Here is a 57671-nt window from a genome sequence, read left to right as displayed (position 1 = left end):
GGCTTCTGACAGATTTTTATAAGAAATATGGCTGCGAGTGCCAGATTTCCCACCGGGAAGGCAGTGTGGAGGAGATTAGTGATCAGGTATCCCAGGGAATTTCGGAGTTGGGGATTGTGTATGTAGCACAGAAACAGGTTCCGGCATTCCGGCATATTTTGTCCCACAAAAAATTGTCTTTTCAGGAACTGGATGTCAAACCTGCCTGTGTTTATGTGGGACCAAATCATCCGCGTTATGAGGATGAGAGTATCGATTTTACCGAGCTTCCGCAGTTAAAATTCGTCAGCGGAATCCGGGATTTTTTCTCAATGGAGCATCATTTAAACCATGTGAGCCTGGGAGCGATCAGCACGGATATGCTGAATACGGTTGTACATACCAATAGCGATCATATGACAATGAATCTCCTGATGCAGAGCGATATCTGCAGCCTGGGAATTGATTTTTTATATGAGGATTATAAACAATATCCAATCCGTAATCTGAAGATCCGGAATAGTGAACCATTTCTGGTAATCGGATATATTTACCAGAATGAAGAAAAGCTGAGTGCGGAGGCAGCGTGGTTTTTAGAACATTTCAAAAAAATGCTTTAATTGTTTAGATATAACAAATCGTTATAGCAATCCCCCTGTAAAACGATAGTGGTTAGTTGTGCGTAACTATGTTATCCTTTTATCTGCCGGTAAAAACGAATTGTTTTAACAAAGTAGATAAAAGAGATGCAGGCTTTCAAACCTGCGTCAGGCATAACAGGAGGACATATATGAAAAAAAGTAAAAGACTCATAGCGGCAGCTGGTGTTCTTTCCGTGGCTGTCTTGGCTGGATGTGGCGGAAACGCTTCAAACAGTACAGAAGGGACAAAATCAGAGCAGAGTGCATCGGCAGAGAGCACGAAGGATGAACTGGTATTTGTTAATTATCGGGATATCCGTGATCTGAATCCACATCTGTATGCAGGTGAAATGTATGCACAGGAAATGCTCTACGAGACCTTAGTCAATATTACAGAAAATGGGTATGAGGGCTGCCTGGCAGAGAGCTGGGATATCAGTGAAGATGGAAAGACCTACACGTTCCACATCCGTGATGGAGTGAAATTTTCGGACGGAGAGGTGTGTGACGCCAACGCGATCAAGGCAAACTTTGATGCAATCATTGAAAACAAAGATCGTCACACCTGGCTGGAAATGATGAATCTTCTGGTTGGGGTTTCGGCTCCGGATGATAAAACCTTTGTGATCGAACTGTCGGAGCCGTACTATCCTCTGCTGACAGAGTTGGGAGTTACCCGTCCGTTTGCAATGATTTCTCCGAAGGCGATGAAGGACGGAAGCACAAAGGATGGCGTAAACGAATACATTGGAACAGGTCCATATGTCCTGACCGATTTTGTGACAGATGAGTATGCAGTATTTGAAGCAAACGAAAACTATTGGGGGGAGCAGCCGTCCATCAAAAAGATTACGGTAAAAGTAATACCGGATAATCAGACGCGTATCATGGCACTGGAAAAAGGGGAAATTGATCTGATTTTCGGTAAAAATATGATTGATGCGGATGCAATTAACCAGTATACGGGAAATGACAATTTTACGGTTGCGTTATCGGATCCGACCTCGACCCGGCAGATTGTACTGAATACAACCCGTGATATTCTGGATGAGAAGGAAGTGCGTAAGGCACTTCAGCATGCGACAAACAAAGCAGCGATTTCAGAAGGTATTTTTTATGGTCTGGAACAGCCGGCGGATACACTGTTTGCATCTACCGTTCCTTACTGCGATATCAATCTGACCCCATATGAGTATGATGTGGAAGAAGCAACGAAGATGCTGGAGGAAGCAGGCTGGACGTTGGCTGGAGACGGCGTACGTGAAAAAGACGGCCAGAAAATGGAACTGGAGCTGCTTTATAACAGCGATAGTGTGACGGAAAAAGCGATTGCGGAGTACCTCCAGAGCGAATACCAGAAGCTGGGTGTCTCCCTGAACATTCATGGAGAGGAAGAACAGTCTTACCGTGATAGTATGAAGGCTGGAAACTTTGACATGGTATTTAATATCTGCTGGGGAACTCCGTATGACCCGCAGTCCTCCCTGGCGGCGATGCGCGCTCCGGTTTATGGAGATTTTGCGGCACAGCAGGGACTGGAAGATAAGGCAGATATCGATGATGCGATTACAGAGATCCTGGTTTCCACGGATGAAGAGCGCCGTCAGGAGCTGTATACATTTGTGCTGACCCGTCTGCATGAGGATGCGGTCTATATTCCGCTTACTTATGAGTGCAATAAGGCAATCTACCGTTCGGATCTGCAGGGCTTCCATTTTACGCAGACTCAGTATGAGGTTCCGTTCGCTGATTTCTATTTTGGAGAGAAGAAATAAAGGAAAAATAAATGAAACAATATATCATAAAACGAATCCTGTCGGCAATTCCGCTTCTTATTATTATTTCGTTTGTGTGTTTTGTGTTTATTAACCTGATACCATCCGATCCGGCGGAGGTGGCACTGCGCATCCGCCAGGTACCGATTATTACAGAAGAAGCGGTGGCACAGGTAAGGGCGGAACTTGGATTGGACAAACCATATCTGATACGATATATTTCCTGGCTGGCTGACTGTCTGAGGGGAGATTTTGGAATCAGTTACGTCAATCCGAGCCGTACAGTTGCGGGCGAACTGATGCGCTGTCTTCCGGCGACTCTGCAGCTTGCGGGTGTATCGTTTGTGATGGTTCTGGTACTGAGCATTCCGATTGGAGTGCTCTGTGCCGTTTATAAGGATGGTGTGTTTGACCGCATCATGCGGGCGATTGTTTTTATGACAACGGCGATGCCTGCATACTGGGTAGGGCTTCTTCTGATCTGGCTGGTTTCGATCAAGCTGGATCTGCTTCCAACGAGCGGAAGCGGGAGCTTTAAACACCTGATTCTGCCATCGTTTACGGTATCATTGAGTTATATATCGACGTATATCCGCCTGATCCGCAATAATATGTTGGAAAACATGAAACAGGATTATGTTCTCTATGCCAATGTGAGAGGCATTCCAAACCGGCAGATTCTTCTTAAACACATTTTGAAAAATTCGATGCATACTTGTATTGTAGCGATCGGAATGAGCATACCGCAGCTGATTTCCGGAACGATCGTCGTTGAGAATGTATTTGCCTGGCCGGGGCTTGGGACACTCTGTATCAGCTCGATTTTTAACCGGGATTATCCGGTGATCCAGACGTATGTGCTATTGATCGGAGTACTATTTGTCGGATTTAATTTATTATTTGATATTCTTCAGACAATTTCAGATCCGCGTCTTAGAAAGGAGAGTCATTGATGGTAGGACGATTGATTCGAAACCGGGCGGCCGTTGGAACGATTGGTCTGGTGCTTATCGTGGCGCTCATAGGGATCTTTGCACCGTTTATCGCACCGAATGATCCGTATGCAACGGATATTTTAAATAAATTTGCCGGATTCAGCCAGCAGTATCCACTTGGTACCGATAATCTGGGACGGTGTATTTTGTCGAGAATGATTTATGGAATCCGTCCGACGCTGGGGCTGGCAGTCCTGACCATGCTTGGAACGATTGGCCTGGGAGCGTTGATGGGACTTTTGGCAGGTTATTTCCGCGGGATCGTGGAAGAGGTGATCATGCGCACAGTCGATGTAATGCTTTCATTTCCGAGCCAGATCATGGTGTTTGCAGTGGTAGCCCTGTTGGGAATCAGCGTGCAGAATGTAATTCTGGCCAATGTGTTTATTAAATGGGCCTGGTATGCGCGGATGATCCGGACAGGTGTTATGCAGTATCGTGACCGGAACTTTGTGCGCTTTTCACGATGTATAGGAACACCAGAATCTTTTATATTATTTCGCCATCTTGTACCGTCAATTGCGGCAGATCTGGCAGTTTTATCCTCTCTGGATGTCGGATGGGCGATTATCAATATTTCAACCCTCTCATTTCTGGGACTGGGTGTACAGGCACCGACACCGGAATGGGGAGCGATGCTGAGCGAGGCGAAGAATGTCCTCACCAGCAATCCGGTACAGATGCTGGTTCCGGGAATTGCGGTGGTAATTCTGGTAGCAGCGTTTAACCTGATGGGAGATGCCCTGCGGGATGTGCTGGATCCGAAGGAGGTGCAGAAATGAGCCTGAATCATGAGCGGGTGCAGCCGATTCTGCGGGTGGATGGACTGAATGTAGAACTGAAAATCAGAAATAAACAGAAAAAATTGGTCGAGAATGTAAGCTTTGAGGTAGAGCCGGGGCAGTGCCTGGGTATTCTGGGAGAATCCGGAAGCGGAAAAAGCATGACGGTAAAAGCAATTCTGGGACTTCTGGACCGCCAGTTCCGGATAGAAGGACAGGCATGGTTTGAGGGAAAGGATCTATGCCGGGCAGGACGGGATGAACTGCGGCGGCTGCGTGGGCAGAAGATAGGCATGGTTCTCCAGAATCCGATGACCTGCTTTGATCCACTTTACCGGATTGGAAGCCAGATGGCCGAGACCTTTGCAGCCCATACAGATTGGGATCGGGCAAAGATCCGGGAGATTTCCCTGGAAGTATTGGAAAAAATGAGAATTCATAATCCGGAGGAAGTGCTGGGGCAGTATCCACACCAGCTTTCCGGAGGAATGCTTCAGAGAATCATGATTGGGCTGGCACTGGCGATGAAGCCGGCACTTCTGGTGGCAGATGAACCGACAACGGCAATCGATGCCATCACCCAGGCTGAAATTTTGAAGGAATTTCAGCGGATCAAGGAAGAAAGTCATACGGCGATGATATTTATCTCCCATGATTTGGGGGCGGTTTCGAAGATTGCGGACGAGATCGTCGTGATGAATGGAGGAAAACTGGTCGAACAGGGCGATTTTGAACATATCTTAAGGCATGCAAAGGATCCGTATACACGGATGCTTGCAGAGACACGGCGCTCGGTCATGGAGCGCTACCGGCTTTGCCTGGATAATCAGGAGGAATTATGCTTGAATTAAAAGATATATGTGTCAGCTTCCGGAGTGAGCGTCAGGATAAATTGTTTGGAACCTCCAGGGACCAGGTGCTGTTTGACGTATCTTTGCAGGTGGAAAAGGGAAGCTGCCTAGGGATCTTAGGAGAAACCGGAAGCGGAAAATCGACGGTTGGACGTGTCCTTTGCGGACTTTTAAAACCGGATTCCGGGCAGGTGCTTCTGGATGGGGAGGAGATTTATCGAAACCGTCAGGGGAGAAAGAATCTGCAGAAGAAAATCAGTATTGTTTTTCAGGATTATACAACCTCGGCGAACCCGCGTTTCCGTATACGGGATATTCTGGCGGAGGGACAGCGGGCAGCAGCACGTAAAAAGGGAATCCGGAAGCTTTCAAGAGAGAAAATAAAAAAAGGTGCCGGAGAGCTGATGGAGATGGTGGGACTAAGTGCAGATTTTCTGGATCGATATCCCCATGAATTGTCCGGCGGTCAGCTCCAGCGAGTCTGCATTGCCCGGGCGGTAGCCTGCGAACCGGAGATAATTCTGTTCGATGAGGCGATTTCATCTTTGGATGCACATACGCAGGTGCAGGTTATGGATCTGCTTATAGATTTAAAGGAGAAACTGAATCTGACGTATGTATTTATTACGCATGATTTGACGTCGGTTACCTATCTGTGCGATGAGGTGCTGTTTTTATACCGCGGACATATCACAGAATGCCGTCCGGTCCGGGAGCTGGGAAAGACAACGGATGAATATGCGCGCAGGCTGCTGCAGGCGATCGTTTAGATGGAATTGAGTAAAAGGAGCAGAAAAGTTCTCAGAACAGGAAATAGAACATGAAAATATATGAAACGAAGGTGGAGGCAGGCACGAAGCAGTGGCTGAAAATTCCGGTGGATGAGGAATGCAGCCTGAAAGCGGCGGCTTTCTGTGGTTCAAGACCGGGAAAACGGTTGATTGTTACAGCGGGGGTACATGGCTGTGAGTACATAGGAATTCTGGCAGTTTCCCGTCTGATTCAGGAACTGGATCCGAGGCAGATGAAGGGAGAGGTTGTATTTCTTCCGATTGCTAATGAAGGTGGATTTTATAAGGAAATCAAGCAGCTGGTACCGGAGGATGGTGTCAATTTAAATCGGGCATTTCCGGGAACGGAAATGGGAAGCCGGTCAGCGAAGATAGCAGCAGCTGTGGAAACGTATCTGTATCCAGATGCGGACTTCCTCGTGGATCTCCATAGTGGAGATATTCACGAGATGGTAGTTCCGTTTGCCTTTTTTCCGGTGGCAGCAGGCGAGACGGTAGAAAAAAAGGCGGCTGCAGCGGCAAGAGCGATGTCTTTGTCGTGGAGAGTGGCATCAACGGCGAAAAATGGTCTGTACAGCTGGGCAGCGCAGAAAGGAATCCCGGCTCTTCTACTAGAACGGGGCGGACTGGGACGTTGGACAGAACGGGAGGTGGATGCATATCGGATAAACCTGTATGAACTGCTGGTTCATCTGGATATTTTGCCAGAAAGTATTCTGGAATCAGTCAAAGGAATGAATTTAAAAGATTCAGAAAGCTCCCCGGAATCAGAGGTACTTCCATCCGGGAAAATAGAGCAAAGGGAGATTCGGATCATGCGCTATCTGGAGGCACCGGGAAATGGATTCTGGTATCCGGCTATCCGGGAAGGAAGCTGCCTGAAAAAAGGAGATTTACTGGGAGAAATCCGGCGGCTTGACGGCAGCCTGATGTATCGTTATGAATCAGAGCTTGACGGCATGGTCTTTTACTATACCTTGTCACTGGGGGTAAGTGAGGGAGAACCGCTGGTAGCATATGGCGAATGCTAAGAAAAAAGCATCTTTGGATGAAAGGATCCAAAGGTGCTTTTTGCATAGGAAAAGACGGTCAATAAAAAAATATCTGTCAAAAAAAGGGGATTATATGGTATGATAAATAGCAGAAAATAGATTTTTGAGGATAAATATAGAAATAGAGGAATATATATGAGACGAATTAAACTGGTGGTCTCCTACGACGGAACCGCCTACTGCGGGTGGCAGCTTCAACCCAACGGAGTGACCATTGAGGAGGTGCTGAACCAGGCGCTTTCTTCTCTTTTAAAAGAGGATATTCAGGTCATCGGGGCGAGCCGGACGGATTCGGGTGTCCATGCGATGGGAAATGTGGCAGTTTTCGATACCGAGAGCCGGATTCCGGGGGATAAGATCTGCTTTGCACTCAACCAGCGCCTGCCGGACGATGTGCGGATCCAGGCGTCGGAGGAGGTGCCGCTTACCTTCCATCCACGCAAGGCAAACTGCGTGAAAACCTATGAATACAAGATTTTGAACCGCAAGATCGATATGCCGCTGCAGCGCTTATACAGTCATTTCTGCTATTTCAATCTGGATTTAGAGAAAATGCAGAAGGCGGCATCCTATCTCATCGGCGAGCACGATTTCAAGAGTTTCTGTACGGTGCGGACGCAGGCGGAGGAGACGGTGCGGACGATCTACAGCCTGACCGTGACGAAGGCGGACGACCTGATTACGATCCGCATCAGCGGCAGCGGTTTCCTCTACAATATGGTCCGGATCATCGCCGGGACGCTGGTTAAGATCGGCATGGGCGTTTACCCGCCGGAGAAGATGGAGGAGATTCTGGAGGAGAAAAACCGGGCGGCAGCAGGTCCTACGATCCCAGCACGCGGGCTGACGCTCGTAAGCCTGGAGTATGAAAAAGAGCTGGCACCGTACCTGGAGGGCGAAAATAAGCACTGGCACTATGTGCTCGATCAGAGAAATGTCCCGGAGAAAGGGCTTGCATACCTCACGATCGAGCGCTGTGAGCCGGAAGAGCTTGACGGCGTGCTGCGCCGCGTGATCCATCAGGCATACCGAAACGGCGCGAAACGGGTGTTTGTGCGGGATACGTTTGGAGAAGAGGGGAGCATCTGCGGATATTACCGACTGAGACGGCAGCCGGAGACGGAAGAAGGCTGGCTGGAAGCCGTCTACGAGGGTGAATATCAGTGAGTATGAGTAGAACATTTGATTATCTGGTATGTTTCAGCGTCTATTCGCTGATTATCCTGATTATAGGAAAATCATCGTTCGGTGAGAGCGATTCGATTGGGAAATTTTTTATCGGAGAACGAAAATGCGGGTTCTGGCGGCTGTTTTCCACTTTCGTCGGGACCTGGGTGTCCGCTGCGACCATTCTGGGATACACGGGCAATGTTTTTGAAAATGGAACCTCAGTGATCGCTGTGACGGTTATCCCGTGGTTCATCGGCGCGGGGCTGCTGTATCTCATCAGCGGCCGTATCTATGACTGCGACATGCTCACGATCCCGCAGTTTATCGGGGAGCGCTACCATTCCCGCTTTCTGCGTACCTGCTGTGCGCTGCTGCTCTCGGGCGGTTACGTTTTTTATCTGGTGATCCAGATCAAGGGATTTGGAATTGCGGCGGCGACGCTTTTAAATATTGATTATAAAGTTGCAATTTTTTTGGTTTATCTGTTTATTCTGTATTCTACCTTTGGAGGATTCAATTCGGTTACCAAGACGGATGGCGGAAACCTTATCATGCTCACGATCAGTATAGTGGTTGTCTATTTTGTCGTGGTCGGAGGAATAGAGGGAAGCGGATTTCTGACAAACGCGGAGGTGTTTAGCCGAAATGCGGCGGGCAGCGGGACGGACAGTTTTGGAAATCTGATGAAAGATTATAGCCTTACCATGTACCTCACGATGTTTTTTGGCTGGGGTATGGGGCTGGCAGCGAACCCACAGTATCTGATCCGGATTGTGGCGGCAAAGAGCCGTGAGACGGCGCGGAAAGTCCTGATCTGTTCGCTGGTGTTCTTGACATTTTTTTATTTCTGCCTGACCCAGATCGGTCTGGGGCTTCGGATCCTGTTTCCTTATCTGTCCTATTACTTCGGATCAGACGATATTTTTGTCTACGCAATTAATTATTTGCTCCGATCACGGTTCAGCGGATTTTTCTTAATCAGCGTGATCGGCGCGTGCATGTCGACGGCGAACTCGCAGCTGCTTCTGATTGGCTCGATGATGTCCTACGATGTGGCGGCGCAGTATGGAAAATGGAAGAAAACAGAGGACCGTATCCTGGGGCTGACGCAGCTCTTTATCTTTCTCGGCGGAACGCTGGCGCTTCTGCTCTCCTTAAATCCACCGTCCAACAGCCTGTTTTTCGGCGCGGATATCTGGGGATTGTTTTCAGCAATTCTGACGCCACTTCTCTACGGTACGCTTTATTATAAGCGGGCAACGAGGACGGGCGCATGGGCGGCATTTGTGACAGGGGTAACCGGGACAGTGCTGCTTCAGCCACGCGAGCTGCCGGTTTACTGGGGGTTTCCGGTGACGCTGTGTTCGACCCTGGTTTTTGTCCTTGTCCCGGTGCTGGAGAGTATATGGAAAAAACGTGCTTGCTAAAGGCGGGCATTTGGAAACATGAAGCTGTCAGACAACAGCGAGAAGGAGGCGAAAACGAGCGATGAATAAATGGCTGAAACGTCTTTCAAATTGGTTTTTCCAGATTGAAAATGAGGTCATGATTCCCTTTGTTCTGGTGGGAATCCTTGTCATCGGCAGTTTCAGCGTGATTTCCTATTATAATGGCTACACGATGCAGAAAAACAGTGAGCTGGAGCTGGCGGATACGCTGTTTGAGGATGTAAACCGCGATCTGCACTTTCTGGAAAAGCGTCTGCCGGAGGAGGAGATCGCGGAAAAATACCGGAATTTTGAGCGCGGGCGGATTCGGATTCTGGACCGTGACGGTGAGGAGATCACGGCTGGAACCCGTTGGGAAAACACATCGGTACTGGCAGTCAGCAAGGGGGACAATCCATTTGGCTGGCGGCTGGAGTACCGGATGGATGAGAGAATATTCGGGGAACGCATCTTAGAGCAGCAGAGCTATTTGGTAGTCGGCGCGATCGCGTCGCTGATTCTCATCTGCCAGGCAAGCATTTTCATTTCCCACAGTATCACGCGCCCCATCCGCCGGATGAGCCATACCTGTAAGGAAATCGAGGAAAACAAGGGCAGTTATCAGAAATACCGGTTTGAGGCGGTCAGCCGCCACGACGAGATCGGACAGCTGGCGGTTACCTTTGAGGGGCTGCTCAAAAACATGGATAATTACACGAAAATGGAATATACCAGCCGGATGGCAGCGACGCTGGCGCATGAGATCAAGAACCCGATCGCGGGCATCCGCTCCGGCATTCAGCTTTTAAAGGGCAGGACGGTCAAGGACGGCGATAAAATGCTCTGTGACAGCATGATCCATGAGATCGACCGTGTCACGGCGCTGATCATGAACCTTCTGACTTTGTCAATCCGGCGTGAATCACCGAAAACGGAGATTTCTGTGACCGGTGTTTTAAAGGAGATCGGAATGATCTATGCGAAAGGACCGGACAGCCGCCGCGCATCGCTTTTTGTGGAGGCAGAAGAGGGACTGAGGGCGTGTCTCAATGAAAATGAGTTTCGCCAGATCATTCACAACCTGATCAGCAACAGCCTGAGGGCGCTGGTACCGGACCGCGAGGGACAGATTAAGCTTATGGCAGCCGCGCAGGAGAAAGAAGTGATTGTGACGGTGCGGGACAACGGAAAAGGCATGACGGAGGAAGAAGTCTCCAAGGCGCTGGAACCATTTTATACAAAGAGCATCAACGGAACCGGGCTTGGGCTCTCAATCGTGAGCCGCCTGGTGGAGTCAAATGGAGGAACGATGGAGATCGTGAGCAAGCCGGGGGTAGGGACAGACGTGGTTTTAAAATTTCCGGGGAAAATGGTATAGTGTGACCATTTAATGAGGTATTTCACGAATTTAGTATTTAGAGTATAATGTTATGAAACAGGGAGGAGGATGCACATGGATCGAATTTTGATTGTGGACGATGAATTTCTGATTCGCTATACACTGGAGGAAGGACTGAAAGACAGGGGATATGACGCCTATTCAGCCGCAACCGTCGAGGAAGGGCTGGAGTTTGTCAGGAAATATCATCCGGGTGTGCTCCTTCTCGACAATCTCCTCGAAAACAGTGTCGGGATGGATGAGATTGTCAATTTCAAAAATGCAGATGAGGAACTGCAGGTCATCATGATGACGGCGTACGGTTCCGTCTCCCAGGCGGTTGAGGCGACGAAGCGCGGTGCATATGATTATATTTTAAAGCCGTTTGATGTGGATGAGATCGATATGCTGATCAAGCGGTGTCTGGAGCAGAAGCGCAACCGGGATTCACTCGTCTTCCTGAAAGGCGATGTGCCGCAGTTTTTAGGTGTCAGTGAGGCAGCTGCCCGGATCCGGCACCTTATTCAGGTGCTTGGGGAAAATTTGTCGGTCAATGTACTCCTGCGCGGGGAGACGGGAACGGGCAAGGAAGTTGTGGCGCGGCAGATTCATGCGAACAGCGCCCGCAAGGATAACCTGATGGTACGCATTAACTGCGGTGCGATTCCGGAAAATCTGATGGAGAGCGAGCTCTTTGGCTACGAGCGCGGCGCGTTTGCGGGGGCGCTCAAGACGAAAAAGGGCTTGATTGAGCTGGCGGACGGCGGTACGGTCTTTTTGGACGAGATCGGCGAATTGCCGATGGCGATGCAGACGAAACTTCTGACCTTCCTGGATGACCGGAAATTTAAGCGGATCGGCGCGCTGGAGGACACGGCGGTTGATGTTCGGATCATTGCGGCGACGAACAGAAATCTCGAGGAGGCGATCAAGGCGGGGCAATTCCGGGAGGATCTGTTCTACCGGCTGAATGTCATGCAGATCGAGATTCCGCCGCTTCGTGACCGGCGCGAGGATATCCCGGTGCTCTGTGACTATTACCTTGACTATTATAATAAAGCCTTTGCCCGCAATATCGAAAAAGTGGATCCGGATTTCATGCGGGAGCTGCTCTTGTACGACTGGAAAGGCAATGTCAGGGAGCTTAAAAATATTTTTGAGCGTTGTTTTCTCTTCAGCCAGGGAAATATCCTGGAAAAACACGTGGAGTTGGCGCCGGTCGAGCGGGAGGCAAGGCCGGAGAGCGGGGACTGCATCTATCTGAAAGATTTGAAAAAAGGACCGATCGACCTCGAGCAGGAGGTCGCGGCGCTGGAGAAACGATATATGTCGGAGGCGTTGAAACTTTCCGGCAATAACCTGACGCGGGCGGCGGCACTGCTCGGCGTCACCCGGTTCTCAATGAAACGGAAGATGGAGCGGGAAGACGGGGAGAAGTAGAAAAAGCAGAAAAACTGTATCAGGAGGAAGGACGAAAATGGTTGTCTGGTAAACCGGGTGCAGGAATGAATGGTAAAAGAGTGCAAAAAATCACATCGTGCAAAAACGCACGCCCAAAACGTGCGTTTTTGCACGATTTTTGTATATAAATTAAATTATTTTAAAAAATATTAAAATTATGATTGAAAAATACATAAAAGTCAGATAAAATATCATTAGAAGCAAAAAAACAAGGGGAACATACAAAAAACATCTCATCTTAAAAATAGTTTCCGATGGTTGTTGAAAACAGACAGAAGAAACGCTAAGCCGCAAAAATGAGATGTGTGAGCTAAGAAAGGGAGGAATGAACCATGTTTTATGTCGATTTAAACAGTGATTTAGGTGAGAGCTTCGGTAACTATACGATTGGTATGGATGAAGAAATTCTTCAGTACGTGTCTTCCGCCAACGTAGCCTGTGGATGGCATGCAGGTGATCCGATGGTTATGGATAAGACCATCGCATTGGCAAAGAAATACGGAACCGCAGTAGGAGCACATCCGGGATTTCCGGATCTGATGGGCTTCGGTCGAAGAAACATGGTGGTAACTCCGGAAGAAGCGAAAGCATATCTGAAATACCAGCTCGGCGCATTGAGCGCATTTACTAAGAGCCAAGGCGTAAAAATCCAGCACGTAAAACCGCACGGTGCATTCTACAACATGGCAGCTGTTGATGAGAAGCTGGCGAGAGCGATGTGTGAAGCAGTCTATGAAGTAGATAAAGATATCATCTTCATGGGTCTGGCAGGATCCCAGATGATCAAGGCGGCTGAGGAGGTTGGTTTACAGGCAGCGAGCGAGGTGTTCGCAGACCGTGCATACAACGATGACGGAACCCTGGTTTCCAGAAAACTTCCGGGAGCAGTCATCAAAGATAAAGACCTGGCAATCAAACGTGTCGTAAGAATGGTAAAAGAAGGAAAAGTTGAGAGCATCAACGGAAACGACATTTCCATCAAGGCAGATTCCATCTGTGTACACGGAGACAACCCAAAAGCGCTGGAGTTCGTAAAGAACATTCGTGAGACCCTGGTAGCCGAGGGAGTGGAGATTAAAAATCTGTTCCGCTAATACATATGTAAGGAGAAGAGAAATATGGGAGAAAAGAAAAAAAGTAATGCGAACACGACAGCCCTGATTGGCGCCGCGTTCCTGATGGCAACGTCCGCGATCGGACCTGGTTTCCTGACGCAGACCGCAACCTTTACCGGTCAGTACGGCTCTATTTTCGCACTGGCAATCATCTGTACCATTCTTCTGGATGTTACAACCCAGTTAAATATCTGGTCCATCATCGGTGTGTCCGGTATGCGTGGACAAGATATCGCAAATAAAGTTGTTCCGGGACTCGGATATTTCATCGCGTTCCTTGTGTCTCTCGGCGGTCTGGTATTCAATATCGGTAACGTCGGCGGCGCCGCAACCGGTTTTAACATCGTATTCGGTTTTCCGCTGAAAGTCGGAACCGTTGTAGCCGGTGTCATCGGTATCCTGATCTTCTTATCCAAGGATGCGAAAAACTTCATGGATAAGCTGACCAAATACTTAGGAAGCATCATGATTGTTACCGTACTTTATGTAGCATTCCGTTCCAAACCTCCGGTTGTTGAGGCAATCGGCAGTGTTGGACATCTGAACGAATTCCCGAACCTGGTATTCCCGATTATTACCTTGCTTGGCGGAAGCTGCGGCGGTTACATCACATTCTCCGGTGCACATCGTCTTCTGGATGCAGGTTTCTCCGGAACCAAGGATCTTCCGCATGTTCGCCGCTCCGTATTAATGGGCATCAGCGTATCGGGAGTTATGAGAATTTTACTGTTCCTCGCAGTTTTAGGCGTTGTTACAGCAACTCCGGAAGTAGTTGGAAGCGAAGCATGGGTAGCAAGCCCGCCAGCAGCAGCTTTTAAGGCAGGCGCAGGCATCATCGGTTACAAGATCTTCGGTCTGGTTATCCTGTTTGCAGCTATCACCTCCATCATCGGTGCAGCGTATACATCCGTATCCTTCTTAAAGACCCTGCATCCGTTCATCATGGAGAATGAGAAATGGTTCGTTATCGGCTTCATCGCTGTATCGACCGTTATCATGACATTACTTGGACAGCCGGCAACTCTTCTGGTTCTGGCAGGTTCCGTAAACGGACTGATTCTTCCGATTACACTGCTTGTCATTCTTCTGGCAAGCCGCAGGAAAGATATCGTCGGTGAAAATTACAAACATCCGACCGTACTCATCGTACTTGGTGTATGCGTTGTTCTTCTGACCGGTTACTCAGGAATCAAGGCTCTGCCGAAGATTCTTACCATCTTTGGTTAATGAATGAAAAAATGCAAAAAATGTGGTAAAATAATAAAAAACGATTAAACGGACAGGCGCCCGGCGGACTGGCTGGATGAGCACGCAGATGGCTGGCTTATGGCAGCAGGTCTGCCGGGCGTTTCCCTGTAACTGGCTTGTTGGGTCGGAAGCAGTTTTTAGGTTTTTCGAAGAAAAGCAGAACAGGCAGGCGGGGGCTTCGTTTATCTGACAGGAGGTATATATGAGCGAGGTAAGATACCTTGTAGCGGGCGACAGCGCTGTGTGCGTTGAGTTTGGCAATGAAATCAGCCCGGAGATCAACAAGAAAATCCGCGCATTCAAGATTGCGGTTGAAAAAAGCGATATACCGGGAATTGTGGAGACGGTTCCGACATACCGCTCCTTATTAGTACATTATCATCCGGAAGTGATCGGATTCAAGGCACTCACAGAAAAATTTGATAAATTGATGGGTTCCTTATCCAGCATTCCGATCCCGCCGCCAACCGTTATCGAAATTCCGGTTCTCTACGGCGGAGAGATGGGTCCGGATATTGAAAATGTTGCGGAGCACAATCACAAGACCGTGGAAGAGGTCATCAAGATTCATACATCTGAAGAATATCTAATCTACATGATTGGATTCATCGCTGGATTCCCATATCTGGGCGGCATGAGCAAAGAGATCGCAACCCCGCGTCTGAAGAGCCCGAGAGTGAAGATTGAGGGCGGCTCCGTCGGTATTGCCGGTGAGCAGACCGGTATCTACCCGGTAGCATCTCCGGGAGGCTGGCAGTTAATTGGACGGACTCCGTTAAAACTCTATGATGCAGACCGCGAGAAACCAGTGCTTCTGGAAGCGGGACAGTATATCAAGTTTGCTGCAGTAACCGAGGAAGAGTATAAAAAGATCGAAAAAGAAGTCGAAGATGGAACCTACAAATACGTTGTGTACGATAAGGAGGTATAAAGATGGGCATTAAGTTTGCAAGCGGCGGATTCCTCACAACCGTACAGGACATGGGACGCACCGGCTATCAGGAGTCCGGTATGTCTGTATCAGGCGTTATGGATCAGCGTTCCGCAGCGATCGCGAATATTTTAGTGGGAAATGATGAAAACGAGGCGGTTCTGGAAGTAACCCTGATGGGACCGATGATGGAATTTACAGAAGACAATATTATCGCAGTAACCGGCGGCAATCTGGTTCCAAAGGTAAATGGAAAAGATCTTCCGATGTATCAGGCAGTTTTAGTACATAAGGCGATTCCATGAACTTTGCCGGTATGACAAGTGGAAGCCGCGCGTACATTGCAGTAGCAGGCGGGCTGGATATCCCGGTACAGATGGGCAGCAAATCCACCAACTTAAAGCTGAAAGTAGGCGGTTATCAGGGAAGAAAGATCGGTGGCGGGGACGAGATTGGTTTTGCCGCTCCGAAGACGACCCTTCCAAATATGAGAAAGAGAAAAGTGACGCCGGAGGACTTCTCCCAGACTGAGAAAACCATCCGCGTTGTCATGGGACCGCAGGATGACTGCTTTACCGAGAAAGGTGTAGAGACTTTCTTAAGCAGCACATATGCATTTACGAATGAGTCCGACCGTATGGGCTGCCGTCTCGAGGGCGAGGTCATCGAGCATAAAAATGGCGGCGATATTATCACAGACGGTATCGCCTTTGGTGCGATTCAGGTGCCGTCCCACGGACAACCGATTATCATGATGGCGGATCATCAGACCACCGGCGGTTATACGAAGATTGCTGGCGTTATCTCTGTGGATCTTCCGCTGGTTGCACAGTCCAGACCGGGTTATAAAGTACATTTCCAGAAAGTAACGGTTGAGGAAGCACAGAAGCTCTACATTGAGCAGGTGGAAAAACTCAAGGCACTCAAAGAAGAATTGGCAAAAGTACCGGAACCGTGCGGAGAACTCGATGCGGTGATTCAGGTAGCGGTTGGATGTGAATCGAAGAGATACTGGAATCCGATTGGAACCTACCGGGTTGTGATCGATGGAACTGAATATATGGTTGAATTAGAGGAAGAGACTGAAAGATTCAGATAAACCTCAGATGTATTGAAAGATATGGAGGGAACGTATATGGCAGATTATAGCAAAATGACACCACCGGAAGTATGGAAACTGATTCGGACTGGCGAGATTACCCGCCCGACGGCTGGCATGTGTGCCGGATATGCACAGGCAAATCTGGTTATCCTGCCGAAGAAGTACGCGGATGATTTTAAAGAATTTGCAAGAAAGAACCCGAAACCGTGTCCAATCCTGGAAGTCGTAGAGGGCACACCGGATATCCACGATATGGGCGAGGGCGCGAGCATCGTGACGGACATCCCGAAATATTTCATTTACCGCGACGGTGTGAAAGTCGATGAGGTGACAGATGTTTCTTCTTATTGGAAAGAAGATTCGGTTGCATTCCTGATTGGCTGCAGCTTCTCCTTTGAGGAGGCGCTTATGAAAGCCGGCATTGAAGTGCGCCATATCGCGCAGGGCTGCAATGTTTCCATGTACAAGACTAACATCCAGTGTGAGAGCGCCGGCGTGTTCAAGGGACCGATGGTTGTCAGCATGCGTCCCATGACCCCAGAAAACGCACAGAAAGCCAAAGAGATCACAGACCGTTATCCAAACGTACACGGCGGTCCGGTCCAGATCGGCGATCCGGCAGCGATCGGTATCAAGGATATTTCCAAACCAGACTATGGCGATCCAGTCGAGATCCGCGAGGGTGAGATCCCGGTATTCTGGGCTTGCGGCGTTACCCCTCAGGCAGCGATTGAAAATGCAAAACTTCCGTTAGTCATTACCCACGCACCGGGACATATGTTCATTACCAATGTCCTGAATACGGAGCTGAATGATTATCTGGAGGCGAAGAAGCAGAAATAGGCAGAATCGGTTCTGCCATTGCAGGAACGGTTTTATCGAAAAATAAGGTTTGACGGAGATTTCCCAGTCTCCTTCAAATAAATTCTCTTGAGAAAAGAGAAAAAGTTCATTACCAACCTAAAAAGCGGCGAAAAGGGAAGATGGAATCTGAGAGGAGGAAGTCTTCCTTTTTCATGTGTATCCCATGCGTATATCAGATGCATGGAATGAAACGAACTTATCTTGTAAATCCGGGGAAAAAACCTTGTATTTTCAAGGAAAAACCGCTTGACACGTCCGGAAGCGTGTAATATAATAAGTCAGTATGACATGAGTCAGGAAGATGTCGGCACCAAAGCCCCGGAGCAGGCATTTCATGATATAGTTAATCTCAATTATATGAAGTAAAACAGGAGGTCAACCAATGAAGAGTTTTATGGCTAGTCCAGCAACAATCGAAAGAAAATGGTATGTAGTTGACGCTACAGGATATACATTAGGTCGTCTTGCATCTGAGGTAGCAAAGGTATTAAGAGGCAAGAACAAACCGATCTTCACACCGCACATGGATTGCGGCGATTATGTAATCGTAGTAAACGCAGAGAAGATCAAAGTAACTGGTAAGAAGATGGATCAGAAAATCTACTACAATCACTCTGATTATGTAGGTGGCATGAGAGAGACAACCCTTCGTGAAATGATGGCTAAGAAGCCGGAGAAGGTTATCGAGTTAGCAGTTAAAGGTATGCTTCCAAAGGGACCTTTAGGAAGAAGCATGATTACAAAACTTCATGTATACGCAGGTCCGGAGCACGAGCAGGCAGCTCAGAAGCCGGAAGTTTTAGAAATCAAGTTTTAATTAAAGGCACTGGAAGGAGGAAACTATAATGGCTAACAAATTTTACGGAACAGGCAGAAGAAAAAAATCTATCGCTAGAGTATACCTTGTACCGGGAACCGGCAAGATTACTATCAATAAAAGAGACATCGATGAGTACTTTGGTCTTGAGACCCTGAAAGTGGTTGTTCGTCAGCCGCTCGTAGCAACCGAGACAGTTGATAAGTTCGATGTACTTGTAAATGTACGTGGCGGCGGCTTCACAGGTCAGGCTGGCGCTGTAAGACACGGCATCTCCCGTGCACTTCTTCAGGCAGACGCTGATTACCGTCCGGTACTGAAGAAAGCAGGCTTCTTAACTCGTGACCCGAGAATGAAAGAGCGTAAGAAGTACGGCCTCAAAGCCGCTCGTCGCGCTCCGCAGTTCAGCAAGCGATAATTCAACCGAATATCGAAAAAGAGCAACAGACCCCGAAAATCCAGTATTTTCGGGGTTTTCTTTATATTCTGAAAATCTATCAGACACCCTCAAAACACACGAAAATGTTCCGGTAACTAACAGGTAACACACAGGTAACTAACACGAAAAAAGGTGTCCTCCGTAGGACTTTGCGTGTCCTCCGTAGGACAGAAAAAAAAGACGGTATCAACCGCCTTTTTCAGTGCAATGGTCTATGATGCAAGACCGGACATCCTTTTTCGTGCGACAGTGGCAGGAATAACCATCCTTGAATATGATGTCATATCCGTCGTGCATGTTTCCAGTGATTCCGGAAATCATTTCTCTGTTCCTCTCTGCAATCTGCATCGTGTCAAACATTCCGCACTGGTCTTTTCTGACGAGGTCTTGCAGATACGCATTGACAGACATTCCCTTGTCATTAGCAAGAGATTTGATAATACTTTTCATTCCTTTAGGAACTTTCAACTCTATTCGTTCATAGCGTTCCCTATCAAAAGCCTGTTTATATTCTTTTCTATCCATCGGTACACCTCCATCAAATCAAATTGATTGCCTCAAGTTTGGTCGGGAGTTCAATGTGGGTGTAGACGTTTTCGGTCACACCCTGTCCTTTATGCCCGACAATTTTCTTGATGAATCTCTCGTCAACTTCCTTTTCGGTAAGGAGAGAGATGCAGGTGTGTCTTGTATCATGCGGGCGGTGTCCGTCATAGACAGGTTCTCTTTTCGTTTCATCAATGACGAATTTCCCGAAACCGAACTCAAGCATCAGAGGAATCCAGTAAGAATCATAATAATTCCGGTACTGAAAAGGTTCGTCGTCGGGTGTACAAATCAGATGGTCACATTTCCGGTTCATCCAGTATTCAAAGAATGGTACAATCTTTTCAGCAATGGGAACTTCTCTGATTCCTGCCTCTGTTTTGGATTCTTTCACATAGAACCATCGTTCATCAAGATGGATGTCCTTTTTCTCAAGGTCGAGGAGTTCACCGATACGGACACCGGAATAAATCATAATAAGGATGACGGTCACATATATGTTTGAATCCTTGCATTTCCACAGAATAGAAATCTCTTTCTTTGAAAAAGGTTTCCGGTTGTATGCGTTCGGATTTCCCGCCTTGCTTATATCAACGTATCTGACCATGTCTCTTTTATCTTGAGACACAATCTCGTGAATGACAGCATAGTCATACATGAGACCCCACAGGATTTTCAAGGTTTTAAGTGTGGGAGTGTTTTTGCCGGAGCTATCGACGACACTTTGCAGGTGATCCAGTTTGATGTCAACAAATCTCATTTTCCACAGGGGTTTCGATGTGTTAAAAGCAGCCTTGTAGCCATTCGTGTCCTTGATTTTTTCAAAATGGATTTCCGACCAATTCTCATATACTTCCTCGAAAGTAATAGTTGCATGGTGTAAATCAAAGGGGTCTTTATTGTATTCCGCTAATGCAGTGAGAGCCTCTTTGCGTGTCGGGTAATATCCGACGGTTATATATAATTGTTTTGATTTTCCGGTTATAGGGTCAATTTCCCACCCTTTTGTCTTTTTTGCTACATAGGGATTTCGTCGGTTTCCGGATAATTTATAGACCGACCCGAACCCGTTCGGTAGTTTCATTCAATCACCATCCTAAAAAAGAGTATAAAAAATAAAACCAGTGCAAAAAGCACGGTTTTATGGTAGAATGAAACAGGATTCGGATTCTATCAAAATGCTTTTTGCAGGGCATGAGATAAGAGATTCCACAAAGGCGATTCGTGTTGCAGCACGGGTCGTCTTTTTATGTGCAAATCTATTTTTCAGAGCGTTCTTTCACAATTTTCCGATACTTGCGACCGATGGCAAAACAGCCGACACCCAACAGGATGGCAGCAACACCGCCAACAGGAACAGCAAGCAGCAGGAGCAATCCCAAAAGCACAAGCACAACAGCGAGAACCATGAGGATAATTCCGCAGACATTATATGTCCGGTCGGAATATTCCTTTTTCACTGGAGCAGGTGCGTCATAGGATGCGGATGTGTGTCCGTTTCCGGATGATGCACTTTTCATCACATCAGAGACCCCGACGGTCGTTCGACTATACACTGCATTATAAGCAGCCTTTTTCGGGTCATTCACAATCCCCATTCCCTTTTTACCATAAAGAGGATTCACAGCCTTTTTGACCTGCCTCTTTACTTTTCCGGTAGTCCTTGCCTTTATGCTCTTTTTGACATTCGGTTTTCTGACACCGTATTTCATGCAAAACACCTCCATTCTTTTGGACAAATCTGTCACCTTGTACACTTTCCTTACGAAAGGAGGTGAGCAGGATGAAAGTTTTGTTATGGGAAACGAGAACCTCAAAAGGGTTCACGTTGATGGAGTTGGCGAAGAAATCCGGAATCGGAAAATCGACGCTCAACAACATCGAAAACGGTAAGGTGTCACCGACATTGTTTCAACTCGAAACGATAGCGATTGCACTGGAGGTCAAAATCACCGACCTGTTTGAATCCGAATACAAATAATTGTATCACATGACATGTTCCGTGAGCGGGAACAGGAGACGATTTCCACAATTATGGAAATGAACTCCGATATTTCCACAATCATGGAAATATGTGATATGATGTGTTTCGGAAAGGGGTGGTGTTCCCTTGCATTACAAAGAGACTATCATTGAGTTAGTCGGTAAGATACAAAGCGAAAAAGTCCTCAAGAGGATATATAAATTCGTTTTATATCTGTACACCCACGAGACTGGCAGTTGAAAAAGACTGTCAGTCTTTTTTGTTTTCTGCTCTTAAAGAAATGTAATAATCAACAAGTCTGTCAAATGCCTTGATGTCATCATCCGAGGCATACAAGAGCATTTTTATCATATTTTTGCGGGTCTCATTTTCACCCGCCATGATGCGGTCGATTCTTTCAAAAAAGTCATCGTCGGTCTCGACGAACATTTCTCCCTCCCCAGTCGTCAACCACATATAATCAACACTAAATTCACGACAGATCGCTTTTATATTTGCGTCGGTGAGAGAATTTTCACCTTTTTCTATTTTAGAAACCGCTGCCTTTTTGATTCCGAGCCTATCACCGAATTTTTCAAGTGTAAGACCGAGGGTCTTTCGCACTTCCTTGACACGCTCATTCTGCGTCATATAGTTTCACCTCCCTTGTTTTTCTCAAGCATATCACGGTAACTGACAAAAATCAATAAAAAAGTTTCCTCAAGATACAAAAAAGTATTGACAAAGTATCTGCGAGATATTATGATGTATCTACAAGATACAAAACAGGAGGAACAAAACAATGATGAAATCCGAATTTGAATCCCTTGCAGGTAGAAACGTAACAGATGAACAGTACAAAGCAATCGAGACATTATACATGAGTAGCAATCTTGAAAAAGCAGAATTTGTGAAAAGCATCAGAACAATGCTCAAGAGCATCCAGCAGCCGGAAAAGAAAAAGGACATCAAGAGAATGGCTGTGAGAGACCGGAGTGGTTACAGAAAGACACCGAACGGGTGTTATTACCATATCGAATACGTTGAACTGGTGGACATCGACATCAAAACAGGGAAATACATCATCAAGCCACTTGAGGACAAGGATTTTGAACAGTTGGCAAAAGACGGACACGATTTGGATTTGAACACATGGTTTGATTTTGATTATGAGGATTGCATCGACGAGAAGAAAAGACCGATTGAATTGAATTATTAAAGCCGAAACGGGGCAGCAGTCGCCCCGTCAGCGTCCGGATGGCGACCGACGCTCTGACGATGGCAAGCCGAAAGACAGCGTCAGAATACCGTGAGAAACATGGCAGCGGGTGAACTTGCTAAAAGGTTCATAGTTGGATGACAGGTTTTCGGTGACTTTTTAAGGCGAAAAGACACAACACGGTAAATTCAGCCGGAACAGAGGCGAGGTCATGAACAGACCGAGAGAGCCTCCACAGGAGGAAACAGGATGCAGGAAATGAAATATTTCAACGAGGGAAATGATTGCGACATCTGCAAAAACCAACTCATGACAGGACGAGACGGAACGGTCGAGGATTGCCGGAGGAGACAGAATGGGTTGTCATGCAGATTCGAGGAGCGTGACATTCGGACATGTCCGGTGTGCGAACATGAGGTTGATCGTGAGGATATGTATTTCACAAAGGATTGTCATGGAATCCCGTTCAGACTGGTGTGTGACAGATGCTATCAGAGAATCATGTCAAAAGGATATGACGGGGAATATTACACAGAGGCAGACGAACAGATTGAGGACGACTATTGAGAGCCGAAACGGGCAGCAGTCGCCCGTCTGTGTGGGATGACCGCCCACGCATTGACGAGGCAGGTCAGAACAGGAGGTCAGACGGATGGAAGTCGGACGTATATTGCCAACCGAGGCAGCAGTCATATTGAATGTATCACCGCAATTCATCCGAATAGCGATGCAGCAAGGGAAACTCCCTATCGGAACAGCGGTGCAGATGTCATCAATATGGACTTATCACATTTCGGAGAAACTGCTTGCAGATTATTCCGGAAAAGACATACAGGCAGAACTTGAGAGAATCAGAGGAAAGAGAGGAGCGTGACATATATGTCAAAGGATGAAAGAAAAGAAATGATTGAGAACATCGCAGAGCGGTTCACACAGATGGATGACGTTGACAAGTCCTATATTGCCGGATATATGGCAGGAAAACAGGAGGAACGTCAGAAATGGGAGCAGCAGGGAAAGACAGCGGTTGCAACAGCGTGAGGATGACTTGTGTTTGATACGGAGGGGGCGATTTACGAGGAATACACCTAAAAAATGAATATGCAGAGCATGAGAAAAAAGAGCAAAAAGAAAGGAGACCGTTGCAGCGGTCTCCCGTTTAGCAGTCTGTGTCAGACGCTTAAAACACTAAAAATATTATAGCAAATCTGACACCATATTGCAAGCATGAAAAAGCGGGAAAACCCCGTAGTTTCAAAGGGTTTTAGACCCTTTTGACGACCTTGTGATGGATAGTAACAAGTCGTTGAAAAGTATATATAAGGGCAGCAGGAGGAACGGTGTCAGAATGGCAAAGAGAAAGAAAGGGATGACGTTCATCCCGTATGACTATGAGGCAGCATACAACAAGAGCCTTGAGGATATGCACGAGTTCTTTGTTGAGCAGATGTTCAAGCAAGGGAAAAAGGTTGTATATGCACTCAAGGAGATACGAGCAGGAGACCAGTTCGAGGTTGAGATATATCCACAGTTCAAGAAAATGGATGAAGTACCTCCGGAGGGTCGGAGTATCAAAAAGGACAATGACAAGGCTCAAAGGAATCTGAATGACAAGAACGCAAGGAAATATGTGGAGCGTCTTATCAATGAGAATTTCACGGACAGGGATTTGTGGCTCACGTTTACATACGACAATGAGCATCTCCCTCCGGACGGAGACATCGACGCAGCAATCAAGAACGTGCAGAAATTCATCCGACGGGTGAATTATCAGAGAAAGAAAAGGGGTCTCCCGAACGCAAGATATGTCTATGTGACCGCCTACAATCCGACAGAGGAAATCCGGTGGCATCATCACATTGTCATGGATGGCGACATGGACATGGATGTGGTTGAGGGATGTTGGAAACAGAGCAGCAGGAACGAGGTTCGGAGGCTGCAAAAGGACGAGAACGGTTTGACAGGAATGGCAAAGTATATCGTCGAGGAAAAGAACAGGGTGAAATCGGAGAAACGGTGGAACTCCTCACAGGGATTGAGAGACCCCGACATCAAGGTGGTTCATTCCAAGAGACCGACAGCAAAAGCCGGAGGATATAAGAAAATCGGAACATACGTCGAGACCATGAGAAAAGGACATGAGCAGGTTCGTGAGCAGATGTTGAAATGGTATCCGGATTTTGATTTTACGGATGCGGGAATCTATTACAACGATTTCAACTCAATGTTCTACATACGGGCGAGAATGAGGAAACGGAGGCAGCAATGAAAGCAAAAAGAAAGAGAAGAATGAGCAGGAGGAGACGGGAACGGACATATATTGCGGTGATGGTATTACTGGCGATCGCTGTGAGCATAGGTCTGACACGCTCTGTCATGCGAGATGACAAGGAATTTGAGGAGTATGAGCAGCAGTCGCAGGAGTTCAATGCACGGATGCAGAGAATCGACGAGAAAAGAGAGGCATCCGGACAAAATGCAATGCTTGAGCAGGTGCGAACATGGCAGCAGGAGCAGGACACAGAACCGGACAAGTATGCAGTATTTGACACCATGTCGGCAGACTGGGGAGGCGAGGAGGATGGATTCGTGCTCTATGAGATACCGGAGGAATACAGTCGGACAGGTGGCTATTTTCCGGAAAAGATGCAGGTATATACATATTGCGTCTGCAAACAGTACGGGGTCAGATACGACCTTGTGATCGCTCTGATTGAGAAAGAATCCGGATATAGATTCGACAAGGTCGGGGATGACGGTCATTCAATCGGGTACATGCAGATATATGAGGAGTGCCACAGAGACAGAATGGAACGTCTGAACGTCACAGACCTCACGAATCCATATCAGAATGTGCTTGTCGGTATTGATTACCTGTCAGAACTGATTGAGAGGTATGGAACGATTCAAGATGCACTTGCAGCGTATAACTACGGGGAGCAGGGAGCAAAACAGCACCTATGGAAAAAGGGAATTTATGTGTATGACTACAATCAGACCATCATGAACCGGATGAAAGAAATTGAGGAGGAACTGGAGCAGGATGCAGGTGATTGAGAGGATTCTGCACATGTTGAGGGTAAAGGATTGCAGACATGTGTGTCTGTTCTGCGAATATTATGACATGTGCAAGCAGGAAACAGGGAGCAGGAAAGAGGTGAAAGAGAATGAACATGAAATATGCAATGAGAAGTGAGGACACAGAGCAAATCAATGTCGTGTCATGGGCGAACTGGAACATGAACCGCTATCCGGAATTGAAATGGCTGCATCATGTACCGAACGGAGGCAGCAGGAACAAGCAGGAGGCGGTCAAACTCAAACAGATGGGTGTCAAGGCGGGTGTATCTGATTTATGCCTCCCGTACCCGAAAGGACTTTACTGCGGACTGTACATCGAGATGAAATTCGGTGATAACAGGCAGCAGGAGACACAAAAAGAGTTTCTTGCAGATATGGCAGCAGCAGGACATTTTGTCGCAACCTGCTATTCAGCAGAGGAGGCGGTCAAGGTTATCGAGGAATACTGCAAATTGATGAATCACAAAATGGGAGATTGTGAAATTGTCATACCATTGGAAAACAGAGAGGCATTAAGAAATATAACAATGAGCATCCCGAACAACAGCATCCTCAAGAATGGTGAGGTCAAAGAGAGCAAACCGAGGAAGAAATGAGGAGGTGCAGCAGGATGACGGTCAAGGATATTATGACGTTACTTGAAAGTCCGGACAGGGTTCGGGTCATCAAGGACGGTGAGGAGATATACAATCAGTATTTCGCAAACATGGAGGTTGACAAGGACATCGTCGCACAGATAGGAGATGCAGAGGTCAAGAGGTTCAGAGCAGTTCCGGAAATCCGACACAAGAGATGGAGAGAATTGAATCTAATGCAGCCACTAAAGCCGGAAGAAACACCGGACTATTCTTTCAGAGATTTGCAGATGTGCATATATCACACAATCACGATATAGCGGGGAGGTGAGGACATGAGGAAAATCATAATCGTGGCAGCAGTCGTCGCCACAGCACTGGCAGCAGGATTCACGTTCGTCCTTTACAAAGTCGGTGAAGAAATGAACATGAACCGCTGCGGGTGGAGATAACAGGACAGTAACAAGAGGATAACAGGAGGAACAGGAAAAAATGAGAATTATTGCAGTAATGTCACCGAAAGGTGGAATCGGAAAGACAACGACATCGGATGCGATCGCTTACATGTTGGGAGAGGAGCAGGAGAAACGTGTTCTCATTCTTGATGGAGACCCGCAGGGCGATACATCCAAAACATTCGAGGCATACGAGCCGGAGGGAACAGGAATGAGTGAACTGCTTGAGCGTCATGTGAGCGTGGGCGGGTCATACCGCACAACGGACTTGATAAGACCGACACAGTACAGTCACATTGACATCATTCCTGCAAACGGGTACTTGATGCAGACTGACATGAACCTGCTGCTCAAGCAGGAGGCAAACCAAGTCACGAGGCTGCGGGATGCACTGGAGGAAATATCCGAGGCATACGACTATTGCATTTGTGATTGTGGTCGTCTGCTTGATATGGTGGTCATCAACATTCTACTGTCAGCAGAACTCGTCATTGCACCCGTAAAGGTCGGAGGATATGAAAACGAGGCGATTCACAATTTGCAGGAGCAGGTTGACGATCTCCGGGAAATCAATCCGGAACTCCGAATCAAGGGTCTTGTGACCATGAGACAGAAAAACAAGACATCACTGGATTTTGAGGAATGGATGAAAACCAGTTCCGGATTTGATATGTTTGTCACTCCGATTCGTCGGTCGATTGTAGCAGAAAAGGCATCCATGAAAATGGCAATCCTCCCACAGTTTTCAAAGAACTGCATCGTGTCACAGGACTATCGCAATGTGGTTCATGAATTACTCAAGGAACTGGAGGGATAGACATGACAGAGCATGAGAAAAGCCGGAAACATTATGAACAAAGTGGAACTTATGACCCGAACATGGAACATTTTGAAGAATGTGAAGTGAACTCCGGTGCATGGGTGCTCATAACAAGACAAATTCCGGTTGATGAAAGATGCAAACCGCATTTATTCGGAATATATTGGGGCATCCCGAAACAAGACAAATTCGACAGACAGGTTTGTGTGGTTCATACGACGGAAGATGTGACATTGCTCAATCACGAGTTCACGGTCATCGACGATGAAAGATTGAAAGTGTATCGTGAGGAGGGGTGGGAGTTACATGAAAATATGGCAGCAGCAGACGCAGGAATGAACACGGAACTAATAGAAAAAGGTCGGGCATTGTGCGAGGAGGAGCGTGAAACAATATGGGCGATGCAACTCGATGGATTAACAGAGACACAGGCTTGCGAGGAATATTTCTTGACAAAACACACGGAATACAACAATTTTTCGATTTGCTATATTCCGAATAAAGAGGTTTTTGCGGAGTGCGTCGCAGTATTCGGGGAGAGATATTGAAAAAGAGAGGAGACAGCAGAGGAATGAGCGGTTTTTGCAGATGGTACGGAAAAGACATGGAGGATGTCACAGAACATGAACAGGAACAGTGTGCAGAGAACGGTCAGAACTGCATAGAGTGTCCGGATTTGGTGATAAAGGAACAGGAGGCAGCAGGACATGAGCGATACAATACAGATTCTTGAGTTATTCGGAGGAATCGGTTCGCCCCGATGTGCATTGAGGAATCTGAACATACCGACGAAAGCAATAGACTATGTGGAGATCAATGAGAAAGCAGTCCGGTCATACAATTCGATGTTCCGTGAAGAACTAGCATATAAAACACAGACGGTCGTCGGGTGGAATCTAAAACCGGATATTTTGATTCATGGCTCACCGTGCCAAGACATGAGCATTGCAGGACATCAAGGAAAAGCGACGGGAGACGGAAGAATCAACAGAGGAAAAGGTTCGGACGAGGGGAGCGGAACACGTTCCTCTCTCATGTGGGAGACAATACATATCATTGAGAATATGGGAGAATGGCGACCTCGTTATGTGATATGGGAAAACGTGAAGAATGTGAAATCCAAGTACATGAGACCGAATTTCGACAGATACATGGTCGAGATGGAAAAACTGGGGTACACAAATAATTATGCGGTTTTAGATGCAAGAGAGTTCGGATTGCCACAGGCGAGAGAAAGAGTGTTCACGGTTTCTGTTCTGAATGGTGAAAAATTTGAGTTCGATGACCTCATAAGGACACCGATGCGAAACCTGCAAGAGTTCCTTGAGGATGACGTTCCGGACATCTACGATGTGACACAACCGTCCGTCCTTGCATGTATCGGAGGAAAAGGAATCCGGAGAGCAACGGTCATCAAAGATTGTGCATATACAATCACAACAAGACAAGACCGGACACCTGCACAGGTCATCGACCGAGGAGATGGACGGTATCGGTATTTGACAGAGCGTGAGTGTTGGAGATTGATGGGATATTCAGACGAGGATTTTGACAGGGCGAAAGCAGTTCAAGAGAGAAACGGGAAATATTACAAGGCTTTATATGACCAAGCAGGGAACAGCATCGCAGTTCCAATATTTGAGAGCATATTCAGAAAGATAATTTTGCAGGAGGTCGCATGAGAGCGACAGAAAGAGAGGATTGAACATGGGAAACATCATCAACACAGCACCGTGTCGATTCTGCGGACAGATGGTGCAGATTGACAGCGAGGAGAAATTGACACAGCCACAGGCAGAGGAACAGGCGACAATGTCCTGCACCTGCGAACAGGCGGTTGAGTATCAGAAAGAGAAACAGAGGAAAGAAAAGGCGATGCAGAACGTCGCTGCATTGTTCGGAGAGGCAGCAGCACCGGAAAAGAGATGCAGTGAGGGCATCGTGAATATTCTCAAGGCAGCAGTTGAGGAGATATACACCGGAGGACTGGCAAAGGTCACTCTGAACCTCCGAGGCGGGGTCAAAGCATCTATATCGCAGAATAGCAAAGGAGAGATAAACGTCGAGCGTACAGAGACCAAAAAGCAGAAATTAACAGAATAGGGGAGCGGGTGTGTGTGACCGAAAGAGAGATATGCGGGTCATTCCGGAGAGCAGAGAATCAAAAGCAACAGATTCAGATTTTGACGGAACTGACCTGCAAGAGTAAATATCAGATAATCGGTATATTGCTGCGGAATGGCGAGAAAGTACCGAAAAGCATTGAAAACCAGTTATACAAGAGACTGGATGCACTCGACGCACAGATTTTCGAGTGTGAAATGGAATACAAAGAAATCGTGACCGCATTGACGGGAGAAAACAGGAGGAAAGAAGATGGCAACAGGATTCAGCGTCATGGACGCACTGAACAAAAACAGCAAAGCAGGAGTTGACGAATCACCGAGAGCGAGATTCCGGACAAAGGACATTTCGATTTTCAAGATGTACCGGAACAAACTCAATTTCTATGATTTGGCAGATATTGAGGAACTTGCAGGAGACATCCTCATGTATGGTCTCAAACAGAATCTTGAGGTCGTATTTGAACCGAATGAGCAGGGCGAATATAGAATCGTGGCAGGTGAGAGACGGTGGCTTGCACTCAAGCACCTTGTCGAGCAGGGATATAAAGATTTTGAGATTGCGACCTGCAAACTGACCACACCGCAGGACGAGGACGAGGAGCAGGTGGAAATCATCATCGCAAACGCATACCGGACAAAGTCTCTCAAGGATGTCATCGAGGAGGAACAGCGTCTCAAAGCGTGTCTTGAGCGTATGAAAACGGATGGAAAGAAAATCAAAGGATATGACCTCCAGTCCGGTCGCCTCCGTGATGTTATCGCATCAATGCTCAAGATGTCAAAGACCAAGATCGCACAGATTGAGAGCGTCAACAACAATCTGATTCCGGAGTTTCGGGAGGAACTCAACAACGAGCGTCTCACATTCTCCGCAGCGTATGAGTTGAGTGGGATGTCTCCGGAGATGCAGCAGGAGGCACTTGCAAAATACAAGGAAAGCGGAGAATTGTCCTATACGGAAATCAAGGACATGAAATCACCGCAGAAACCGGAGCAGGAGCAGGATGCAGCAGGGCAGCAGGACACCGTGTCAGATTCAGACACAACAGGGCAGCAGTCATCAGAAAACAGCATGAATCCTCCGGAAGAAAAGAAAGCGGGCGACGATTATGAGACACCGCATCCGGAGGGAATCACATCAATCTGCTATTCCTGCACAGAATACGAGACCTGCAACGTAAAGACCGGAACATGTACCTCATGCGACCAGTACAAGAACCGTGCAGAGGCATACAAGACAGACGAGCAGAGATATAACGAGGAGCAGGATGCAATCGACCGTGAGACGAAAAAGAAACTCCGTGAACAGGCAGAGGAGGAGAAGATGAACAACCTCCCGTCAGACACACAGGAGAACGGTCAGAAAGTGCATCACATTAAACTGGGAGCGACATTTTTTGAGGAGGTTGCATCCGGAGAAAAGACATTTGAACTCCGGAAGAATGACAGAGGCTATAAAAAAGGCGACATCCTTGAGATGATGGAGTTCAAGGACGGAAAGAACACAGGACGCACCGTGAGAGTGCTTGTGACATATATCCTTGAGGAGTTTGCAGGTCTTGAGGACGGATATTGCATCATGGCAACATCACTCATGAAAGAGGATGCTGAATGATGGTGGTGGAATAAGGAGGAAAAAGGCAATGGATAACATCAGACGAGGAGAGATATTCTATATCGCACGAGGGGGGGGCGACGAACGGGAGTGAACAATTTGCGGACAGACCCGCAGTTGTAGTCAGCAATGACGAAAACAACAAGCACTCCGGAGTGATTGAGGTTGTGTATATGACGACGCAACCGAAAACAGACCTCCCGACACATGTGACCGTCCGCAGTACCGGACGATTATCCACAGTATTGTGTGAACAGGTATCGTCAGTATCGACCGACCGTGTGAATAACTACATCGGGCAGGTATCGGAGCAGGAAATGAAAAACATCGACATCGCTCTCATGATTTCCTTACAGTTGAGCGGTGGAGGAAAGACATCAAAGCAGTACAATGAGACGATTCAGAAACAGCAGGAGGAAATTGAATACTATCGCAACAAAATTCAAGCGATGCAGCAGTCGTTAGAAGAAAAGAAAACCGAAAAGCCACAGGAGGCAGCAGGAGAGACATCGGAGATTGTTGTGAGACTTGAGACCGAGCGTGACACATTCAAGGCACTATATGAGCAGTTATTTGAGAGGCTGCTGACTATGGGAGGAACAGGAAATTGAAAAAAGGGCAATTAAAAGCATTATTCATTGAGGCAAAGGGAACAGGTCAGAAATACATCGGTGTGATGATTCAGACAGAGGGCAGCAGTGAGCCGGAGGTCATCATCAATCCGAAAGAGAATTTCAATGCAAAATTCGACTATTACATGGCAGCGTATGACGATGATTTGATTCTGATTGCAGCAAAAGGGAAAAAGGACATCAGAATCACGGGAGCAGCAGCGGGAGCATCGTTCGAGGACATCCAGTCACAACTCATTGATGAAAAAGCGTCATCCGGATGGAAAGAACAGATTGCGGATGCGGTGGACAGGGTTGTCGATAAGATGCTGAAAGAAACTCATCCGGAAACGGAGGAGGAGAGACAGAACTGCGAGACCATGAGAGAGACAATCAAAGGAATGTTCCTCACGCAGAGACGTTCAAAGACAGAGGCAGCGTTCATCACCGAGAATATTGACAGATATGAGGAATTGTTTGAAATCTGCATGAATGGAGATGATGCACAGTTCAAAAAGGGCATCACGGAATTGCAGAAAGCACAGAATGAGTATATTTTGCAGAAAGAGAGGGAAAACGGATGAACAAGGTCATTTTGATGGGTCGTCTCACGAGAGACCCGAATGTCAGATATTCACCGAGAAATAATTCGCAGGAGGAAATGGCAATCGCACGATATACACTTGCGGTTGACCGCAGAGGAGCAAAAGACGGGCAGCAGTCAGCGGATTTCATTTCCTGCGTTGCGTTTGGACGAGATGGAGAGTTCGCAGAAAAATATCTCAAGCAGGGAACGAAAGTGGTTGTCACTGGACGGATTCAGACGGGGTCATATACGAACAGAGACGGTCAAAAGGTCTATACCACGGACGTGATTGTCGAGGAACAGGAATTTGCAGAGAGTAAGAAAGCAGCAGGGCAGCAGGACGGGAACAACGGAGGGTATTCGGACGCAGGTGACGGTTTTATGAATATTCCGGACGGAATCGACGAAGAACTCCCTTTCAATTAGGTGCGGAGGAGGATGGAGACATGGGATTCGTGGAAAAGGTGAAAAACGTCATTTCAAAACTGCGGGCAGCGGGAAAGACAGAGAAAGAGGTGTCTGAAATCATCGAACAGGCAGCAGAGGCAGCAACGGTCTTGAAAAAGACGGAATCTCCGGAGCATCCGGAGAAAATCAAGGCAGCAGGAGGAGAAAACCTGCAAGATGCTCTTTTGAAAGTGGGAATCAGTGCAAAAGAGGCATTGACCGCATTTGAGAGCATATACAGACTGAGGAGGCAGGAAAAGTCGAATAATTGGAGGAAATATCATGGATTGCCTCTGAAAAGGTCAAAAGGAGGAAAACGACGTGGAGACAGAAAAAGAAATGACAGCAATTCAGAAAACACAGGTATATCTTGAGAATTATCGGGAAATAGAGCGATATATCAAGGATGCAATTTCGGAAGTATCACAGATTGACGATGTATCAAGATATAACATTTCGGCAGAGAAAGCGTTCCTCCAGTCCATCAGAGAGTGCAAGGCAGAGACGGTCATTCTGTTCGAGCACATGAAAAAGGCTCTTGCATCGCTGAAAGAGGATGCAGAGGCAGCAGGTGAGGGGTACAAGTACGACGCACTTGAGGCAGTATATATCAAGGGCAAGTCATACGAGGATATTGTGAGGGAGACAGGATGCGGAAAGAACTCACCGAAAAAGTGGTGCAGATCAATGACAGAACGTCTCTCAATCAAATTATTCGGTGCAAAAGCAATCGAAAATGACAAAATCGGAGTGAAATGAGAGTGAAAACGGGGTGAAATGAGGGTGATTTCGGGGGTAAAAAGTGGGTGAACAAAAGCAAATATAAACGTGCTAATATGATAACGTGAACAGTTGAGTGAGCGATTGCAGAGATGCAGTCGCTTTTTTCTTGCCTGTTTGCCCTCCTGTTATATGCGGGCAGCAGGACACTATCATGTGCGATGTATGCCCGCCTCTTGAAAGACATGAGAGGCAGCAGGAGACCGATGGACAGAGAGGAGTGAGCAGTGTGTTATTGAAAGCATGTAAGGGATGCGGTCGCCTTATCCCACAGGCATTGACCATGTGCGAGCAGTGCGAGGCAAGGCAGCAGTCAAGGCATGTGACATATAACAATACACGCAGAGACCCACGAGCAGCAGAGTTCTATCTGTCAAAGGAATGGCGGGAGTTGAGACCTGTCATCATGAGTGTGTATGAGTATGTGGATATATATGCTCTGTATGTTGAACACCAGTTGATAACACTGAAAGATTCAGACCCCATCCACCACATCATAGAACTTGAGGAGGACTGGGAGCAGAGGTTGAACCCATTGAACTTGATACCCTTGAGCCATCGGACACACAACACAATCACAGCACTATATAAACAGAGCAATGCAAGCATGAAAGCAACACAGACACAGTTGAGGTCGCTGATTGATTACCATTTCAAAGAGGCAGGGGGATATGAAAAAGTTTTATGTGACCGTTTCTTAGTCGCACCCCCTCTTTTCTTTGGAGAAAACTCCCCACGAGAAAATCAAGACACAGGGGAGTGACGAAAAGGTGTCAGAATGTGACACGAAACTCGTGAACACTGGACGGAAAGGGGGTTGATGCTGCATGGCAGGACAGAGACAACCGACCGATTTGGTGGTCATGAAAGGAAAAAAACACCTCACAAAAGCAGAGATTGAGGCGAGAAAAATGCGGAGGTGGTCGCCCCAAACGACAAAGTCAAGCCTCCGGCATATTTGACACCGGAACAAAAGAAGAAATTCCGGAAATTGTCAAAAGAACTGCTTGCAATCAAACTCATTGCGAACGTGGATTGTGATGCACTGGCGAGATTACTGATTGCACAAGACCAATACATCGAGATAACGGACAAAATCAGAGAAACTCCGTTGATGGTCGATGTTCCGGTCTATGAGATGCGAGAGAATCCGGACACAGGAGAACAGGAACGTGTACAGGTCGGAACACGGGAGGTTGTGAACGGTGAGAGGGAGCGTCTCATGATTATACAAGACCGCTGCATGAAACAATGTCGGCAGGGGGCATCGGATTTCGGAATGACGGTCAGCAGTCGGTGCCGGTTGGTAGTTCCGAAAGCAAAGGAAACAAAACCGGAGAACAAATTCGCCAAGTATGCGAGTTCATAAATGGCAGCAGGGGCAACAGTGACCGACCGTTGCACACAATACGCTCTTGATGTCGTTGCAGGTGTCATCATTGCAGGTGAATATGTCAGACTGGCATGTCAAAGGCATCTTGACGACCTCGAAAAAGCGAAAGCAGCACCATACAAATATTATTTCGACGTTGAAAAGTCCGAGGAAATCATCAATTTTGCGGAAGAATTGACAATCGCAGAGGGTGACGAACAGGAAAATGTGACAGCGTACCCGTTCCAGTGTTTCATTTTAGGGTCTCTGAATGGGTGGAGGACAAAAGAAAAGGGTCACAGACGGTTCAGAACGTCCTATGTACAGTTAGGCAGACAGAACGGAAAGTCGTTCATCAATGGTATTTTAGCGTGTTACTATGGCAATTTTGACGGGTACAAATACGGAAAAATCTTTTGTACTGCGACAAAACAAGACCAAGCGAACATTGTTTTTGATGAAATTGTAAAATTCATCAATTCCGACGAGGATTTGTCGGAGTGGTTCAAGGTGCATGAGCATAATCACACGATAGATTGTCTCTGTACACATTCGGAAATCAAGGCATTATCCGGAGATACCAAGTCACTGGACGGACACCGTGCATATTTGGGAATAGTTGACGAATACCACGCTCACAAGACAAATCAGATGTACAAACTGCTTGAGGGAGGTATCAAGAAATTAAAATCCGCACTGATCTCCGTCATAACGACAGCGGGGTTCGATTTGAAATCGCCTTGCTACAAGTTATATGAGTATTGCTGCAATCTGCTGAAAGGTGTGTTTGAGAACGACAGTCAGTTCGTGTATATAGCACAGTTGGACACAGCGGATGACCTATACAAAAAGGAGAACTGGATAAAAGCAAACCCGATTCTCGAATATGACGAGGATGCACTGGAGAATCTCGTTCCGGTTGCGAATACTGCCCGTGATATGGGCGGGGAGGATTTGCGAGATTTCCTCGTTAAGCAGTTAAACATGTGGATGCAGTGGTCAAACGCACTGTACATCAAGGACATTAAAGACTGGAAACGATGTGCAGCATTGCGAACGCTCAAGGATTTCAGAGGCTCAAAATGCTATGTCGGAGTTGACCTGTCGTCCGGAGGCGACTTGACATCCATCGCAATCGTCATCCCGTACATGGTTGACGGTGTGAAAAAGTATTTTGTGCATACTCATTCATTCATCCCTGCGAGCAGAGTGGACGAGCATATCAAGACGGACAAAGTTCCGTATGATGTATGGATTTCAAAAGGTCTCGTGACAGTCACGGAGACACTGGGAGGAATAAAGACAGATTACAAGTACATCATCAAGTACCTTGAGGATTTAATCAAACAGAATGATTTGAAACCTCAACTTGTGTGTTATGACCCGCACAACGCATCTGCGTTCCTGTCAGACCTTGAGGCACTGGGATTTGATTCTGTGGCAATTACACAGACAGCAAAGGAACTCAATGACGCAACAGTTGATTTCAGACTGGAGATAAAAGCAGGAAACGTCGTGATTGAGGGAACAGAAGTCGGAAAAGGCAAGGTTGTTCCGTTCGATGAACTGCTGACGTGGTCGATTGCAAATGCAAAGACTATCTCGAACAGTTACGGTGAAATCAAAATCGACAAGGCACTCGACGAGGACAGAATCGACCCGATTGACGCAATCATCGACGCATGGAAAGCAGCAATGAAAGAGGAGTATAAGCCGGACACAAATGAGGTCGTGAATGAGTGGCTTGAAATGTATGAGAAATACATGGGGAAAGGCGGTGAGAAAGAATGAACCCATTTAGAAAAATAGCAAACAGTTTGATGAACTGGTGGAAAGGTGAAACTGCACCGGAGGTCAGTGATTCAACGGAACTGACAGGCGGGGTGATGACGCTAAACTCACCGTCATTCCTTGAGAGCATGGGTTTGAGCAGGAGGAGAAAGACAACATCAGAGGTGACATATTTCACATGTCTCAAGATGCTGTCGGAAACTCTTGCGAAAATGCCTATCAAATATTATCAGAGAACGGACAAAGGAATCATTGAGGCAGAACAGACGGACACGTCGAGACTGCTGACCAAGAGACCGAACCCGTTCATGACACCGACGGTATTTTGGAACACAGTGGAAATCAACCGCAATCACTACGGGAACGCTTATGTGTACATAAGAAAGAAATTCATCCGGAAGAAATACGGAGGAGAGGTCAAAATTCTTGACCTGTGGGTGATGCAATCGAATTGTGTTCAGATTGTTGTGGATGATGCAGGCATATTCGCAGGAAAAGGACGCTTGTGGTATGTCTACACAGACCCGACATCCGGAAGTCAGTATGTATTTGACACGAGTGAGGTCATGCACTTCAAAACATCATTCAGTTTTGACGGTGTGACAGGTTTACCAGTTCAGCAGATTCTCCGTGACACGATTTCCGGAGCATCAGCGTCACAGAGATATATGAACAGCCTATATGAGAGCGGACTGACAGCAAAAGCGACGCTTGAATATACGGGAGAGTTGAATGATAAAGCGAAAGAGGCACTTGTGAAGTCGTTCGAGGATTTTGGCAGCGGAGCGAGGAACACAGGGAAAATCATTCCCGTACCGTTAGGGATGAAACTGACACCACTCGACATCAAATTGTCAGATTCACAGTTCTTTGAATTGAAAAAATACACTGCATTGCAGATCGCAGCAGCGTTCGGTGTGAAACCGAATCAAATCAACGACTATTCAAAGTCGTCCTATGCAAACAGTGAGTTGCAGCAGTTGTCTTTTTACGTTGATACAGAACTGTTCGTCATCAAGCAGTATGAGGAAGAAATCAACTATAAAATGCTGACGGACGAGGAGCAGGATGACGGTTTTTATTACAAATACAATGAAAAAGTTCTTTTCCGGACAGATTCAAAGACACAAATGGAATACCTGAAAAACGGTGTCAGTGGCTCAATCATGAAACCGAATGAGGCACGACGCAAACTTGACCTCCCCGATGGAGAGGGTGGCGACACTTTACTTGCAAATGGCAGCATCGTTCCGCTGACAATGGCAGGAGCAGCATATCAGAAAGGTCAAATCGAGCAAGAGGAGACCGAAAAACCGGAGCAACCGGAGGAAGAAACAGAGCCGGACACAGAGCAGCCGGACACAACAGGACAACCGGACGAAACCGACGAGGCAGAGGACGAGGAAGAACAGGAGGGAGGTGAATAATCATGGCAAAGAAAAGACGTTTTGATTTCACAAAAAAGAATAAACGCAGCGGAAAAGTTGAAAATGTCGGCTATTTGGATTTGGAACAGGACGAGGAACAGAGCAGATGTTCCTTGTATTTCTACGGTGACATTGTATCAGCAACATGGGAATCCATGTGGTTCGAGGAGGACAGATGCCCGCAGGACATCGCAGATTTCCTCAACCAGTTGGATGGGTATGAGGACATCGACATCTATTTCAATTCCGGTGGCGGTGATGTATTCGCAGGACTGGCAATCTATAACCAGTTGAAACGATACTCCGGACACAAAGTCGGATATGTTGATGGAATGGCTGCGTCAATCGCATCTGTCATCATGTTCGCATGTGATGAACTGCATTTTGCGACAGGAGCACAGGCGATGATTCACAAGCCTTTATGTATGGCATGGGGCAACGCAGACGATTTCAAAGAGGTCATCAAACAACTTGATTTATGCGAGGATTCAATTCTCGACGTTTACGAGGAACACTTGAAAGAGGGTGTGACGAGAGACAAAATCAAGTCTTTCATGGCGAAAGAAAAGTGGTTCAGCGGTGCAGAACTGGCAGAGTATTTCGACGTTTTGATTGATGAAAAGGCAGCAGTCGCAGCGTGTGCATCAGATTATTTTGAAAAATACAACCATGTTCCGGAGAGCATCAAAGGAACAGCCACAAAGGACATTGTCGATGCGGTGCTTGCGGAACTGGAGAACAGGAACAATGCAGCAGAGGCAGAGAAACAGAGAATCGAGGCAGAAAAGCAGGATATTCTTGCAGACCTCGACATGTATGGAATTTAAGAAAGAGAGGACATGATTCATGAACAAGGAAATGCAGAAACTGTTGAAAGCAATCAACGACAAAAAGAATGAGGTCAAGAGCCTTGTGAACGATGGAAAACTCGACAAGGCAAAGGCAGCAAAAGAGGAACTCAAAGAGTTACAGGAAAAGTTTGACCTCCTGTTCGATTTGGACGAGGAGGAACATGAGGAGATCGAGGACAAGGTGGCGACGGGAACAGCAAAGACCATCGGGGCAAAAGCAGACAAGAAAAACCTCGTGAAAGCGTTCGTCAATATCGTCAAATGCGGATTCTTAAGGAGAGAACCGGACGAGGGAGATGTCAAGGTGTACAAGGATGCGTTAAGCACAGACACCACAAAGGGAGACGATGATGAAATGGGAATCGGTGTCACCGTTCCGGAGGACATCAGAACAGACATCATCGAGTTAAGACGTTCAGAGGATAATCTGGAGCAGTATGTCAATGTGGAGGGAGTGACCACAAAGAGCGGTTCTCGAAACATTGAGGTCGATGCAGATTCCACTCCGTTCGACAATGTGGACGAGGAGGCGGATTTCCCCGACATGGATGAGCCGAAGTTCAAAAAGATTGTGTATGCAATCAAGAAAAAAGGTGGCATCTTAAAAATCACCGCAGAACTGTTTGAGGACACCGCAGCCAATGTCATGGCATACATCAACAAATGGATTGCCAAGAAAACAAAGGCGACAAGAAATGCGATGATTCTCAAGGTTGCGGACGAGATGACAAAGGGAAAAGAGGTTGTGATTTCCACAATCGACAGCCTCAAGGACGTGTTCAACGTGGGTCTCGACCCTGCTATCACAACCGGAGCAATGGTCATCGCAAATCAGAACGGGTACAACTACCTCGACAAGTTAAAGGATAAGGATGGAAAGTACATTTTGCAGCCGAATCCTACACAGCCGACACAGATGATGTTGTTCGGTAAATATCCGATTGCCAAGGTGTCAAACAGGACTGCGAAATCTGAACCAGTGTACTCACCTGCGTTCACAATCTCCGGTAGCAAATTAGCAATCGACGGAACAACCACAGCAATCGACGCATCAGCAACGTCCGACGTAACAGCATGGAAAGTCGTGAAAGGAAAGTATGTTGTAACTTGCAAAGGACAGGAGCAGGAAACGACAGTCGATGCAAAGGTGTCCGCATACAAGCATCCTGTGTATATGGGCGACTTAAAAGAGGCTATCACATTATTTGACAGAAATGTCATCACAATCGACATGAACGACAAGGCAGCAGGTTTGTGGGAGAAAGACATGACCGGAATCAAGGTTCGTGACCGTTTCGACGTGCAGCCTGTTGATGATGGAGCAATCATCAAAGGCAACATCACGGAAGTTGTGCAGGGATAAGAAATGCAGCAGGGCGGGAACACCCGCCCTGTGATTGAAAGCAGGTGAATGAAATGACGGACGAGGAAAAGAAAGAGTATAGAGACAAACTGGTTGAGGACTGCATGAAATACAATCACATCGACTATGACGACGACAAGGACATTGTCGAGACTATGGTTGAGGCGATTGCATCAGAGGAATTGATGGAACTGATTCCGAATTTCGACCCATACAATTTGACCGCCCGTCAGAGATTGCTTGTATATTCTTTCGTCAAGGAATTGTATGACCACAGGGAGAAGTATCAGAACGGTACACAGCAACTCACAAATGCGGTCTCAACCATGCTACTCAATGAAAAGTATGGAGGGAGCAGTGAATGACCGGACGGGTGAAAATAATCAGAGTGACCACAGAAATCAAGGAGGGCAGGAAAGAACCGACCACAGAGGTGTTTTATGAGTGTTGGTGCGATGTTCAGAGTTTGGGAACAAATGAGAAATACACAGCACTGCAAGCAGGTCTTGAGAACACCATTGTTTTCAAGGTTCGGAATTGCAAGCGGATGAAAGAGGTCAGAAAGAAAATGAAAGAGTTCTATGCAGAGTATGACGGAACACGATTCGACATCTATGACGCATCACCGATGTTCACAGATAACGGATGGGTGCTTGTGAAATGTCGTGCGGTTGCATAGGTGTCACATTCTGACACGGAGGTGAGGACATGAAAATTGACATTGAGTTCAAAGGACTGGAGGAACTGGTAAAAGCGTTTGAAAGTGCTGCATCGGATGAAGATATTGCACAGGTGAATAAAACGATCGCTGAAAAAGGAGAACCAGTTGTACAGAGAATCATGTCCGGAAAAATCCCAAAGTCAAAGGACATCAAAAAAAGTGGGCGAGGGTTCGGTTCAAAATCATCAGTGTCCGCACATGCAGCAGATGAAATCCCTATCGGGAAAGTAAAGGTGAACGGTACGGGAGCGACAGCAGATGTCGGATGGGAAAAGAACACACAGGACGAGGGCGGTCATTTCTACGTCCGTTTTATTAACTGGGGAACGATTTACAGACCGCCACAAGAGTTCATATATGCAACAGGCAGGGAGGCAGATGCAGAACTGCAAAAGATAGCAGAACAGGAATATCAAGCGTATTTAGACAGGACAGTGGGGTGATAAGCATGGACAGCAGTCCGGACATCATAAAAGACGCATCAGACGCACTCAAGCCGATAGAGGACAGAGGAATCACCGTGATGCAGGGGTGGTATGACAAAGACCTCAACAAATGTCATGTGACATTGTGGGATTTGGGCGAAACCGATGATAATTTTTCGGATGATGATGCGGAGGGAGTGACACTTTCCTTGCAAGTCACCATTTTCTCAAAGGAGGACGAGGTGGAACTGGCAAGGGAAATCAAGTCTCTCATGAAAGAGAGTGGGTTCTCATTCGAGGGGAGAAACGGAGACGATTCAAAACCGGAGGATGGAATCTATATGAAAGCACAGCGATTCACAAAATATTATGAAAGCGAGGAAAAATCATGAGCGAAACAGTAACACAGGTAAATGAAACCACACAGCAGATTGTAAGGAGTAGAACTTGCGGTCTGAAAGATTTCTACATCGCACTGGTGCAGAGCAATACTGCAACAGCATACACAGCCGGAACTCCGGTGAAATTAGCAAGGGCAATCAAAGCGAAAATTGATGAAAAGTGGACAAGTGAGAAAATCTACTCCGACGATAACACCGAGGAGGTCATCACCTCATACGAGGGAACAGATGTCGAACTGGAAATCAATGCTCTTGCACCGCAGGACAGAGTGATTCTGTTCGGGCAGTTGTACGAGAAAGGATTCTTGAGAAAGTCATCTGACGACAGAGCACCGGAGGTCGCTGTCGGATGGAGAGAAAGAAAACTCAACGGAAAATATGAGTTCAAGTGGCTTTATGTCGGAAAGTTTGCAGAGGGTATCAGCGAGGAGGCAAGCACTAAAGAGGGAAAACTGTCACCTACAACCAAGAGCATCAAGGCAGTTTCTACGAGCGTAGCATCGACAATCTGTATGAGGTATCTGTTGATGAATCCAACCTTGTAGCAGAGGACACGGATGCAGCAACAGCAATCAAAGACTGGTTCTCAAAAGTGCAGGAAGCACCGGACGCAGCAGCGTAAAACAAGAGAGGATATAACAGGAGGATAATTCAATGAATAGAAAAATTATCGTGAATCATAAAGAGTTCAAAATGGAGAAAATGTCTGCGGACACATACATGGAATATCTCGAACTTGCAGAACAGATTGACGCTGCGACATCCGAGAGAGCGTCAAAAAGATACTCACGACAGGAAATTGAGGCGATGATGTTGTTCATCTGCAAAGCATACGGAAATCAGTTCACGGTTGACGAGTTAAAGGACGCAGAGAGCGGACTGGATGCAGCAGGAATCGTCATCGAGTTCAACATGATTGACATGGGAATCGCAGAGGAAATGAACAAGAGAATGGACAAGATGATGAAAAATTTTCAGAGTGGCAAGTGATTCCGGAAATAACAATCACTTGCAGCACAGGAAAAGTATTCATCAATAACATAACGGTTGAGCAGTACAAGAAATATGCTGCACTCATGGAGAAAAACGGTTCGGACAAAATAACGGATGCACTGTTTTTCAACAAAAGAATTATTCAAGAGATATTCGGAAACAGGATGTCTCTCGATGAACTGGGTGAGGTGGATGTCATTGAATTTCTGACAGCATCAAAGGGGATTCATTTCATCATGCAGGATATTGTTTCCGATGCGTTGCTGAACATTGTCGAGACAGAGCCAATCGAAAGAGAGACATCTGCGTTCGACGAATATGACCGTGAGAATGGGTATGAGGACGAGGAGCAGGAAGAACAGAACACATGGAAGATATGCGGAGAAATCGTTGACCGTGTGACAAAAATTGCGATTCGGCTCATGCGGGAATCATACGGGCAGTGCATGAAAGAAAATATCATTGAACTGCTGAAATATCTGAAATTTGAACTTGAAACGGTGAACGAGAACACATAACACAGAGAGGAGGAGAACCGATGGCACATACAAGCGTGAAGATTTCAGCAAATTCGTCTGATTATCAGTCACAAATGAAATCCGCTGCGTCACAGATGAAAGTGTTATCCAGTGAGTTCAAACTGGCACAGACGCAAGCAAAAGCGTTCGGTTCGGCAGCAGACCAACTCAAGGCGAAAGCCGAGAGCCTCACTCAAAAAATCACTCTGCAAAAGAATATCGTTCAATTAAACAGTGAGCAACAAGCAAAACTCACACAGAAACTTTCAGACCAAAAGACAAAGCAGGAGGAATTGAAAACAAAGGTCGAGGCAGCAAAGAAAGCCTATGAGGATTCAACAAAGGCGACCGGAGCAAATTCAGAGCAGTCAAAGGCACTGAAAGAGGAACTCGACAAACTGGAGCAGGAATTTAAGGCAAACGAGACAGCAATAGGAAAGACGGAGACTGCTCTTGCAAATCAGACCACAAAGACGAACGCATCAAAAGCATCACTCGTCGAGATGGAATCTGAACTCGAAAAAGTAAACAAGGAACTGAAAAATCATAAACTGAATGAATTTGCAAGCGGTTGTGACAAAGCAGGACAAAAGATGGAGAGTTTCGGAAAGAAAATGTCCGTCGTTTCTGCGGGAATTGCTGCAATAGGAGCAGCATCAATCGCAGCGTTCAAGGAACTCGACGAGGGATATGACACGATAGTGACAAAGACCGGAGCAACCGGAGAGGCACTGGAGGGATTGACCGCATCTGCGGACAATGTTTTCGGAAGTATGCCGGAGGACATGTCAACGGTCGGAGAGGCTATCGGTGAAGTAAACACGAGATTTCATTCGACAGGAGAGGAACTGGAGAGCCTGTCAACGCAATTCATTCAGTTTTCGAGCATAAACGGAACGAATGTGACACAGTCTGTTGACCAAGTGGACAAAATCATGAAAGCGTGGAACATAGACACATCACAGACGGGGAATCTGTTGGGATTGCTGACATCAAAAGCACAGGAGACAGGAATTTCCGTTGACAAACTCGAAAGTTATGTACTGGATAACAATTCAGCGTTCAAAGAGATGGGGTTGTCATTACCACAAGCAATCAATTTGATGGCTCAATTCGATGCGAACGGTGTTGATTCTACGACAGCACTGGCAGGACTGAAAAAGGCATTGCAGAACGCAACAGCCGAGGGAAAGTCAATGGATGTCGCACTGGAGGAGACAATCGGCAGCATTAAGAACGCAAAGACGGACACAGAGGCTTTACAGATTGCGACAGAACTGTTCGGGAAAAAGGGTGCTGCGGAAATGGCGACAGCAATCCGAGAGAACAGAATTGACCTCACAAGCCTGTCATCCTCAATGTCAGAATATGGAACGACGGTCGAGGACACATACAACGGAACACTCGACCCGATTGATAATGCAACAATAGCGATGAACAATGCAAAACTGGCATTGTCAACACTGGCGACAACAGCACAGACCGCAGCAGCACCAGTCATCGAAAAGGTGACGACAAAGATTCAAGAACTGACAAAGTGGTTCACCTCTCTTGACGAGGGGCAACAGCAGACAATCATCAAGGTCGGTCTTGTGGTGGCTGCGGTGGGTCCTTTAGCAATCGGATTCGGAAAAGTAGCACAGGGAATATCGACGACGGTGAAAACAGGTCAACAGTTTGCATCGTTTGTCGGAGGAATCATCGCAAAGATAACAGCCAAGACAGCAGCAACCGCAGCAGGAACAGCAGCAGACACAGCAGGGGCAGCAGCGGAGGCAGCACATACCGCAGCAACAGCGACAGCGACCGGAGTGACTGGAGGAATGACGGTGGCACAGACCGCCCTCAATGCAGTCATGAATCTGTGTCCGATTATTTTAATTGTGACACTGATTGCAGGACTGATCGCAGCAGGAATCGCTTTATATAAAAACTGGGATAAGGTCAAAGAAAAATTATCCGAGTTGTGGAGTAACGTCAAGGAGAAATTCAACGCAATCAAGGAAACCATAACGGGAGCGTTCTCGAAAGCAAAAGAGGCGGTCACGAATAAGGTGAACGAGATAAAAGATTCGGTTGCGAATAGTGCAGTCGGACAAGCAGCGACAAAGACGTTTTCAGCGGTGAAAAATACTGTCACAAAGTTCATGGGGGCAGCAGTTGACACCGCAAAGGAGAAACTGGGGAACATGAAAACCGCCTATGAGGAAAACGGGGGCGGTATTAAAGGAGTAGTTGCAGCAGGATGGGAGGGAATCAAAGGCTATTACACAGCCGGATTCACGTTCGTTGATAATCTGTCGGGAGGAAAACTGACAGAAATCAAGACGAAATTCTCCGAAAAGACATCGGAAATCAAGACGAAAGTCTCCGAGGGTTGGGAGAATATGAAAACGACGGTCACATCCAAGATGACCGAGTGGAAAACAAACGCATCAAATAAACTGACGGAAATCAGAACCGATTTCACGACGAAGATTTCCGGAATACAGTCCTATGTGTCAACCGGATGGTCTCACATGAAATCGACGATTTCAACGACGATGCAGCAGTGGAACACAGATGCGAGCAACAAACTCCTGTCACTCAAGAACGATTTTACAAACAAGGTCGAGAGCGTAAAACAGGGATGGTCAACGAGGTTTACAAACATCAAGGACACGGCGACAAATCTCATGGAGACCGCAAAGACCAATGTTTCCACAAAACTGGAAAATATGAAATCTGCCTATAACGAAAAAGGCGGGGGCATGAAAGGAATTGTGTCGGCTACATTCACAGGCATCAAGGACACGATGAACTCACTCATGTCCACAGCGAACACGTTGACAGGTGGAAAACTCGACAGCATTAAGTCATCTTTCTCGACAAAATTGAACGGTGCTCTTTCAACGGTCGGTTCAGTCATGGAGAGCATACGAGCAAAATTCAGCGAAAAGATGGAATCCGCAAAGACAGCGGTCTCAAATGCTATCGACAGAATCAAGGGATTTTTCAATTTTGAGTGGTCATTGCCACATTTGAAAATGCCACATTTTAGTATATCCGGTTCGTTCAGTCTGAACCCTCCATCTGTACCGTCATTCGGTGTTGAATGGTACAAAACAGGAGGAATCATGACAAGTCCGACAGTGTTCGGAATGAATGGAACGAGGCTCATGGTCGGAGGAGAGGCAGGAGCAGAGGCAATTTTGCCACTTGCAGAGTTCTACACAGAATTGAACTCAATGCTTGACCGAAAGCTGAAAGCGATCAATCAGAATGTGAACGCTTTTATCGAGGTTCACAACTATATTGACGGAGACGAAGTGGCAAGCAGAACGACCGAAAAGGTCAGTGATAATCTTGCAATAGCAACAAAAAAACGGAGGTGAGGACATGAAAATTGACAGCATAGACATTCGGTCATTCGATGCAAAGCAGTTGACAGTTGATTTCGAGCCTCCACAGACGGGGGTGACGGTGGAGATGTTCGACGGGGCATTGATACCGTCGGAATCCGAAACATACACACCATTGTCCGGACTGACAGTGACAGTCCTGTTCAGAGGAAAAGACAGAGACGAGGTTCAAAAACATGTCAGTGATTTCAATGCAGAGTTGCAGAAAGGTGTTGTCCTTACACTGGACGGGTACAGTCGCCATTTTAAGGCATATATGACGGGGAACTCGTTGAGCAAGACAATAACGAAAACACGGTACACAGCAGAGTTCAAATTCACGGGGTACTGGTTCAGCGACGAAGTGAGTTTGAACTGGCAGGGAGCGTATGAGGCAATATTTGAGGCACAGGGAAACAGGGCGACACCGTGCAGACTGACAATCACAGCAACGGAGTACATTGAGCAGTTAAGAATCAACGGTCTTTCCTGCGGTGAAATTATTATCGACACGATTCCGAGAGGAGCAACCGTCATCATTGACGGAGAAACAGGATTTGCAACGATGGACGGAGAGAACAAGTTCAAGGATGTGTCATTGATGGAATTTCCGTATCTCACAACAGGGCAGGAAAAGGAACATCATCTCATTTTCTCTGACAATAACGCACTTGTCACATTGCAGTATAAACCTATGTGGTTATAGGAGGCGGTCAGATGGATTTGTACAATGATTCACACGAAAAGGTGTGTATTTTATCCGGAATAAAAGAAACGTGCATCACAAGCACTCTCAAGACCGGAGATAAGGAAATCACATTCGAGTTCCGAAAGACAAACAGGTATGCAGCGGACATCAAAGAGGAGGGATATATCAGAACCGACACGGACGAATTTGTTATCAAGCAGGTCGAGCCGAGCGGGGAATGGTACAAATGCACCGGAACATTGAACGTCGAGGAACTGGAGGGCAAACAATATCCGCAGGGATTTGAGACTGTGGAAAAGACGGTCGATGAATGTCTGACAGAGGCAATCGACGGAACTGGATGGAAAGTCATCCGGTGCGATGTTTCCAAAAAGAGAACAATCCGGATAGAACAGAACTGTTCTGCATGGGATGTCGCTCAACAGGCAATCACAACGTATAGATGCGAGATGGTGTTCGATTCTCTGAACAAGGGAATTTCGGTATATGAGAAATACGGAGAGGACAGAGGAGCATATTTCATTGAACGTCTGAATCTCAAGCGGTTGCAGGTACAGTCAAACTCATACGACTTTGCAACAAGGCTCATTCCGATAGGGAAAGATGGATTGATGCTGAATATCGACGGGAAAAATTATGTTGAGAATCACCAGTATTCAAAGAAAGTGAAAACGATGACGTGGAAAGATGAAAGATACACGGATGCGGAATCACTGAAAGAGGATGCGGAGGCGAAACTGGACGAACTTTCCAAACCATACAGGTCGTACACAGCAGAAATCATCAATCTTGTTGAGGCAGTGCAGGACGAGGAGAAAAAAGAACAGTACAAAGAGGTGTTCAGTATAGCACTGGGAGACACGGTGCTGCTGATCTCCAAGTCAACGGGAATCCGTGAGAGCCACAGGATTGTGAAATTCTATGAATACCCGTTGACGAAAGAAAAGAACAAGGTCGAATTGGCAAACACAAGACTGTCATTCGAGGAGGTTCAGAGAACCGAGCAAGAATTGTCATGAGGAGGTGAGAAAATTGGAAATCATTAGACACATCAAAGTGGATTTGTATGGAGACACACAGCATTTTGCAGTTGCAGCGAAACAGATGGATATGGGAACACGGTACATCGGAGTGACGCTCATGGAGGACGGTGTCGTGTATGAGATACCGGACAATGTGGAGGTCATTATCAACATGACCAAACCGGACAAGACACACGTTCACAACGATGGAGAAAAGTCCGGAAATGAGGCTCTCATTCCTCTCACAAGAGGCATGTTGCAGGTTCACGGAACAGCATTATGTGAGGTGCAGTTGTATCAAAATGGTGCATTGCTGACGAGTGCGACGTTTGAGATGGAGATTTTTCCGTCACAGCGGGATGAATCGGAAATCATTCACTCCGGAGAATATACAAGACTGGAGAACACCATTGCAGCAGCGAGAGAGGCTCTGCAAATCGCACAGGACACACAGAACACCATTGATGCAGCAGAGGCGGTCAGACAGGCACAGGAGCGGTTGAGAGAGGCTGCTGAAAAGGCAAGAGAAATCAAAGAGAGCCGGAGAGAGGATGACACCGCAAAGGCGATTGCAAAATGTGTCGAGGCGATGGAGGCAGCAATCAAGCAGACAAAGAAATGTCTGACAGCGACCGAGGAGGCAAACAAAATCATCATCAGTCAGTCCGGTCTTGATGCGATACTGGCAGCAGTCAAAGACTATTATGAACGCATCAGAGAACTTGAGACGGACATCAACATCAATGTGGATGGAGGAACACCAAAATCAACCGACCTCCTGCTTGTCAAGGGAGGAACACCGTTCACGACCGATTATGACAAGTATATCGCAGGAACGTCACACACAATTTGAGAAAGAGGTGAAAAAGAATGGCAACAGCAACAATCACTCTGAAAAAGGGAACGACCGCAGAGTGGACGGAGAGCAAGAGGGTTCTCGATGATGGAGAACTGGGTCTCGAAACCACGACAAGCGGTCACAGAATCATCCGAATCGGTAACGGTTCGACCGAGTTCATGAGCCTCCCTGTCGCATTTGACATCGAGGAGGTCAGAGAAATCAAGACCGGAATGGACAAAGATGCAAAAACGTACTATGACGACATGGTCAAAAAGGGAACGGAGTTGCTTGCAGAAATGAAAGCACTGGCAACGACTGTCGAACTGGAGGACGATGCGACACAAATCAAGTATCGAATGGGTATCTCAAACGGTACGTTGTATTTTGAGGAAATCACAAAGGAGGCAAGTGAATAATGGCAGCAGGTGACAGAATATTCATGGCGAAAGAATCCACGTCGCAGGAGATTCTTTCCAACACAAAGAAAATTATCGAGGACGCAAAAGCAAAACCGAAAAGATATGGAATGAGAATCAACCTCCTCGACAGCAATCCGGCAACCCGTGTCAAATATCTTTATGATGCGGTTGGAATGACACCCGCAGGAATGAATTTCGCAGGAGGCGGGTTCGATTATGGAGACTGGGGAGATATTTGGTTCGTAAAGAAAAACCGTCCGGTCATGGTAAGAACTGACGGAACGGTTGACTATGAACTGAATCATGAAAACCATGCTCTCAAGCTGAACGGAGGAGCATCGGACATCACAAAAACATCATACGGTGGAAATGCAATGTCCGAGATTCCTCTGATTTGGGTCAAGAGATGGACACAGAACAATTATCATTTTGTTGTGTTCTGTGAGGAGCAGTACGATGACACATACAAAGCATACGCACACACCGACGCAGACGGAAATGTCCTGCCCGTGACATATTTCCCGATGTACGAGGGTTCGGTTGTCAACAGCAGGATGCGTTCGCTCTCCGGTCTCACACCGACAGCGTCCATGACAGACGAGCAGGAGACGACCGCAGCAAAGCAGAACGGTGACAGATGGGATAAACAGTCATTTTCTGAAATCAACCTCATGTATGAAATGTGTACGATGATTACATGCAGCACCAACTCACAGGGCAAGTTTGGAAATGGAAACAGTCAGTCCGACAATTTCTTGCAGACCGGAACACTCAACGGAAAAGGACAGTTTTTCGGTTATACATCGACCACACAGGCAGTCAAAGTATTTTACTGCGAGAATTTCTTTGCGAACTACTGGAAACGTTTGAGAGGTCTGCTGCTTATCAACGGAGTTTATCATGTGAAAGCAGTTCCTCCGTACAACTCAACAGGTGCGGGGTACACAAACACAGGACTGACACCGTCCGGAACATCCGGAGGCTACTGTTCAAGAATGGAAATGGCATCCGACATCGGAAGAATCCCGACCGTTGCATCCGGAAGTGAGACCACATACGAATGTGATGGGTTATGGTTCAACAATACGATCGTTGCAGTTGCCCTGTTCGGTGGCGACCGTGGCAGCGGGTCGAGGTGCGGTTTGTCGTGCTGGTATGTGAGCAACCCTGCGACGAGCGTGAGCACGTCCATCGTGGCGAGCCTTTCTTGTAAACCGCCTGTTGCTGCTGCGTAAGCAGCGAGGGGGAACGGGGGAGATACTCCCCCGCAATAAAAAGGGAGGTTCGGAGGGTTTACCCTCCGAGGTGTCCGGTATGACAAGGATTTTCCACGATGATGGAAACGGGAGGCACATCCGACACAAACAGAAAAAATTGTGATAGAATCTCCGACATGACAAAAAGATGACCTTGACATGACAGGGGAATCGGTGTGCGTCCTTGCCCTGTTCGGTGGCAACCGTGGCAACGGGTCGAAGTGCGGTTTGTCGTACTGGAATGTGAACAACCCTGCGACGAACGTGAACACGAACATCGTGGCGAGCCAATCTTATCAAATTATGGAGCATTTAACCAAAAGCACACCTTTTTCCTACACCGCAGGGTGTTGAAATACACCTAACCAGTGGAAATGATACCGATGCAGGCAGGGTCGAGTAAGAATATCAGAAAGACCTTGAGGTGATAAGAAAGATGGGAAAGAAATCCGTCAATAACCTGTACAAGCCTATGTTAGAACATAGCAATGTTGAGCAAAAATTTCATAAAGCAGCAAAGGGCAAAACAGAACGTCCGGACGTTGCGGTGATATTAGAGCCGACCAACATTCAGAGACATGTCAAGAACGTCGTCGAGCAACTTGAGAACACTGCACCGGAGGGGTACGACGTACCGCATCCGGAAAAGGCATGGAAACCATCAAGACACGGGAAAGTTTGCATCAACGAGGGAACGAGCAGAAAAGTGAGAATGATTGAGAAACCTCGATACAATTATGAGCAGGTGATTCACCACATTGTCGTCTCTGCGTGTTATGACATTTTCATGAAAGGGATGTATGAGTTCTCGTGCGGGAGCGTTCCGAACAGGGGTGCTCATTATGGGAAAAAGTACATCGAGAGGTGGATTCAGCGAGACAAAAAGAACTGCAAATATGTTCTCAAGATGGATATTCGACACTTTTTCGAGAGTGTTGACCATGATGTCTTGAAAGCGTGGCTCAAGAAGAAAATCAGAGACGAGAGAATGTTGTACATCCTCGAACTGATAATTGACGGGAGCGAGGTCGGGTTGCCTTTAGGGTTTTACACATCGCAGTGGTTGTCAAATTTCATGTTGCAGCCTCTCGACCATTTCATCAAAGAACAGTTGAAAGCGGTGCATTATATCCGGTATATGGATGATATGGTGGTGTTCGGAAAGAACAAAAAGGAACTCCACAGGATGCAGCAGGAGATTGAGAGATTCTTGAGAGAAAAGTTCAACTTGCAGATGAAAGGAAACTGGCAGGTGTTCCGGTTCGATTACACAGAGAAAAAGACCGGAAAGAGAAAAGGGAGACCACTCGATTTCATGGGATTCCAGTTCTATCACGACAAGACGATTCTGCGGGAAAGCATCATGTTGAGTTGCACACGGAAAGTCAACCGTGTAGCAAAGAAAGAGAAAATCACATGGTACGATGCGACCGCAATTCTGTCATACATGGGTTACTTGAGCAATACAGACACATACGACATGTACCTGCAAAGGGTCAAGCCTTATGTGAATGTTAAGAAATTAAAGAAAATAGTTAGCAAACATTCAAAGAGAAAGGAGCGAGAAAAACATGAAAGAATGGAGAGAAGTGTTCGGAACGGAGGCAGAACAGCCGGAGGAGTTCGACACAACAGCATCACCGACAACGGTATATCAGAGACGCAATATCAAGAAAGCAACGAAAGAGGATGCAGACGGAAAGAAAATCACCGGATGGCAGCGAGAGGAGCGTGAGATGTCACGGGAGGAATATGACAGATTGACGCTCATGCAGGAGGTTGTTGCATCCAACACAACAGGAATCGTTGAATCCGTGACACAGTTTCAGAAAGATGCAGTCATCGACGAATACACACAACAGTTGATTGAGGAGGGGTTGATTTAATATGAAAATACTTGTCGAAAGTCTGAAAAGAATGTACAAGAAAGGCACTCTCACCAAGGAACAGATCGCAGAGCGTGTCACAAAAGGAAGTATTTCAGCGGAGGAATATGAATACATCACGGGAGAAAAATATTCCGGTGGTGAAGTAAAATGACACCGCTTGAAATAATATCACGGTTGTGCGAGATAACGGAGGAGTTGTCCGGAATCGTGAAAAAGCAGCAAGAAATGATTGAACGCTCAAAAGTGGAGGAGGGGGTCAAAGAGGAACTCCGGAACATGGTCAATGAGGCAGACGGGAAACTGGATGTCCTTGAGTACCACATGAGACGATACTGCGACACCGACGACGTGGGAGCGTTCGGAAAGGAGCAGCCGAGTGACGATTGAACTCTCATTGTTGTTGAGCGGGATTTCCGTCGCATTTGCAATCTTTTTCGGGATTTCCAATAAAAAGCGGAATGACAAAAAGGATGCAGAGCAGGAGACGGAGGAACGTGCGACAGCGAACACACTCATGATGACAAAACTGGAGAACATTGCCGACGATGTCAAAGACATCAAACGTGACTACAAAGAGACACGGGCAGAGGTGCAGGATTTACACGACAGGGTTCTCATAGTTGAGCAGTCATTGAAATCGTATCACAAGAGACTGGACGGGATGAATTTGAACATTAAGACCGACCAATAACAGGAGGGCGGGAACAGGCAAGAATCAACCACATAAAGGAGGCAACAAGTGAACAAAAGCAGGATGACGAACGCAGAGCGTCGCATGTATTTCCGGCATAAAAGAAAATTGTACCGGATAGAACAGCGGGCAGCAAAGCGGAAAAACAAAGTCTCCGGTCAGTTCATGAATCGTGTTGTTATCTGTATGATTCTTGCAGCATTTATCTACACAGTTGTGGCGATTATAGTGTTTGTGAGAGTGGGTGCTGAACCATCAACATTGACAGAGAATGTATTTCGATTCCTGTCAGTGGAGGGCGGTGCGATGGCACTCATTAAGTCAGTAAAGACGGTTACAAAGAAAGATACAGGAAAACAGCACGAGAACGAACCGGATGACATCAATGCAGACAATAATGAGGAGGTGCAGGGATGAAATTCATCGTTGAAAATTGGTTTGTTATCGTGGCAATAGCAGCAGTGGGAGGCTCTATCGGGTACGCAATTTATTCTTTTGTGAAAATGCCATCTGATAAGCAGTTGAACAAGGTCAGAGAGTGGCTCTTGTATGCGGTGACAAAAGCAGAAAAGGAACTGGGAGCAGGAACAGGAAAACTCAAACTCCGGTATGTGTACGACATGTTTGTGGCAAGGTTTGAGTGGCTTGCAAAGGTCATCACATTCGACATGTTCAGCATGATGGTGGACGAGGCTCTTGAGCAAATGAGAACGATGCTTGACAGCAATGAGGCGGTGCAGAAACTCATTGCGAACGAGGCAGGTGAGGGCAGTGAGTGAAATTGAGATTTTCATGTCACAGCACTGGAGCACGATGGTGACGGTGTACATCATCGGGGCAGCAGTTACATTCGTTTTGACGTTTGTTATTTTTTGGATGCTTGAAAGGCAGTCCGAAAAAGAGGAGCGGGAAAAAGAGTTGTTTCCGGAATACTACGAGGAACAGGAAACGGAACAGGACAGAATCATGGTCAAACTGACATTTTTCATTTTGTCGGTATTGGTGGCGGTGATATGGATAGGAGTTCCGTTCATACTGGCTTTTATATTCATTATGTCAGTGATAGATGATTCCGGAGATAAGAAACAAAAGGAGGAAAAGAAATGATTTCAAATTGCGGACACGACGAGAGAGGAAAATATTCCGGAGGAAAAGCCGGAGATCAGACGGGAACAGAGTGGCAGGTTATAAACTGGTATAACAGACCGTGGAAATGCGTTCTCCGTCATCCGGATGCAGCAACGAGAAAACTCATTGCACAGATGGCAAAGGCAGCAGCAGTCAACAATATGGTCGGATATTGTCAGTCGCACAGGGGAACATTTTGGACGAACCTTGCGGATTCAAATTTCGACCCTGCTCAAATCACAGTTCCGTGCGAGGCTGACTGTTCGTCCGGTGTTGCTGCAATCGTAAAAGGTGCAGGATATAGACTGAAAAATGAGAAACTGAAAAATGTGAGCACTGCATGTTATACCGGAAACCTGCGGGCAGCACTCAAGGCAGCAGGATTCGAGGTGCTGACAGATAAAAAATATCTGACATCAGATGCGTATTTGCTTGAGGGCGACATTCTGTTGAACGATGGTGCTCATGTGGCGACGAACCTCACCAATGGAGCAAAGACATCTGGAGGAGGTGCATCGCAGACAGTTCCAATCAATAGCAACGTGAAACTGGAGACCGCAAAAGGGTTCAACAAGAGCCTTGCAGGAACGTACAAGGTAACGGGAGCAGGAGCGTTGAATCTACGGTCGGGAGCAGGAACAGGAAAAGACAAGAAAGTCTTGACGACAATGCAGAGCGGAGAGACGTGTCAGTGTTATGGATATTACACGGATGTGTCCGGAGTGAAGTGGTTGTATGTAGCATATAAAAACGTGGTGGGATTTGCGTCGAGCAATATCTCAAAAAGTAGCAGAGGAGGGCGAAAACATGTTATACTATTTAGGCAAAGGAACGGAGTTCAAAAAAGAGGACTGCAAGGAATACAAGACAATCGAGGGAGCGTTGAAAGCAGCAGCAAAAAACGAGGAACTGGTTGTGTGGGATGAAAACGGAAACGTCATCGGCTCACTCACGGACAATGTTCCGGAGGGAGCACTGGAGACAAATCCCGACGGTAGCGTGAACACCTACAATGCAGACGGGAACAAGGTCGGCACGATGACCGCAGAGGAACTCAAAGCAGCAACAACCCTCACCGATGAAAAGGATGCAGAGAGACAGCAGGGCAACGCAGGAGCGTCCACAGACGACGAAAACGGAGGCACTGGAGGAAATACACCAGTAGAACCGGAAAACGGGCAGAATGGGGCAAATAGCGAGCAGGAGAACGGACAGCAGACCTCCGGTGATGGAGACGATGCAGCAGGGCAGGAGACATCCGGAGACGATGAAAGAAAAACAGAGGAACAGGTGTCCGATTCTGACACAATCTATCCGGAAAAGACCACAAGAGCGATCGTTGATTGTGATGGTGCTCTGAATCTCCGTCGTTCTGCATCATGGGGCAATGAAAGCATCTGCGGACGTGCAGTGAGAGGACAGTCGTATTATATCAAGGCAATTCACACAGTAGAGGGAAAGAAAATGCTTGAGACTATCGACGGAATTTTCCTGTCCGGTCAGCAGGAGCATGTTCGCATCATTGAGGTGTAAGTTCCGGACGGGTGTGTTATAATAAAACAACGGGAGAACTCTCCGAGGAGTTTGAGTAACACACGGGTAACTGACAAAATCCTTGAAAAGCCTTATTTTTCAAGGGTCGGAATTATCAAAGAGATAATCTACAGCTTAATAATGCTAAAAAAGCCCGGAAATACGCCATTTTCCGGGCTTTTTCTATGCCTGAAATCGCCTGATTCCGATGGTGAAATTTGAGGAAATTTGACTTCAAATTAACCCATTTTGATGGGTTTACCATGGGTTTACGGCCTATTTTTGAGCCTAATGGGTGGGAAAATGGGTTTACAGAAGGCCATTTTGGAGGGGAAATTAGCCCCATATCCTTGACAGATTTTCGGCAAAAATCCGGCTGAAACGGAATGAAAAACAGTGTCAGGTTCGTTTGGCGAGTTCTGACAAATTCTGCAAAAATTTAATATCAGGTATCCTGTTACATAGAGCCTTGGCTCATTCTTTGAAAACGAGAATGGGTCGAGGCTCTATTTTTTTCGCCCGAAATCCGGCGAGACAAATTTGAGCAGGAGGTAACAGGTATGACGGATTTCAATCAGAAGACCCATGACACCGATGTGGGCAGTCATGGCGGACAGTCAAGGCAGATGATGGAGGTGTTTGAGAACCAGGAGTTTGGTTCGATCCGCGTGTTGCAAGAGGCGGGCAAGACCTTCTTCTGTGCAAGCGATGTGGCGAAAGCGTTGGGGTATGTGAATCCCTACGCCGCAGTGAAACGCCATTGCAGAGGCCCCCTAACGAAACGCGAGGGGGTCGTTCAGAAGGTGAATCAGTATGGAGATGCTGGAGAGCAGGTCGTTGAAATCTCCTTTATCACAGAAGGCGATGTTTACCGGCTGATCGTTCACAGCAAGCTGCCATCGGCAGAACGATTTGAACACTGGGTGTTTGATGAAGTTCTCCCGTCCATTCGCAAGCATGGTGTGTATATGAGCGATTCCATTTTGGATCAGGTGATTCAGCATCCGGAGGTCATCTACACACTGGCACAGGAGCTTGTAGCCGAGAGAGAGCAGCTTGAGGGTATCCGCAAACAGCTGGATGCGGCACAGCCCAAGGCAGACTACTTCGACACCTTTGTAAATTCGGAAGATTGCACCTGCATCCGGAATTTCTGTAAGGAAATCGGAATCCCAGAGAAGACGGCAGTAGCTCTCTTACTGGATCACCGCTATCTGTACCGCAGTCCAAGCGGCTGGCTGATGCCTTTTGCAGACAAATCTGCAAGGGGCTATTTTATTGTCCGGGATTGCTACGGCA

Annotated in this window: 72 protein-coding genes, 1 other RNA gene and 1 pseudogene (1 of these 74 running past the window's edge); 70 read left to right on the top strand and 4 right to left on the bottom strand. The window is 46.9% G+C overall.

The genetic code is table 11. The annotated features are described in order from the left end of the window. The 18 genes and pseudogenes from DW085_RS11970 to rpsI all read left to right on the top strand — a co-directional run. Positions 1-599 carry the 3' portion of a LysR substrate-binding domain-containing protein gene (locus DW085_RS11970; protein WP_243022410.1) on the top strand. Its footprint begins 10 nt before the window's first position, so the window shows 599 of its 609 coding nt (coding positions 11-609); the start codon falls outside the window, past its left edge; its stop codon occupies positions 597-599. Positions 600-769: 170 nt separating this feature from the next. Continuing rightward, complete coding sequence (gene nikA, locus DW085_RS11965; RefSeq protein ID WP_118481853.1) at positions 770-2395, top strand: nickel ABC transporter substrate-binding protein; 1626 nt, start codon at positions 770-772, stop codon at positions 2393-2395. An 11-nt stretch (positions 2396-2406) separates the two neighbouring features. Next, the gene (opp1B, locus tag DW085_RS11960; protein WP_117796486.1) at positions 2407-3348 is read left to right on the top strand and encodes a nickel/cobalt ABC transporter permease; all 942 of its coding nucleotides are present in this window, start codon (positions 2407-2409) and stop codon (positions 3346-3348) included. Then, entirely contained in the window at positions 3348-4172 is an 825-nt protein-coding gene (gene opp1C / locus DW085_RS11955) for a nickel/cobalt ABC transporter permease (protein ID WP_107000778.1), read from the top strand. Before opp1B ends, opp1C begins: the two co-directional genes overlap by 1 nt. After that, a complete protein-coding gene (locus DW085_RS11950) occupies positions 4169-5023 on the top strand; it encodes an ABC transporter ATP-binding protein (protein ID WP_107000777.1) in 855 nt (284 codons plus the stop codon). Before opp1C ends, DW085_RS11950 begins: the two co-directional genes overlap by 4 nt. Next, on the top strand, positions 5011-5793 hold the full coding sequence (locus DW085_RS11945) for a dipeptide/oligopeptide/nickel ABC transporter ATP-binding protein (RefSeq protein WP_117796485.1): 783 nt from the start codon (positions 5011-5013) through the stop codon (positions 5791-5793). The genes DW085_RS11950 and DW085_RS11945 overlap by 13 nt, the downstream gene beginning before the upstream one ends. A 50-nt stretch (positions 5794-5843) precedes the next feature. Continuing rightward, complete coding sequence (locus DW085_RS11940; protein ID WP_118481850.1) at positions 5844-6845, top strand: succinylglutamate desuccinylase/aspartoacylase family protein; 1002 nt, start codon at positions 5844-5846, stop codon at positions 6843-6845. A gap of 156 nt (positions 6846-7001) precedes the next feature. After that, complete coding sequence (truA, locus tag DW085_RS11935) at positions 7002-8033, top strand: tRNA pseudouridine(38-40) synthase TruA (protein WP_118492916.1); 1032 nt, start codon at positions 7002-7004, stop codon at positions 8031-8033. Positions 8034-8035: 2 nt separating this feature from the next. After that, entirely contained in the window at positions 8036-9463 is a 1428-nt protein-coding gene (locus DW085_RS11930) for a sodium:solute symporter family protein (RefSeq protein ID WP_107000773.1), read from the top strand. 61 nt (positions 9464-9524) lie between these two features. Further along, entirely contained in the window at positions 9525-10841 is a 1317-nt protein-coding gene (locus DW085_RS11925) for a HAMP domain-containing sensor histidine kinase (RefSeq protein ID WP_117796482.1), read from the top strand. 75 nt (positions 10842-10916) lie between these two features. Next, on the top strand, positions 10917-12281 hold the full coding sequence (locus tag DW085_RS11920) for a sigma-54 dependent transcriptional regulator (protein WP_107000771.1): 1365 nt from the start codon (positions 10917-10919) through the stop codon (positions 12279-12281). Positions 12282-12634: 353 nt separating this feature from the next. After that, positions 12635-13396: a 5-oxoprolinase subunit PxpA gene (locus tag DW085_RS11915; protein WP_022358636.1), complete on the top strand. Its 762-nt coding sequence runs from the start codon at positions 12635-12637 to the stop codon at positions 13394-13396. Between the two features lie 24 nt (positions 13397-13420). Then, on the top strand, positions 13421-14644 hold the full coding sequence (locus tag DW085_RS11910; protein ID WP_117796818.1) for an NRAMP family divalent metal transporter: 1224 nt from the start codon (positions 13421-13423) through the stop codon (positions 14642-14644). A 223-nt stretch (positions 14645-14867) separates the two neighbouring features. Then, positions 14868-15596, top strand: coding sequence for a 5-oxoprolinase subunit PxpB (pxpB, locus tag DW085_RS11905; protein WP_022358506.1), 729 nt, complete (start codon positions 14868-14870; stop codon positions 15594-15596). A 2-nt stretch (positions 15597-15598) separates the two neighbouring features. Then, a pseudogene (locus tag DW085_RS11900) lies at positions 15599-16695 on the top strand (biotin-dependent carboxyltransferase family protein). A gap of 36 nt (positions 16696-16731) precedes the next feature. Next, positions 16732-17541, top strand: coding sequence for a putative hydro-lyase (locus tag DW085_RS11895; protein WP_022358508.1), 810 nt, complete (start codon positions 16732-16734; stop codon positions 17539-17541). 403 nt (positions 17542-17944) lie between these two features. Continuing rightward, a complete protein-coding gene (rplM, locus tag DW085_RS11890; RefSeq protein ID WP_107000767.1) occupies positions 17945-18379 on the top strand; it encodes a 50S ribosomal protein L13 in 435 nt (144 codons plus the stop codon). A gap of 28 nt (positions 18380-18407) precedes the next feature. Further along, positions 18408-18797 carry a 30S ribosomal protein S9 gene (rpsI, locus tag DW085_RS11885; RefSeq protein WP_022358510.1) on the top strand — a complete coding sequence of 130 codons (390 nt, stop codon included), beginning with the start codon at positions 18408-18410 and terminating at the stop codon, positions 18795-18797. Positions 18798-19004: 207 nt separating this feature from the next. On the opposite strand, the gene DW085_RS11880 is transcribed toward rpsI, so the two are convergent. The 3 genes from DW085_RS11880 to DW085_RS11870 all read right to left on the bottom strand — a co-directional run bounded on the left by DW085_RS11880 (position 19005) and on the right by DW085_RS11870 (position 21076). Then, entirely contained in the window at positions 19005-19343 is a 339-nt protein-coding gene (locus tag DW085_RS11880; RefSeq protein ID WP_003506114.1) for a hypothetical protein, read from the bottom strand. Positions 19344-19356: 13 nt separating this feature from the next. Further along, a complete protein-coding gene (locus DW085_RS11875) occupies positions 19357-20448 on the bottom strand; it encodes a tyrosine-type recombinase/integrase (RefSeq protein ID WP_100932016.1) in 1092 nt (363 codons plus the stop codon). Between the two features lie 175 nt (positions 20449-20623). Continuing rightward, complete coding sequence (locus DW085_RS11870; RefSeq protein ID WP_069424311.1) at positions 20624-21076, bottom strand: hypothetical protein; 453 nt, start codon at positions 21074-21076, stop codon at positions 20624-20626. A 71-nt stretch (positions 21077-21147) separates the two neighbouring features. Between DW085_RS11870 and DW085_RS11865 the strand changes: the two genes are divergently transcribed. Then, positions 21148-21345, top strand: coding sequence for a helix-turn-helix transcriptional regulator (locus tag DW085_RS11865; protein WP_004605235.1), 198 nt, complete (start codon positions 21148-21150; stop codon positions 21343-21345). A 252-nt stretch (positions 21346-21597) separates the two neighbouring features. Here DW085_RS11865 and DW085_RS11860 read toward each other — a convergent pair whose 3' ends face one another. Continuing rightward, positions 21598-21978, bottom strand: coding sequence for a helix-turn-helix transcriptional regulator (locus tag DW085_RS11860; protein WP_118492914.1), 381 nt, complete (start codon positions 21976-21978; stop codon positions 21598-21600). A 151-nt stretch (positions 21979-22129) separates the two neighbouring features. Between DW085_RS11860 and DW085_RS11855 the strand changes: the two genes are divergently transcribed. From DW085_RS11855 to DW085_RS11620, 51 genes are all read left to right on the top strand, one after another. Further along, entirely contained in the window at positions 22130-22546 is a 417-nt protein-coding gene (locus DW085_RS11855) for a hypothetical protein (RefSeq protein WP_118492912.1), read from the top strand. A gap of 249 nt (positions 22547-22795) precedes the next feature. Continuing rightward, on the top strand, positions 22796-23113 hold the full coding sequence (locus DW085_RS11850) for a hypothetical protein (RefSeq protein ID WP_004605244.1): 318 nt from the start codon (positions 22796-22798) through the stop codon (positions 23111-23113). Between the two features lies 1 nt (position 23114). Continuing rightward, positions 23115-23182, top strand: an RNA gene (locus DW085_RS11845) — hammerhead ribozyme type II. Between the two features lie 16 nt (positions 23183-23198). Then, on the top strand, positions 23199-23420 hold the full coding sequence (locus DW085_RS11840; RefSeq protein WP_003506129.1) for a hypothetical protein: 222 nt from the start codon (positions 23199-23201) through the stop codon (positions 23418-23420). A gap of 5 nt (positions 23421-23425) precedes the next feature. Further along, entirely contained in the window at positions 23426-23587 is a 162-nt protein-coding gene (locus DW085_RS19190) for a hypothetical protein (RefSeq protein ID WP_003506130.1), read from the top strand. Positions 23588-23894: 307 nt separating this feature from the next. Beyond that, the gene (locus DW085_RS11835; RefSeq protein ID WP_039909304.1) at positions 23895-24815 is read left to right on the top strand and encodes a hypothetical protein; all 921 of its coding nucleotides are present in this window, start codon (positions 23895-23897) and stop codon (positions 24813-24815) included. Beyond that, positions 24812-25603: a lytic transglycosylase domain-containing protein gene (locus DW085_RS11830; protein ID WP_118492911.1), complete on the top strand. Its 792-nt coding sequence runs from the start codon at positions 24812-24814 to the stop codon at positions 25601-25603. Before DW085_RS11835 ends, DW085_RS11830 begins: the two co-directional genes overlap by 4 nt. Before the next feature lie 110 nt (positions 25604-25713). Beyond that, complete coding sequence (locus DW085_RS11825; RefSeq protein ID WP_118492909.1) at positions 25714-26223, top strand: VRR-NUC domain-containing protein; 510 nt, start codon at positions 25714-25716, stop codon at positions 26221-26223. Positions 26224-26237: 14 nt separating this feature from the next. Further along, positions 26238-26522 (top strand): hypothetical protein, encoded by a 285-nt coding sequence (locus DW085_RS11820; RefSeq protein ID WP_118492907.1) that lies wholly within the window; start codon positions 26238-26240, stop codon positions 26520-26522. Between the two features lie 172 nt (positions 26523-26694). Next, positions 26695-27474: a ParA family protein gene (locus DW085_RS11815; protein WP_118492905.1), complete on the top strand. Its 780-nt coding sequence runs from the start codon at positions 26695-26697 to the stop codon at positions 27472-27474. A 2-nt stretch (positions 27475-27476) separates the two neighbouring features. Next, positions 27477-28025, top strand: a complete 549-nt coding sequence (locus DW085_RS11810; RefSeq protein WP_118492903.1) for a hypothetical protein — start codon at positions 27477-27479, stop codon at positions 28023-28025. 23 nt (positions 28026-28048) lie between these two features. Further along, positions 28049-28210 (top strand): hypothetical protein, encoded by a 162-nt coding sequence (locus DW085_RS19185; RefSeq protein ID WP_182430875.1) that lies wholly within the window; start codon positions 28049-28051, stop codon positions 28208-28210. After that, a complete protein-coding gene (locus tag DW085_RS11805; RefSeq protein WP_118492901.1) occupies positions 28185-29159 on the top strand; it encodes a DNA cytosine methyltransferase in 975 nt (324 codons plus the stop codon). The genes DW085_RS19185 and DW085_RS11805 overlap by 26 nt, the downstream gene beginning before the upstream one ends. Before the next feature lie 25 nt (positions 29160-29184). Continuing rightward, positions 29185-29580 (top strand): hypothetical protein, encoded by a 396-nt coding sequence (locus tag DW085_RS11800; protein WP_227056826.1) that lies wholly within the window; start codon positions 29185-29187, stop codon positions 29578-29580. 14 nt (positions 29581-29594) lie between these two features. Continuing rightward, the gene (locus DW085_RS11795; RefSeq protein WP_243034017.1) at positions 29595-29912 is read left to right on the top strand and encodes a hypothetical protein; all 318 of its coding nucleotides are present in this window, start codon (positions 29595-29597) and stop codon (positions 29910-29912) included. Then, positions 29854-31218: a DUF3850 domain-containing protein gene (locus DW085_RS11790; RefSeq protein WP_118492897.1), complete on the top strand. Its 1365-nt coding sequence runs from the start codon at positions 29854-29856 to the stop codon at positions 31216-31218. Before DW085_RS11795 ends, DW085_RS11790 begins: the two co-directional genes overlap by 59 nt. Before the next feature lie 32 nt (positions 31219-31250). Next, the gene (locus DW085_RS11785) at positions 31251-31829 is read left to right on the top strand and encodes a type II toxin-antitoxin system PemK/MazF family toxin (RefSeq protein WP_347475079.1); all 579 of its coding nucleotides are present in this window, start codon (positions 31251-31253) and stop codon (positions 31827-31829) included. Then, positions 31826-32413: a hypothetical protein gene (locus tag DW085_RS11780; protein WP_118492895.1), complete on the top strand. Its 588-nt coding sequence runs from the start codon at positions 31826-31828 to the stop codon at positions 32411-32413. The genes DW085_RS11785 and DW085_RS11780 overlap by 4 nt, the downstream gene beginning before the upstream one ends. After that, entirely contained in the window at positions 32410-32841 is a 432-nt protein-coding gene (locus tag DW085_RS11775) for a single-stranded DNA-binding protein (RefSeq protein ID WP_003506157.1), read from the top strand. The genes DW085_RS11780 and DW085_RS11775 overlap by 4 nt, the downstream gene beginning before the upstream one ends. A gap of 20 nt (positions 32842-32861) precedes the next feature. Continuing rightward, complete coding sequence (locus DW085_RS11770; RefSeq protein ID WP_069424299.1) at positions 32862-33236, top strand: hypothetical protein; 375 nt, start codon at positions 32862-32864, stop codon at positions 33234-33236. Next, on the top strand, positions 33184-33621 hold the full coding sequence (locus tag DW085_RS11765) for a hypothetical protein (RefSeq protein ID WP_003506159.1): 438 nt from the start codon (positions 33184-33186) through the stop codon (positions 33619-33621). Before DW085_RS11770 ends, DW085_RS11765 begins: the two co-directional genes overlap by 53 nt. Positions 33622-33796: 175 nt before the next feature. After that, on the top strand, positions 33797-34405 hold the full coding sequence (locus tag DW085_RS11760) for a hypothetical protein (protein ID WP_003506161.1): 609 nt from the start codon (positions 33797-33799) through the stop codon (positions 34403-34405). Between the two features lie 156 nt (positions 34406-34561). Further along, a complete protein-coding gene (locus DW085_RS11755; protein WP_243034016.1) occupies positions 34562-35011 on the top strand; it encodes a phage terminase small subunit P27 family in 450 nt (149 codons plus the stop codon). Continuing rightward, positions 35012-36805, top strand: a complete 1794-nt coding sequence (locus DW085_RS11750) for a terminase TerL endonuclease subunit (RefSeq protein WP_044910793.1) — start codon at positions 35012-35014, stop codon at positions 36803-36805. Beyond that, the gene (locus tag DW085_RS11745) at positions 36802-38232 is read left to right on the top strand and encodes a phage portal protein (RefSeq protein ID WP_069424298.1); all 1431 of its coding nucleotides are present in this window, start codon (positions 36802-36804) and stop codon (positions 38230-38232) included. Before DW085_RS11750 ends, DW085_RS11745 begins: the two co-directional genes overlap by 4 nt. Before the next feature lie 2 nt (positions 38233-38234). Continuing rightward, entirely contained in the window at positions 38235-39059 is an 825-nt protein-coding gene (locus DW085_RS11740; protein WP_118492893.1) for a head maturation protease, ClpP-related, read from the top strand. A 19-nt stretch (positions 39060-39078) separates the two neighbouring features. Then, complete coding sequence (locus tag DW085_RS11735) at positions 39079-40446, top strand: phage major capsid protein (protein WP_118492891.1); 1368 nt, start codon at positions 39079-39081, stop codon at positions 40444-40446. Positions 40447-40499: 53 nt separating this feature from the next. Further along, complete coding sequence (locus DW085_RS11730; RefSeq protein WP_003506174.1) at positions 40500-40811, top strand: head-tail connector protein; 312 nt, start codon at positions 40500-40502, stop codon at positions 40809-40811. Next, complete coding sequence (locus DW085_RS11725; protein ID WP_003506176.1) at positions 40808-41125, top strand: phage head closure protein; 318 nt, start codon at positions 40808-40810, stop codon at positions 41123-41125. Before DW085_RS11730 ends, DW085_RS11725 begins: the two co-directional genes overlap by 4 nt. Positions 41126-41154: 29 nt before the next feature. Further along, positions 41155-41610 carry an HK97-gp10 family putative phage morphogenesis protein gene (locus tag DW085_RS11720; protein WP_118382550.1) on the top strand — a complete coding sequence of 152 codons (456 nt, stop codon included), beginning with the start codon at positions 41155-41157 and terminating at the stop codon, positions 41608-41610. 5 nt (positions 41611-41615) lie between these two features. Beyond that, positions 41616-41984 (top strand): hypothetical protein, encoded by a 369-nt coding sequence (locus tag DW085_RS11715; protein WP_118492889.1) that lies wholly within the window; start codon positions 41616-41618, stop codon positions 41982-41984. Then, positions 41981-42538, top strand: coding sequence for a major tail protein (locus tag DW085_RS11710; protein ID WP_243034015.1), 558 nt, complete (start codon positions 41981-41983; stop codon positions 42536-42538). The genes DW085_RS11715 and DW085_RS11710 overlap by 4 nt, the downstream gene beginning before the upstream one ends. 109 nt (positions 42539-42647) lie before the next feature. After that, a complete protein-coding gene (locus DW085_RS11705) occupies positions 42648-42983 on the top strand; it encodes a hypothetical protein (protein WP_055062300.1) in 336 nt (111 codons plus the stop codon). Beyond that, positions 42980-43504, top strand: a complete 525-nt coding sequence (locus DW085_RS11700; protein ID WP_055062299.1) for a hypothetical protein — start codon at positions 42980-42982, stop codon at positions 43502-43504. The genes DW085_RS11705 and DW085_RS11700 overlap by 4 nt, the downstream gene beginning before the upstream one ends. A gap of 20 nt (positions 43505-43524) precedes the next feature. Further along, entirely contained in the window at positions 43525-46878 is a 3354-nt protein-coding gene (locus DW085_RS11695; protein WP_226970630.1) for a phage tail tape measure protein, read from the top strand. Positions 46879-46882: 4 nt separating this feature from the next. Beyond that, entirely contained in the window at positions 46883-47590 is a 708-nt protein-coding gene (locus tag DW085_RS11690; RefSeq protein WP_055062298.1) for a hypothetical protein, read from the top strand. 11 nt (positions 47591-47601) lie between these two features. Then, on the top strand, positions 47602-48612 hold the full coding sequence (locus DW085_RS11685; protein ID WP_207724089.1) for a phage tail protein: 1011 nt from the start codon (positions 47602-47604) through the stop codon (positions 48610-48612). 13 nt (positions 48613-48625) lie between these two features. After that, positions 48626-49468, top strand: coding sequence for a hypothetical protein (locus tag DW085_RS11680; protein WP_347475074.1), 843 nt, complete (start codon positions 48626-48628; stop codon positions 49466-49468). A 17-nt stretch (positions 49469-49485) separates the two neighbouring features. Continuing rightward, complete coding sequence (locus DW085_RS11675) at positions 49486-49872, top strand: hypothetical protein (RefSeq protein ID WP_003506196.1); 387 nt, start codon at positions 49486-49488, stop codon at positions 49870-49872. Next, positions 49872-51110, top strand: coding sequence for a hypothetical protein (locus tag DW085_RS11670; RefSeq protein WP_118492885.1), 1239 nt, complete (start codon positions 49872-49874; stop codon positions 51108-51110). Before DW085_RS11675 ends, DW085_RS11670 begins: the two co-directional genes overlap by 1 nt. A gap of 457 nt (positions 51111-51567) precedes the next feature. Then, on the top strand, positions 51568-52866 hold the full coding sequence (locus tag DW085_RS11665) for an RNA-directed DNA polymerase (protein ID WP_118492883.1): 1299 nt from the start codon (positions 51568-51570) through the stop codon (positions 52864-52866). A 1-nt stretch (position 52867) separates the two neighbouring features. Beyond that, complete coding sequence (locus tag DW085_RS19180; protein WP_004605279.1) at positions 52868-53017, top strand: hypothetical protein; 150 nt, start codon at positions 52868-52870, stop codon at positions 53015-53017. A gap of 1 nt (position 53018) precedes the next feature. Continuing rightward, complete coding sequence (locus tag DW085_RS11660) at positions 53019-53171, top strand: XkdX family protein (protein WP_081337312.1); 153 nt, start codon at positions 53019-53021, stop codon at positions 53169-53171. 56 nt (positions 53172-53227) lie between these two features. Further along, positions 53228-53407 (top strand): hypothetical protein, encoded by a 180-nt coding sequence (locus DW085_RS11655; RefSeq protein WP_227056834.1) that lies wholly within the window; start codon positions 53228-53230, stop codon positions 53405-53407. Then, positions 53397-53711, top strand: a complete 315-nt coding sequence (locus DW085_RS11650) for a hypothetical protein (protein ID WP_004605281.1) — start codon at positions 53397-53399, stop codon at positions 53709-53711. The genes DW085_RS11655 and DW085_RS11650 overlap by 11 nt, the downstream gene beginning before the upstream one ends. Before the next feature lie 48 nt (positions 53712-53759). Further along, positions 53760-54128: a hypothetical protein gene (locus tag DW085_RS11645; protein WP_003506207.1), complete on the top strand. Its 369-nt coding sequence runs from the start codon at positions 53760-53762 to the stop codon at positions 54126-54128. Beyond that, complete coding sequence (locus DW085_RS11640; RefSeq protein ID WP_004605283.1) at positions 54125-54490, top strand: hypothetical protein; 366 nt, start codon at positions 54125-54127, stop codon at positions 54488-54490. The genes DW085_RS11645 and DW085_RS11640 overlap by 4 nt, the downstream gene beginning before the upstream one ends. After that, entirely contained in the window at positions 54483-54818 is a 336-nt protein-coding gene (locus DW085_RS11635; protein WP_118492882.1) for a hypothetical protein, read from the top strand. The genes DW085_RS11640 and DW085_RS11635 overlap by 8 nt, the downstream gene beginning before the upstream one ends. Continuing rightward, positions 54815-55765 carry an SH3 domain-containing protein gene (locus tag DW085_RS11630; RefSeq protein ID WP_243034014.1) on the top strand — a complete coding sequence of 317 codons (951 nt, stop codon included), beginning with the start codon at positions 54815-54817 and terminating at the stop codon, positions 55763-55765. The genes DW085_RS11635 and DW085_RS11630 overlap by 4 nt, the downstream gene beginning before the upstream one ends. Continuing rightward, complete coding sequence (locus DW085_RS11625; protein ID WP_118492880.1) at positions 55647-56372, top strand: hypothetical protein; 726 nt, start codon at positions 55647-55649, stop codon at positions 56370-56372. The genes DW085_RS11630 and DW085_RS11625 overlap by 119 nt, the downstream gene beginning before the upstream one ends. A 560-nt stretch (positions 56373-56932) precedes the next feature. Further along, the coding region (locus DW085_RS11620; RefSeq protein ID WP_118492878.1) for a phage antirepressor KilAC domain-containing protein at positions 56933-57671 on the top strand (739 nt) is incomplete at its 3' end.

It is taken from the genome of Clostridium sp. AF50-3, from assembly GCF_003477445.1.
Classification (GTDB): domain Bacteria; phylum Bacillota; class Clostridia; order Lachnospirales; family Lachnospiraceae; genus Otoolea; species Otoolea fessa.
Note: the sequence above shows the minus strand (reverse complement) of the source record. Positions and strands in the feature narration are given on the sequence as shown.

Coding starts and splice junctions, on each gene's coding strand:
- nikA (WP_118481853.1), top strand. CDS start 770: ATGAAAAAAAGTAAAAGACTCATAGCGGCAGCTGGTGTTCTTTCCGTG.
- opp1B (WP_117796486.1), top strand. CDS start 2,407: ATGAAACAATATATCATAAAACGAATCCTGTCGGCAATTCCGCTTCTT.
- opp1C (WP_107000778.1), top strand. CDS start 3,348: ATGGTAGGACGATTGATTCGAAACCGGGCGGCCGTTGGAACGATTGGT.
- DW085_RS11950 (WP_107000777.1), top strand. CDS start 4,169: ATGAGCCTGAATCATGAGCGGGTGCAGCCGATTCTGCGGGTGGATGGA.
- DW085_RS11945 (WP_117796485.1), top strand. CDS start 5,011: ATGCTTGAATTAAAAGATATATGTGTCAGCTTCCGGAGTGAGCGTCAG.
- DW085_RS11940 (WP_118481850.1), top strand. CDS start 5,844: ATGAAAATATATGAAACGAAGGTGGAGGCAGGCACGAAGCAGTGGCTG.
- truA (WP_118492916.1), top strand. CDS start 7,002: ATGAGACGAATTAAACTGGTGGTCTCCTACGACGGAACCGCCTACTGC.
- DW085_RS11930 (WP_107000773.1), top strand. CDS start 8,036: ATGAGTAGAACATTTGATTATCTGGTATGTTTCAGCGTCTATTCGCTG.
- DW085_RS11925 (WP_117796482.1), top strand. CDS start 9,525: ATGAATAAATGGCTGAAACGTCTTTCAAATTGGTTTTTCCAGATTGAA.
- DW085_RS11920 (WP_107000771.1), top strand. CDS start 10,917: ATGGATCGAATTTTGATTGTGGACGATGAATTTCTGATTCGCTATACA.
- DW085_RS11915 (WP_022358636.1), top strand. CDS start 12,635: ATGTTTTATGTCGATTTAAACAGTGATTTAGGTGAGAGCTTCGGTAAC.
- DW085_RS11910 (WP_117796818.1), top strand. CDS start 13,421: ATGGGAGAAAAGAAAAAAAGTAATGCGAACACGACAGCCCTGATTGGC.
- pxpB (WP_022358506.1), top strand. CDS start 14,868: ATGAGCGAGGTAAGATACCTTGTAGCGGGCGACAGCGCTGTGTGCGTT.
- DW085_RS11895 (WP_022358508.1), top strand. CDS start 16,732: ATGGCAGATTATAGCAAAATGACACCACCGGAAGTATGGAAACTGATT.
- rplM (WP_107000767.1), top strand. CDS start 17,945: ATGAAGAGTTTTATGGCTAGTCCAGCAACAATCGAAAGAAAATGGTAT.
- rpsI (WP_022358510.1), top strand. CDS start 18,408: ATGGCTAACAAATTTTACGGAACAGGCAGAAGAAAAAAATCTATCGCT.
- DW085_RS11880 (WP_003506114.1), bottom strand. CDS start 19,343: ATGGATAGAAAAGAATATAAACAGGCTTTTGATAGGGAACGCTATGAA.
- DW085_RS11875 (WP_100932016.1), bottom strand. CDS start 20,448: ATGAAACTACCGAACGGGTTCGGGTCGGTCTATAAATTATCCGGAAAC.
- DW085_RS11870 (WP_069424311.1), bottom strand. CDS start 21,076: ATGAAATACGGTGTCAGAAAACCGAATGTCAAAAAGAGCATAAAGGCA.
- DW085_RS11865 (WP_004605235.1), top strand. CDS start 21,148: ATGAAAGTTTTGTTATGGGAAACGAGAACCTCAAAAGGGTTCACGTTG.
- DW085_RS11860 (WP_118492914.1), bottom strand. CDS start 21,978: ATGACGCAGAATGAGCGTGTCAAGGAAGTGCGAAAGACCCTCGGTCTT.
- DW085_RS11855 (WP_118492912.1), top strand. CDS start 22,130: ATGATGAAATCCGAATTTGAATCCCTTGCAGGTAGAAACGTAACAGAT.
- DW085_RS11850 (WP_004605244.1), top strand. CDS start 22,796: ATGCAGGAAATGAAATATTTCAACGAGGGAAATGATTGCGACATCTGC.
- DW085_RS11840 (WP_003506129.1), top strand. CDS start 23,199: ATGGAAGTCGGACGTATATTGCCAACCGAGGCAGCAGTCATATTGAAT.
- DW085_RS19190 (WP_003506130.1), top strand. CDS start 23,426: ATGTCAAAGGATGAAAGAAAAGAAATGATTGAGAACATCGCAGAGCGG.
- DW085_RS11835 (WP_039909304.1), top strand. CDS start 23,895: ATGGCAAAGAGAAAGAAAGGGATGACGTTCATCCCGTATGACTATGAG.
- DW085_RS11830 (WP_118492911.1), top strand. CDS start 24,812: ATGAAAGCAAAAAGAAAGAGAAGAATGAGCAGGAGGAGACGGGAACGG.
- DW085_RS11825 (WP_118492909.1), top strand. CDS start 25,714: ATGAACATGAAATATGCAATGAGAAGTGAGGACACAGAGCAAATCAAT.
- DW085_RS11820 (WP_118492907.1), top strand. CDS start 26,238: ATGACGGTCAAGGATATTATGACGTTACTTGAAAGTCCGGACAGGGTT.
- DW085_RS11815 (WP_118492905.1), top strand. CDS start 26,695: ATGAGAATTATTGCAGTAATGTCACCGAAAGGTGGAATCGGAAAGACA.
- DW085_RS11810 (WP_118492903.1), top strand. CDS start 27,477: ATGACAGAGCATGAGAAAAGCCGGAAACATTATGAACAAAGTGGAACT.
- DW085_RS19185 (WP_182430875.1), top strand. CDS start 28,049: ATGAGCGGTTTTTGCAGATGGTACGGAAAAGACATGGAGGATGTCACA.
- DW085_RS11805 (WP_118492901.1), top strand. CDS start 28,185: ATGAGCGATACAATACAGATTCTTGAGTTATTCGGAGGAATCGGTTCG.
- DW085_RS11800 (WP_227056826.1), top strand. CDS start 29,185: ATGGGAAACATCATCAACACAGCACCGTGTCGATTCTGCGGACAGATG.
- DW085_RS11790 (WP_118492897.1), top strand. CDS start 29,854: ATGGCAACAGGATTCAGCGTCATGGACGCACTGAACAAAAACAGCAAA.
- DW085_RS11775 (WP_003506157.1), top strand. CDS start 32,410: ATGAACAAGGTCATTTTGATGGGTCGTCTCACGAGAGACCCGAATGTC.
- DW085_RS11770 (WP_069424299.1), top strand. CDS start 32,862: ATGGGATTCGTGGAAAAGGTGAAAAACGTCATTTCAAAACTGCGGGCA.
- DW085_RS11760 (WP_003506161.1), top strand. CDS start 33,797: ATGTGCGATGTATGCCCGCCTCTTGAAAGACATGAGAGGCAGCAGGAG.
- DW085_RS11750 (WP_044910793.1), top strand. CDS start 35,012: ATGGCAGCAGGGGCAACAGTGACCGACCGTTGCACACAATACGCTCTT.
- DW085_RS11745 (WP_069424298.1), top strand. CDS start 36,802: ATGAACCCATTTAGAAAAATAGCAAACAGTTTGATGAACTGGTGGAAA.
- DW085_RS11740 (WP_118492893.1), top strand. CDS start 38,235: ATGGCAAAGAAAAGACGTTTTGATTTCACAAAAAAGAATAAACGCAGC.
- DW085_RS11735 (WP_118492891.1), top strand. CDS start 39,079: ATGAACAAGGAAATGCAGAAACTGTTGAAAGCAATCAACGACAAAAAG.
- DW085_RS11730 (WP_003506174.1), top strand. CDS start 40,500: ATGACGGACGAGGAAAAGAAAGAGTATAGAGACAAACTGGTTGAGGAC.
- DW085_RS11725 (WP_003506176.1), top strand. CDS start 40,808: ATGACCGGACGGGTGAAAATAATCAGAGTGACCACAGAAATCAAGGAG.
- DW085_RS11720 (WP_118382550.1), top strand. CDS start 41,155: ATGAAAATTGACATTGAGTTCAAAGGACTGGAGGAACTGGTAAAAGCG.
- DW085_RS11715 (WP_118492889.1), top strand. CDS start 41,616: ATGGACAGCAGTCCGGACATCATAAAAGACGCATCAGACGCACTCAAG.
- DW085_RS11710 (WP_243034015.1), top strand. CDS start 41,981: ATGAGCGAAACAGTAACACAGGTAAATGAAACCACACAGCAGATTGTA.
- DW085_RS11705 (WP_055062300.1), top strand. CDS start 42,648: ATGAATAGAAAAATTATCGTGAATCATAAAGAGTTCAAAATGGAGAAA.
- DW085_RS11695 (WP_226970630.1), top strand. CDS start 43,525: ATGGCACATACAAGCGTGAAGATTTCAGCAAATTCGTCTGATTATCAG.
- DW085_RS11690 (WP_055062298.1), top strand. CDS start 46,883: ATGAAAATTGACAGCATAGACATTCGGTCATTCGATGCAAAGCAGTTG.
- DW085_RS11685 (WP_207724089.1), top strand. CDS start 47,602: ATGGATTTGTACAATGATTCACACGAAAAGGTGTGTATTTTATCCGGA.
- DW085_RS11675 (WP_003506196.1), top strand. CDS start 49,486: ATGGCAACAGCAACAATCACTCTGAAAAAGGGAACGACCGCAGAGTGG.
- DW085_RS11670 (WP_118492885.1), top strand. CDS start 49,872: ATGGCAGCAGGTGACAGAATATTCATGGCGAAAGAATCCACGTCGCAG.
- DW085_RS11665 (WP_118492883.1), top strand. CDS start 51,568: ATGGGAAAGAAATCCGTCAATAACCTGTACAAGCCTATGTTAGAACAT.
- DW085_RS19180 (WP_004605279.1), top strand. CDS start 52,868: ATGTCACGGGAGGAATATGACAGATTGACGCTCATGCAGGAGGTTGTT.
- DW085_RS11660 (WP_081337312.1), top strand. CDS start 53,019: ATGAAAATACTTGTCGAAAGTCTGAAAAGAATGTACAAGAAAGGCACT.
- DW085_RS11640 (WP_004605283.1), top strand. CDS start 54,125: ATGAAATTCATCGTTGAAAATTGGTTTGTTATCGTGGCAATAGCAGCA.
- DW085_RS11630 (WP_243034014.1), top strand. CDS start 54,815: ATGATTTCAAATTGCGGACACGACGAGAGAGGAAAATATTCCGGAGGA.
- DW085_RS11625 (WP_118492880.1), top strand. CDS start 55,647: ATGTTATACTATTTAGGCAAAGGAACGGAGTTCAAAAAAGAGGACTGC.